We start from the raw sequence: 55,333 nt of genomic DNA, 5'->3' as shown, positions 1-55,333 counted from the left end.
CTCGGCGTCGCGCATCAGGCCCTTGGTGACGGTCAGGGCGCCCAGCGGACGCTTGGCCAACTGGTCGGCGGCGGCGCGGGCGCGCTCGCGCAGGTCTTCGGCCGGGACCACGGCGTTGGCCAGGCCCCAGGCGGCGGCCGTCGTCCCGTCCACCGCCTCGCCCAGGGCGAACATGGCGTAGGCGCGGGCGTGGCCGATGCGGGCCGGCAGCAGCCAGCTCGACGCCGCTTCCGGGGCCAGGGCCAGGTTCACGAACGGCACGGTCAGGCGCGCGTCGGGCGCCACGAACACCAGGTCGCAGTGCAGCAGCATGGTCGTGCCCACGCCTACGGCCTGGCCATGGACGGCGGCGACCAGCGGCCGGGTGGCGTTGGCCAGGGCCTTGAGGAACCGCCACACGTGGCGTTCCTCGGTGAAGGCGCCGGTGGCCTGGGCCACGAAGTCGCCCAGGTCGTTGCCGGCGCTGAAGCTGTCGCCGTCGGCCTGGAACACCACCACCCGGATCTCCGGATCGGTCTCGGCGCCCTCCAGGGCGTCGGCCAGGGCGCCGTACATGGCGTTGCTGAGCGCGTTCTTCTTCTCGGGACGCGACAGGGTGATGGTCAGCACGCCGGCCTCTAGGCTGGTCTTGACCTGCTCGGTCTTGAGGGGCTCGGTCATACGGAATCTCCCTTGGGGAATTTGACCTGAAGGCTGGCCAGCCAGCGGGCGACCACGGCGATCTCGTCGTCCGTGAAGCCTTCGGTCAGTTGGGTGTTGAGATGGGCCAGGCCCGCCTTGGCCTCCGCGCGAGCTGCGCGGCCGTGGTCGGTCAGGTGCAGGCGCAGGGCCCGGCCGTCCCTGGGGTCGGGCCGGCGTTCGACGAGGCCGGCGCGGGTCATGCGGTCGACGAGGCCGGTCATGGCCGAGGGGGCCAGGTCCAGGGCCTCGGCCGCCTCGCCGATCAGCGCGCCGTCGGCGGACCCCAGATAGAACAAGACCCCCGACTGGGCGGAGGTCAGTCCGGCGCCCTCTGTCGCCAGCCTGGCCTCGATCCAGCGCTGCACGCGCCGGTGGCCGGCGGCGAGCAGGAAGACGAGGCGTCTGTCCGGAGCAGGGGCGGGGGGCGTCGACATGCGGCGACTATATGCTTCGCGTACGAAATATCAAACGGATGTTTCGCGATCGCGGCGAGGCATTGCGCGGCAATCTTGAGTTGACTGCCTGAGTTGAGGCGGAACACTGTTCGCTCACGGGCGGTCGCGGACGCGCCCAGGGGGGATCACATGCCGAACATCACGAGCCTGTCCGGGCTTGAGGACGACCTTGCGCTGCTGAAAGCGATCGGGAAGCTGGCACAGGCGTGGAGAGACGCGTCGGACGATGTCGACAGTCTGCCAAGTCTGGTCGAGTTGCTGAAGCTCACCCTGAAGAGCGTCGACGACCCGGCCGCCCGGGCGGTGTTTTCGCGGCTCGGCGCCGAAGATCTGCACGCGCAGATCAAGGCGGGCCTGGAAAAGGCCCTGGGCGCTATCGATGAGATCCCCGCCGACTACCTGACCCTCCTGAGCCGGTTCTCGGAGGTCGCCGCTTCCACGGACGCGAAGAAGGGCCTGATCAGCTGGACCCCTCTGGAGGCCGGCAGGAGCCTGCCGCTCAGCGACAAGCTGAAACTGAAGTTACAGGCCAGCGCCAAGATCCTGTTCCATTCGCATGCGACCTGGCCGTTCAAGGACCAGCTTACCGAGCCGCTGGTGCGCCTGGGACTGGAAGGCGGGTTCAGCGCCGAGGCTGGCGCAACCACGCCCTTCAAGGCCGGCGTCGGTTCGGTGACGGGGTCGGGGTCGGCCTCGGCCGGGGTCAGGCTCGATTACTACTACGCCCAGCCGAAGAAGGATCCGCTGGTCGTCGAGGTGGCGGCCGAGAAGCTGGCGGCCCTGCCCAACCCGTTCGACTTCGACGGCGTGTGGGAGGGCTTCACCGCCCGGAACCTCATGGGGCTGACCTACGACCTGAAAGGCGCGACGGCGGTCAGTGTCGAGGTGTCTCTGGCCAATGCGCTGCAACTGGGCGCCGGCGTGGAGGCGACCTTGGGCGCAGGCGTCAAGTTCGACGTCCAGCTGGAGGGCGCCTACACACTGAGCTTCCGCCGCGACGGCGGCAGTGAAACGACCCCTCGTGTCGTTGCGGTGCTGTCGCGTTCGACCGGTGGCAAGTACGGCGGCGGCCTGTCTCTGGGCGCCAATATCGACGTCTCCGCCCTGGCCGATCGCGTGCACGAGGTGCTGGAGGAGGCGGTCGGCGTCTGGAACGAGAAATACAAGGACCTGAAGCCCTACCTGTCGCCGGGCGCCCTGCTCAAGGACAGGGCCAAGGGGGCCGTCGACAGCGCGGTCTCCCGCATGGTCGCCGACGAGGACTTGAAGAAGGCCCTGGTTCGCGACCTCCAGGGGGCGGTCGGCATCGATCCGTCCGGCCAGCTTGCTATCGCCGACTGGGCCGAAAAGGCGCTGCTGTCGGCCATCGAGCGGGCGGGCGTGCTCACGACCGCCAAGGACAGGGCCGGGCGCATCGTCGACCGTCTCGCCGAGATCCTGCCCGCTTTCGCCCAGGCCGAATTCCGCGAACATCTGAAGGCGACGACGGCCGATCTCGTCGTCCGACTCGATGAGGAGCTGCAGGCGACGGTCGCCGGCCTATTGGCCGCGTCCGGCGGCGACGAGCTTGGCCAGTTCCTCAAGTCCCTCGGCGAGACGGTGGGCGACGCCTATGGCGAGCTCGACAATGCCCTGGCCGGCGCTCGGCGCCTGTTCGAGCGTTACGACGCCCTGTTCCAGAAGGTGTTGACCGAAGCCGGTGACGCGGCTCGCCGCAAGATCGTGGCCCGGATCACCTACGAGGACGTCCGTAGCGCCGACGTGTCCTACCAGGTCACGGGCGTGATCACCGGCGATACGCCGGCGGCGCGAGGCGTGTTCCGCGCCCTGACTTCCGGCGATCTGCGCGAGGTGCTGGCGTTGTTCGAGGCGCCGGACCCCGACGGCTTCGAGCTGATCAGGAAGGAATCCTCGATCCGGCGGTTCGCGACCATCCAGAACGAGGCCCGCTACGAACTGGTGCTGCTGGGCTTCCAACTGACGGGGTCGGATCTGCTCAAGGGGTCGGCCAGCGCCTATGCCGACGGAGCCGGCAACCTGCGGATCGACGCCGCCGGCAATTTCAGGCGCAGGTTCGAGGCGCCGCGGGAGACGCGCGAGGTCGAGTTCGTCGACGCCTACGCCCTGGCCCTGCTGCGCCAGATGGAGGGCATGAACGAGCAGCGCTTTCTCGATCTGGGCGTGGGTGTCAGCCACCATGACAAGGCGCTCAAGCGCAAGGAACTGGTCGGGTTCATCGACAGCCTCAGGAAGGCGGGCCTTCTGCCGCCGGACACGACCGACAGGGCGGAGAAGATTTTCGACGAGTGGGACCTCAAGGGCGCCGAAAAGGACATCCAGGCCGACATTTCGGCGAAGCTGCGGGTGTCGGGCAAGCAGGCCGTCGCCCTGCTGGGGGCGCGGGCGTCCGGGCAGCTGACCCGAGCGGCCAACGACGCCGTCAGGCTGGCGGCCGCACGGTTCCTGGTTCCCACGGTCGACGACCACGAGAAGTTCGAGAAGGGCGCCAAGGTCGCCAACGAATACGTGATCGGCTCGTCGCGTCCGCTCGACGTCTACGAGGCGGCGGCGCTCTTCGTGGAGCCCAGGTTCGAGCAGGACGAGCCGGTGATCTCGTCCGGCGTCGACCGCAGGATGTACAATCACTTCCTCGAGCAGTGGAAGAAGCTGTCGCCTCGGATCGACGCCCTGGCTTCGCTGGTCGATCTGCTCGGCGACGTCTACGAGGCGGTTCCGGCCGACCCGCGCAATCCGCCCAGAGGCGCCTCGCCGCTCTGGACCGAGAAGCGCTACGCCAAGGCCCAGGAAGAGATCGCCCAGGCCGCCGCGCGTTGGCTGAAGCTGAACTTGACGCTCTTCTCGTTCGCGCCGGAGGTTCACCCCTACACGGTAGGCCTGCTCCAATGCCTGGTCCGGCTGGGCGGAGTCAGCGAGAAATGGCCCATGACCCTGACCCTCACCTATCGCCCCAACGGCAAGCCGCCGGAGACGGTGAGCCTGGCTTAGGCGCCGAAAGTCCGGGTGGTTTCTACGCCGCCCGGTACCACCCCACGCCCGCCTCATCGACCTCGCGCACCGCCAGCCCGCGGGCGATCAGGCAGTTGAGGTGGGCGAGGGCCTCGCCGGTGGCCATGCCCAGCAGGTCGGGGCCGATCGGCCGGGCGAACAGGGCGCCGAACGTGTCCACCGCCCGGCGCGGCTCCGAAAGCTTGCCCAGCAGGCGCGAGAGGCCGCGCTCGTGGCCGGCGATCAACTGGTCGATACGGGCGTGCAGGCCCCTGAACGGCGCGTTGTGGGCCGGCAGCACCAGCACCTCGTCGGGCACGATCGCCTTGACCTTGGCCAGCGAGGTCAGCCAGTCGGCCAGCGGATCGGCGTCGGGTTCGGTGGGAAACACCGAGACGTTGGACGAGATCTTCGGCAGCACCTGGTCGCCCGAGATCAGGAGGCCCAGCGACGAGCTCCACAGGCAGGCGTGGTCGGGCGAATGGCCCTGGCCGGTCACCACCGTCCAGTCGTGCTCGCCGATGCGGAAGGTCTCGCCGTCGGTCATCCGGCGATAGCTGTCGGGCAGGGCGTGGACGGCGCGACCAAAGCCCCCGAAGCGGGTCTTGTAGTTGTCGATGGCGTCATCGTCCCAGCCGGCGGCGTGGAAGAACCGCACGCCGTCCTCAGGCGCCTCGCGGCCGGTGTCGGCCACCAGCATCCGGCACTGGAAGTATTCCAGCCTCGTCATCCACAGCCGGCAGTCGAAGCGGCGGGTCAGCCAGCCGGCCAGGCCCACATGGTCGGGATGCAAGTGGGTGACGATGACGCGGGTGACGGGGCGGCCGTCCAGCGCGCCGGCGAAGGCGGCCTTCCAGGCGGCGCTGGTGTCCTTTGTGGCCATGCCGGTGTCGACGATCGTCCAGCCCTCGCCGTCGGCCAGCGCCCAGACGTTGATGAAGCCCAGCGACCCGCCCAGGGGCTGGCGCAGCCACAGCACGCCCGGGGCGACCTCGACGGCCTGGCCCGAACCCGGCTCGGGCTCGATCTCGAACGGATAGGCCAGGCGCGGGCGGCGGGGCGCCTCGGCCTCGCCCGCAGTCTCCTCGAACCCGTCGCTCATCGCAGTTCACTCCCCTTGCCGCGCCTTTGAGGCCGTTCCGTCAGCCCATTTTTCATGGTCAAGCCGCGCCATGATTGCGCCCCCGTCGGACGACATCTTGACCCTTGATGCAAGGGGGGGCTTAAGTCCGCCCCGAGGAATCCACCCCCAGGAGACTACAGATATGAGGCCATTCGCGATCGGCCTGACGGCCGCCCTCGCGGTCGCCGCGCTCGTTCCGGCCGCCGCCTTCGCGGCGCCGAAGGACGCCAAGCCCGCCGCCGCCGTCGACGCCAAGTCGCGTGAAGCCGGTATGAAGGAAGCCCCGCCCCTGGTCACCCAGGCCGGCGTGGCCTGCCAGGTGTCGGACGCCCGCCTGATCGGCGCCGACAAGAAGTCGAGCACCTCCTACTACGAAGTGGCCTGCCAGGAAGGCATGGGCTACGCGCTGGTGGCCAAGAAGGACACCGCTCCGCAGGCCTTCTCGTGCGTCGAAACCGGCCAGCCCGGCGCCGACGGCAAGGACTCGGGCCTGAAGTGTCAGCTGCCGGCCAACGCCGACCCCAAGCAGGGCCTGAAGCCCTACCTGACCAAGGCCGGCGCTTCGTGCGACCTGCAGAACGCCCGCGCCATCGGCACCGGCAACAACAACTCGTTCTTCGAAGTCGCCTGCGCCGGCGGCACGGGCTACATCCTGCAGATCCCGGTGCCGATGAAGGTCGAGGGCACGGTGGCCAACAGCTGCCTGCTGTACGAAGAAGGCGGCAACATCTCGTGCAAGCTGACCGATCGCGCCGCCCAGCTGCAAGTGGTCGACACCCTGGCCGCCGCGGCCAAGAACAACTGCGCGGTCAAGGATAAGCGCTACATCCTGACCACCAAGACCGACAACTACTTCGAAGTCGCCTGCCAGGACGGCAAGGGCTATGTGCTGCAGCAGGCCACCGCCAACGGCGCCCTGGTCCGCGCCATCGACTGCGCCAACGCTCCGGGCGGCGCCGAGTGCACCCTGACCGACAGCCGCGCGGCCAAGACCGAGCAGGCCGGCCTCTACACCAGCCTGGCCAAGAAGGCCGGCTACGACTGCAAGGTCGAACAGTACGGCCTGTTCCCGTCGCAGGACCCGAAGAAGGAAATCGTCGAGCTGAAGTGCTCGAACACCCCGCGGGGCGGCATCGGCGTCTTCTCGGCCGCCGACAACCGCGTCTACGACTGCGTCACTGGCGAACTGAACGGCTTCCGTTGCAGCTACACCAAGGCCGACGTCGAGTTCACCCGCCTGTGGGACGACCTGAAGAGCTACAACAAGGCCGGCTGCCAGGTTTCGGGCGCGCGCATCATCGGCCGCACCGACACCAGCGGCTTCGTCGAAGTGGCCTGCGCCGACGGCCTGCCGGGCTGGGTGCTGTCCTACCCGCTGAACCAGGCTTCGCCCAAGCCGAACGAGCTCCTGTCCTGCCTGCAGGCCAAGGGCGTCGGCGGCGGCTGCAAGCTGCCGACCAACATCAAGAAGTAAGGGCTTCTCGCAAGCTCTGACGAAGCCCGCCGGGAGCGATCTCGGCGGGCTTTTTCGTGTCCGACTGAGCGAAAGCCCTCCCCCTTGATGGGGGAGGGTTGGGTGGGGGTGACCTACGATGGTGGCGGCTGAACCGCCGCATCACCCCCATCCCCGGCCCTTCCCCCATCAAGGGGGAAGGGAGGGCGCTAGCGCTCTAAAGCGCCGCCTCGATCAGCCGGGGCCCCTTGCTCGCCATCGCCCGAGCGAACGCTTCGTCGAAGGCCTCGGCGGTGTCGACGCGCTGGGCCGGCACGCCCATCCCCTGCGAGACCGCCACCCAGTCGATGCGCGGATCGCCAAGGTCGAGCAGCTTGCTCGCCGCCGGCCCCGGATTGCCCGCGCCGGTCCGTCCCAGTTCGATGCCGAGGATGCGATAGACGTGGTTGGCGAAGACCACGACCACGACGTCCAGCTGTTCGCGGGCGATCGTCCACAGGCCTTGAACCGTGTACATGCCCGCCCCGTCGCCGGTCAGGGCCAGGACCTTGGCGTCGGGCCTCGCCACGGCCGCGCCGATCGCCAGCGGAATGCCCTGGCCGATCGCGCCGCCGGTCAGCGACAGCCAGTCGTGGGCGCGGGCCGCGCGGGTCTGGGTGAAGATCGGCAGGCCGGCGGTCACCGCATCGTCCGAGATCACCGCGCCCGTCGGCATGTGGCGGGCGATGCTGGCGCCGATGGCCCAGGCGTCCAGCCTGCCGGCCGGCGCGGGCGGCGGGGCATAGGTCTCCGCGTGACCGGCGGAGGGCGCCTCCAGGGCGTCGGCCAGGGCGTTCAGCGCCGCGGCTGCGTCGACCTCGCGCCCGCACAGGCTCTCCAGCCCGCAATGCTCGGGCACGAGCACGCTGGGCCGGTCGGGATAGGCGAAAAAGGCCACCGGCCGCTCGGTGGCGACCAGCACCATCAGGTCGGCGCCCTCCAGGTCCTTCAGCGCCATCTCGCCGAAATAGGGCAGCTTGTCAGGACGGAAGCGGCCCTCGCCGCGCGCCTGGCGGGCGGTGAAGGTGTCGGTCAGCACCCGGACCCCCAGGGCCGCCAGCCGGCCGGCGGCGGCGATCCCGTCCTCGCGGCAGGCGCCCGAGCCCAGCAGCAGCACCGGCGCCTTGGCCGCCTTCACCGCATGGGCGACGGCCGTCACGACCTCGGCGTCGGGTGCGGCCGGGACGGGAATCTCGGCGATCCCGCCGTGCACGGTCGCCTCGTTCCAGGCCGCGTCGGCGGGCAGGATCAGGCAGGCGTTTCCGCCCGGCGTTCCATAACTGGCGGTGATCGCCTCGGCGGCCAGGGGGCCTACGCTGTCGGCGCACTCGGCCGACTTCACCCACAACGAGTTGGGCGCGGCCAGGGCGGCGATGTCGCTGTTGAGCGGGGCGTCGAAGCCGCGGTGATAGGTGGCGTGGTCGCCGACCACGTTGACGATCGGGGTGAAGGCGCGGCGGGCGTTGTGCAGGTTGGCCGCGCCGTTGGCGTAGCCGGGGCCCAGGTGCAGCAGGGTGCAGGCAGGCTTGCCCGCGATGCGGCCGTAGCCGTCGGCCGCGCCGGTGGCCACGCCCTCGAACAGGCACAGGATCGAGCGCATGCGCGGCTCGCGGTCCAGGGCCGAGACGAACTGCATCTCGCTGGTGCCCGGATTTGCGAAGCAGGCGGTCACGCCGTTGTCGGCCAGGGTGGTGATCAGGGCGTCGGCGGCGTTCATTCTCGTTTCCTTCCCTAACACTGGATGCTCCCCCTGAAGGGGGAGCTGTCGGCGTAGCCGACTGAGGGGGAAGTTCGGCCAGCTTCGCGGAAGCTGAAAACGTCCCCCCTCCGGCCCTCTGGGCCACCTCCCCCAGAGGGGGAGGATCTTTAAAACACCATCACGTCCTCGTCGGGCGCGGCGGCGAACAGGCGCTCCAGTTCGGCTGGACGTCGCTCCCGGGCCAGGGCCTGGTTGATATAGCCCTTGTCGGTCAGCTCGCCGCTGGCCGCGTCGGGCGCGCCGGGCAGGATCAGGGCCCGGGCCACCTTGCCGCCGCCTCTGGCGCCGGCGTTGAAGCGCTCCAGCCCGACGCGCACGGCCGAGCGGGCGGCGTCGGCCCCGCCCAGGGCCTCGCAGGTCCTGGGCTCGAGGAACAGCATCAGCCCGACGCCGTCCTGGCCCTCGCCGCAGACCACGGCGTCGGACGCCGCTCCGCCGATGGCCGAGATCGCCGCCACCCGCAGGGCGCCGGCCGCGACGAAGGTTCCGCTGGCCAGCTTGAAGTTCTCCACCAGCCGGCCGTCGAAGACGAGGCCGGCGGCGGGATCCTCGGGATCGGCCAGCCGGGCCGCGTCGCCCAGGCGGTAGAAGCCCTCCTCGTCGAAGGCCTGCGCCGTCGCCTCCGGCTGGTCGAGATAGCCTGGCGAGACCTGAGGGCCCTTGACCCGGATCTCGAACTTGCCGCCGTCGCCGGCCGGGACCAGCTTCACCGCCGTGCCGGGCGTGGGCAGGCCGACCATGCCCGAGCGGGCGTTCAGCCAGTGGATGTTGCAGGCGGTGGGGCCGGTCTCGGTGGCGCCGTAGCCGGCCGCGAAGGTGATGCGCTCGCCGGTCGCCGCCTGGGCTAGCGCCTGCACGCGGTCGAGGATCGACTGGGCCATCGACGCCCCGCCGTATTGCAGCACCCGCACTCGCCTGAAGAAGGTTTCGGCCAGCGCCGGGTCGCGCTCCAGCTCCCCGACCAGCAGGCCCCAGCCGGCCGGGACCATGTTGTGATAGGTCGGCGAGACCTCGTGCAGATTGCGCAGGGTTTCTCCGAAGCGACCGGGCACGGGCTGGCCGGCGTCTATGTGCAGCGTGCCGCCCCGGTGCAGCACCATGTGCAGTATGGCGTTGGCCCCCAGGCTGTGGCTCCAGGGCGCGGAATTGACCAGCACGGGCGGATCGGGGTCGGCGTAGCAGGCTTCGATCTGGGCGGCGTTCAGCGCGATGTTGGCGTGGGTGCAGATCACCGCCTTGGGCCGTCCGGTCGAGCCCGAGGTCAGCAGTAGCTTGGCGACATCGTCGCCCCGCGCCACGTCGGCCGCCGGCGGGCTGGCCAGCAGGGCCTCGAACGGCTGGTCGCCGGGGCGCGGGTTGCGGCTGGCGATCACCGGCAGGCCGTCCAGGTAGTCGTGGTCGAGGGCCTGGGCGAAGGCGGCCGCGTCGTCGACATAGACCGCCGCCGGCTTCAGCCGCTCGACCGCGTGGACCAGCCGCGACAGGTCCGCGCCCGAGAGGCCGTACTGCGGCGACACCGGCGCGGCCGGCGCGCCCAGGCTCATGGCGGCGTAGGCGATCAGGGCGTGGTCGATCCCGTTGCGGGCCAAGATCAGCAGCGGTTTGCCGCGCGACAGGCCCAGCGTCGCCAGGCCGCCGGCCAGGGCCGCGACGCGGGTCGCCGCCTCGCCGTAGGTCACCGTGCGCCAGCCGTCCTGGCCGTCGATCCGCTCGGCCAGCCAGACGCGCTCGGGAGCCTGCGCCGCCCAGCGGCCCAGCGGGGCGGTGACCGTCGTCACCGCATCGGAAAAGGGCATGGGGTTGCGCAGGATCAGCGCCTCTCCGCGACGTTCGACCTCCAGGGCGCGCGGGGCGTAGCGGGCGTCACGGAAGGGAGCGTCGTCGAGGGATTCCATCCCCTTTTATGTCCCGCCGCAAACGCGCGTTCAATCCTCGCCGAGCGCCGTTCGGCGGCGCTCCAGCCAAAGCCGCTCGGCCGGGGCGGGGTCCAGCGCCAGGGCCAGGTCGCAGGCGGCGCGGGCCTCCTTGGGACGGGAGAGGCGGGCCAGCAGGTCGGCGCGCACGGCGTGGAACGGCCGGAAGGCCGCCAGGCGTTGGGCGTCCAGCTGGTCGACCTCGGCCAGGGCGGCCTGCGGCCCCGCGACCTCGGCCAGGGCCACGGCGCGGTTGAGGCGGGCCACGGCGTCGTCGCGCCAGACCAGCAGGGCGTCGTAGAGGGCCAGCACCGCGCCCCAGCGCGGTGGCTCGTCCAGGCTCTTGCGGCCGCACCAGACGGCGTGGACGGCGGCCTGAAGCTGGCGAGGGCCGGGCCGGTCGAGATCGGCGGCGCGGCGCAGATAGGCCTGGGCCTCCTCGATCAGCGGGCGGCGCCAGAGGGCGGGGTCCTGCTGCGACAGCGGCGTCATGGCCCCGGTCTCGTCCAGCCGGGCCGGCCGCCGGGCCTCGGCGTAGCGGACCAGGGCGGCCAGGGCCAGGCATTCGGCCTCGCCCGGGGCCAGCTCGGCCAGGGCCGCCGTCAGGTCGAGGATCTCGCGGGCGTAACCGGCGTGGGCGCCGGATCCGGCGGCGTCTTCGTGGGCCTTGGCGTAGGCGACCTCCAGGGTCGACAGCACCGCCGACAGCCGCTGCGGCCAGGCCTCGGGACCCGGAACCTCGAAGGCGACACCGGCCTGGGCGATCTTCTTCTTGGCGCGGGTCAGGCGCTGGAACATCGCCGCGTCGCTCACCAGAAAGGCGCGGGCGATCTCCTGCACCGACAGGCCGCAGACCAGGCGCAGGGTCAGGGCCGCCCGCGACTCCGGGGCCACGGCGGGATGGCAACAGACGAAGATCAGCCGCAGGCGCTCGTCGGGGATCAGCCGCTCGTCCGAGACCAGGGCGTCCTCCACGGTCGGTTCCGGCTCGGGCGCGTCGGGCGACAGCCGCGCGCGCACGGCCCGTTTGCGCAGGGCGTCCAGCGCGCAGCGGCGGGCGGCGGCGTAGAGCCAGGCGGCGGGCTGGCGCGGCACGCCGTCGCGCGGCCAGGTCGCCGCCGCCCGGGCGCAGGCCTCGGCGAAGCCGTCCTCGGCCAGGTCGAGGTCGCGAAAGCCGGCGGCCAGGGCGGCGATGATCCGGCCGCCGGCCTCGCGCGCGGCGCGGTCGAGCTCGGGGCTCACGCCGCCTCGGCCAGCGGCCGCACCTCGACCGCGCCGTCGCCCAGCGGCAGGCGGCGGGCCCAGGCCAGGGCCGCGTCCAGGTCGCCGGCCTCGATCAGATAGAGGCCGGCCAACGGCTCGCCGGCCTCGGCGTGCGGGCCGTCGTGCAGAGGGCTGTCCCGCCGCAGGGTGGTGGCGGTGTCCGCGCTCTTCAGCGCCGCCTGCCCGCGCAGGACCCCCGCCGCTGCAAGGGCGGCGGCGAAGGCCCGGCGGACCGGGGCCAGGGCGGCGGCGGCCGCCTCGTCCTCATAGATCAGAAGGGCGTAGCGCACGGCCTAGCCGCAGTTGTCGCCGGTGGGACGGATCTCGATCTTGCCGCCGGGCGACAGCGGGATCTTGCGCGCCCACTCCACCGCCGCGGCGTGGTCGGCGACGTCGACCAGGTAGAAGCCGCCCAACTGCTCGTGGGTCTCGGCGAACGGGCCGTCGTGCACGACGCCGTCCTGGGTCAGGGTCGAGGCCGCCTGGGTGGGGGCCAGCTCCGAGCCGCTCCAGTCGACGCCCGCCGCCTGCAGTTCCTCGGTGAACCGCATGTGCCCGGCTATGACGTCGGCCAGCAGCGTCTGCCCGGTCTCGCCGGCGTAGTGGGCCTCGGTCTCGTAGATCAGCAGCATGTACTTCATGGCGGGTCTCCGTCCGGCGGACGCCCTGTGCGCCGCCTTCGAAGGAGAGACGCGCCGGGCCGGCCGCATTCGACAACGCCGACGAAAAAAGTCGAGCCCCCAGCACCCGCCGCAAGCGCGTTTACCGTCGGCTTCAATGGGGATAGCTTCGCGCAAAGATTGTGCCTTGGGGGAGGCGATCATGATCCGGTTGGCGGTGTTCTGCGACGGCACCTGGAACGGGCTGCAGATGCAGAACCTGACCAATGTGGCGCGGCTGGCGCGCTCGGTGGTGCGCGATCCGCCCGGCCAGAACGGCAAGCCTGGCGTGCCGCAGGTGGTCTATTACGACGAGGGCGTGGGCACCGCGACGGGGGTCAGCCGCACCAGCGATCGCCTCGAGGCCATCCTCGGCGGCGCCTTCGGGGCGGGCCTCGACCGCAAGATCGAGCAGGCCTACCGTTTCATCGTCCTGAACTACAAGGAACCGGACGACGAGATCTTCATCTTCGGCTTCAGCCGCGGGGCCTACACCGCCCGCAGCCTGTGCGGCCTGATCCGCAAGTGCGGCATTCTGCGGCCCGAGCATTTGCAGCGGGTGCCCGAGGCGATGGCCCTCTATCGCAACCGCAAGATCCATCCCGCCGGGCCCGAGTGCCAGGAGTTCCGCGACCGCTATTCGCGGCGCGAGGTGGTGGGCGCCGAGGACCTGCTGCGCAAGGTCGGCGAGACCACCGTGACCCGCCGGGCGGCCGACGCGGCCGAGGGCGAGGACTGCCTGCTGACCGACGAGGTGCGCCGCAGACGGGCGGTTAGGATCCGCTATCTGGGCTTATGGGACACGGTGGGTTCGCTGGGCGTGCCCGACCGCTTCTGGCTGCTGTCGGCGTTCAACAAGCGCTTCCGTTTCCACGACACCGAGGCGTCGAAGCTGATCGAGAGCCTGCGCCACGCCATCGCCGCCGACGAGGACCGCCGCACCTTCAGCGCCGCGCCGTTCTCCAATATCCGCGACCTGAACATCACCGCCACCGAGGAACTGAACGCCGGGATCAAGGCGGGCAACGCGCGGGCGGCCAAGGCGGGGCGGGCGGTCCAGTCCCTGGCCCAGGTCGTCGACCGCAGGGCGCCCGGCTACATCCCCTATGGCGAGCGGCGCTATCAGCAGAAGTGGTTTCCGGGCGACCACGGGGCGGTCGGCGGCGGCAATTTCGAGCTGGGCCTGTCCAGCGCCGCCCTGCTGTGGGTGGCGGAAGGGGCGCAGGCGGCGGGTCTGGTGTTCGACGACCGGCCCGATGGCGAGCTGGCCCAGGCCGGGGATCTGGCCAATCCGCTGGTCGACTGGCGCATCGGGCGCCGGCCCGGAACGCTGCGGCCGGTGTGGATGACCGACCTGCTGGGGATGATCGGCGGCTATCGCTCGCGGGCGGTGTCGATCGGGCGCGACGAGGTGCATCCCGGCGCGCGCCTGCGCTGGACGCGGATGGCGCACTACCGGCCCAAGGTGTTCGCGCCGTTCACCGGCGAGACCAGGCTTGGCCCGCACCGCTATGTCGAGCTGGTGACCGGACCGCCGTTCCGGCTGCTGTTCGTGCTGGCGCTGATCGCCGGCGCCCTGCTGCTGGTCTGGCTGCTGGGCGTGGTCGCCCACGAACTGCTGCGGCTGCTGCCGCTCGGCATCGGCGCCCCGGCGGCCGACGTCCTGGCGGGCGTCGGCGCCTGGGTGCGCGGTTTGTTCGGGAGGTAGGCCGGGGCGACATTCAGCCGGCTGTCGCCCCCAGTCCGTCCTTCCCCGCGAAGGCGGGGACCCAAGCGGAGGCTGCGGGCGGTCCACGGCCGCGCCGTTTCCTGAAATGCATCTTGGATCCCCGCCTTCGCGGGGATGCTCGGAGAGAAACGGACAGAACCGCTCGTGTAGATCCGTTCGGAGGCTAGTGCGCCAGGGTCTCCAGGAAGCGCACCGGCTCGCCGCGGCCCTCGGCCACGATCTCGTCGTCGCGCATGACCACGATGCCGCGGACGATGGTCGCCACCGGCCAGGCCTTGGCCTCGAAGCCGTCGAACGGGGTCCAGCCGGCGCGGTTGGCCATCTGCTCGTGGGTGATGACCTTGCGGGCCTTCATGTCGACGATGGTGAAGTCGGCGTCGAAGCCTTCGGCCAGGCGGCCCTTGTCGGCCAGGCCGAACACGCGGTTGACGCCATGGCTGGTCAAATCAACGAAGCGCTCGAGGGACAGCTTGCCGTCCACCACATGCGTCAGCATGACGGGAACGAGCGTCTGCACGCCCGGCATGCCCGACGGCGAGGCCGGGTAGGGACGGGCCTTCTCCTCGCGGGTGTGCGGGGCGTGGTCGGAGCCCAGCACGTCGGCGATGCCGGCCTCGATGCCGCGCCAGACGCCGGCCACGTGATAGGCGTCGCGGATCGGCGGGTTCATCTGTGCGAAGCCCTTCAGGCGCTCATAGGCCTCGGGCGCGACCAGGGTCAGGTGCTGAGGCGTGACCTCGACGCTGGCGACGTCCTTGTTAAGCGCCAGGAAGTCGATCTCTTCCTTGGTGGTGACGTGCAGCACGTGGATGCGCTTGCCCAGGTTCTTGGCGATGCGCACCAGGCGGTGGGTCGATTGCAGGGCGGCCTGGGCGTCGCGCACCTCGGGGTGGCTGGTCCAGTCGCCGGGACGGGCGAGGCTGCGGCGCTCGGCCAGGCGGTATTCGTCTTCCGAGTGGAAGGCCGCGCGGCGGTTGACATGCCGCAGCACGTTCTCGACGCCCTCGTCGTCCTGCACCAGCAGGCTGCCGGTCGAGGCGCCCATGAACACCTTGATGCCGCAGCAGCCGGGAAGGCGCTCCAGCTCGCCCAGGAAGTTGGCGTTCTCGTGGGTGCCGCCGACATAGAAGGCGTGGTCGGTGTGCATCCGGTTCTTGGCGCGCTTGAGCTTGTCGGCCAGGGCGTCGGGATCGGTGGTGGTCGGCTCGGTGTTGGGCATCTCGAACACGGCCACGACGCCGCCGAGGGCCGCGCCGCGCGATCCGCTTTCCAGGTCTTCCTTCCACTCCAGGCCCGGCTCGCGGAAGTGCACCTGGCTGTCGATCACGCCGGGCAGCACGGTCAGGCCCGAGGCGTCGAACACCTCGCCGGCGCTGGCCTGGGAGAGGTCGCCGATGGCGACGATCTTGCCGCCGCGGACGCCGATGTCGGTGATGCCGCGCCCGGCGTGGTTCACCACCTCGCCCCCACGGACGATCAGGTCGAAGGTCTGGGACATGGGGCGCGCTCCTGCGGTGGTTTGGGGCGGTCTAGGTCTGGAGCGTGCGGGAGGCAATGGGTTTCTCGGCTTCCTCCGGAAACCCGCTCCGAGCTTCCCCGCGAAGGCGGGGATCCAAGCGGGATTAGAGACCTATGAGAGCGTCAGGCAGGAACACGCTTCTGACTCAGCTTGGGCCCCCGCCTTCGCGGGGGAGATCGGGGAGGGGGAGGCGTCCAGCCAGTACGATCGCTCAGCAGTTCAGCGTCTCGTACAGATCCAGCCACTGTGGGTTCATCGCCTCGATCAGCCGGATCTTCCACGCGCGGTTCCACTTCTTGATCTGGCGCTCGCGAATGAGCACGCCCTCACGGCTGTCGCCATTCTCGTACCAGACCAGGCGGTGCACGCCGTAGCGACGGGTGAAGCCCCGAAAATGCTCTTCCCGCTGCTGCCAGATGCGGCGGGCGAGATAGTCGGTATGGCCGCAATAGAGGGTGCCGTAGGGGGCGCTGGCCAGGATGTAGACCGAGAACACGAGATCCATGGATCAGGCCGTGCTGGTGTTGATCCATGAGAACATAAAGAGAACAATCTGTGCGTGCAATGGCCAACTTGTTCGCGGGTCGCAACGTTGATTGGCGTGTGAGCGCGGCACGCTCAGCTTGGGTCCCCGCCTTCGCGGGGGAGATCGGGGGAGGGTTAGGGTTGGGACCCTTCGCCCAGGTCGAACGACACCCGGAACAGGCGGCCGGGGCGGGACAGCTCGTAGGTGAAGGCCTGGTCGGTCAGGCCCAGCGACCAGACATTGGTGTTCGACACCGCGCGGTTCAGGCGGGTGAACATCGCCTTGGACTCCGCGTCGACCGGAAAGCGCTGGAGGTCGGCCGAGCCGGCGTCGACCGTGTCGCCGCCATAGCGGGACAGCTCGTCCTCGACGCCGTCGGCGTGGCGGTGGTCGTGCTTGAGGCGCAGGCCGCCATTATCGAAACGGGTGACGATCCAAGTGCGCGAGCGGTCCTCGCCCACGTGGAAGGGGATGCGGATCTCGTGGGCGTCGCAGCTGGCCACGGTCATCACCAGCGCCGACTTGCGGAACGGCTCGTCGGCCGCGTCGCCGGCCACCACTTGCCCGGTCAGGGTCTTGCCGCACAGGGCCGTCAGGCGGGCGAAGAACTGATCGCCGGGTGTTTGCGGCGCGGCGACCGCCGGGGCGGCCGAGAGGCCGAGCAGCGCGCACAGCGCCAGGACCGTCTTCATCGGATCAGGCCTGCGGGCTGGCTTCGCCGTCCGGTCGCTTGCGGCGGCGGGGCGAGACCTTGAGCTTGGGTTCGGCCTCGGGCGCGGGCATGTCGAGCGGCAGTTCCGGCGCGGCCTCGCTGGCCATGGGCGTCTCGGCTGGCGCCTCGATCGGCGCCTCGGTCGGCGGCGCAGCCTCGACGACGGGCTCGGGCTCAACGGCCGTCGGCGGAATGGCGCCGGCCCGGGCCTCGTCGAGCAGCTCGATCGCGGCGCGCACCACCTTGGCCACCGGCAGGTCGCTCATGTGGCGGATGGCTTGCGACAGGTCGGGGTCGACGGCCTTGAACTGGTCGAAGTCGCGCGGGCCGCGCACGGCGCGGGTCAAAGCGCCCCACGGGCCATATCGGCGCTCGTCCGACGGGCCGAACAGGCCGACGGTAGGCGTGCCGGCGGCGGCGGCGATGTGCATCAGGCCGCTGTCGTTGCCGATGAAGAGTTCGGCGCGCTTGAGGGCGGCATAGGCGGTCAGGAGATCCACCTTGCCCGTCAGGTCGATGCAGCGGCCCCGGGCCGAGGCCATGCGCAGCTCCTCGACCATGCGGCCGTCCTCGGGACCGCCCAGGATCAGCAAGCGTCCGCCCTCCAGCTTGCCGCCGGGACCCAGCAGTTGGGCTGCGGTCTGGGTGAAGCGCTCGATCGGCCAGACCTTGCCGATCCAGTTGGCGGCCGGGCCCATGGCCAGGATCGGGCCAGCCGGCTCGCCGCCGCGCGGGGCCAGCATCTGGTCGGCCAGGGCCTGGACTTCCGGCGTGATGTAGAGGTGCGGGGCCGGCGGCTCGCCCTCGATCTTCAGCACGCGGGCGGTCTCGACCACCTTGTGGGCGATCTCGCCGGGGGTCTTCTTCCAGATCGCCCGCTTCTCGCGGCGCAGGAAAAGGGCGGTTGCGCTGCCCCGCAGGTCGACGACCAGGCCCCACTTCTTGTGGCGCACCTGGTTCCACAGCTTGAACCAATGGCCCTTGCCCTTGCCCTTTTCCATGACGATCACCCGGTCGAGGCCGGGCACGTGGGCGAACAGCGGCGCGGCCAGCGGGCCGGCGACGATGGTGAAGCGGGCGTTGGGGATCTGATCGGAGAGAAGTTTGATCAGGCCGGACGACAGCACGGCGTCGCCAATACGCGTGGCGGTGATGAAGAGAATCGGGAAGGCCCGCTGTGTCATCGGTCCATGTATAGGGTGAACCGGCTGTCAACGCATCCCGTTATCCCGCTTAAGCTTTCTTGAGCCGAAAGACTGGCGTCGGCGTCGCCTCGGCGCCACATGTGCGGCCATGAGCAACACGCGTCTCGCCCGCCTTCCGTCCCGCGCCGTCATCGCCGTCGCCGGCCCCGACTGGCGCAGCTTCCTGCAGGGCCTGCTGACCCAGGACGTCGACACCCTGGCGCCGGGCGAGCTGCGCTTTTCCGGCCTGCTGACGCCGCAGGGGCGGCTGCTCTACGACCTGTTCGTGGCGGGACTGCCGGACGGCGCGCTGCTGGACGTCGCCGCCGAGCACCGCGAGACGATCGTGGCGCGCCTTTCCATGTATCGCCTGCGGGCCAAGGTCGAGATCGGGCCGATCGACCTTGCAGTCGCCGCGGCCTTCGATCCGGCTGGCGGGCCGGTGACGGGCGAGGGTTTCTACACCGATCCGCGCCTGCCGGCCCTGGGCGCGCGCGTCTACGGCCCGGCGAACGAACCCGACGCCGACGAGGCCGCCTACGAGGCCCATCGCCTGGCCCTGGGCGTGCCCGGACCGGCCGACTGGCTGAGCGACAAGAATTATCCGATCGAGGCCGACTTCGATCTGCTGGCCGGCATCGACTTCAAGAAGGGCTGCTTCGTCGGCCAGGAGACCACCAGCCGCATGAAGCGGCGCGGCACGATCAAGAACCGCATGCTGCCGATCGTCTTCGACGGCCCGGCCCCGGCCTTCGGCGCCGAGGTGCTGGCCGGGACCTTGCGCGCCGGCGAGGTGCTGAGCGGAAGCGATGGCCGGGCCATGGCCCTGCTGCGCCTCGACCGCATCGAGGGCGCGGAGCTGACCGTCGACGGCCGTCCGGTGCGGGTGGACCGGCCCGAATGGGTTCCGGAAACGTCGCCGGCGGCCTGATCCTGGCGCGGGATCAATAGCCGGTCGGACTCTTCATCGCGACGGTGCGTGTCTCGGTCTTCACCACCCGGCCGGCGGCGTCGACCTCTACCGTGGCGACGTCCAGGATCGCCAGCAGGCTGTCGCGTGGGCGGACCCACCCAAGCTTCTGGCCGCCGTCGGCGCGCGGCTGGCGCAGCGTCGGCGGGCCATAGCGCCTGACCGCATCGTCGAGGGTGGCGGGCGGCGCGGCCGCGGCGGCCTCGACGGGCGCATGGGCCGACAGAGCCAGGATGGCGGCGATATCGAGCAGCATGCCGATCGTCTCCGTGCGTTGGGGTGGCCATGCTACCACAAGGCGAGCAATCGTCACGCGGCGGAGTAGCAACGGGCGCCCCGGGGATCGGGACGCCCGTCGAATGCCTTAGCGGCAGCGCCCGTAGCGGTCGGGCGAGGCGCCGGGACCGCCGCGCCAGCCGGGCGGGTTTTCCCAGTTGGTGCCGGGACCGCCGCGCGGACCGGGCGGATTGTCGTCGCGGTCGAGCCAGCAGCGGCGGGCCTGGTTCCACCAGCCGTGGGTCGGGTGCCAGTAGCCCCAGCGCGGGTTGTAGTAGTAGCCGTTGCGGTAGTCGAAACGGACCTTCTGGCCTTTCCAGCGATAGAAGCGGCGGTCGGGCGAGGCGCCGGGGCCGCCGCGCCAGCCGGGCGGGTTCTCCCAGTTGGTGCCGGGACCGCCGCGCGGACCGGGCGGGTTGTTGTCCCTGTCGCGGTGCTGGGCGAGAACCGGCGTGGCGGTCATGGCCGCTGTCGCCAGGGCGAGCACGGCCAGGGTTCGGAAAGCTCGCATCTGCGGCTTCTCCTTGTCGTTTGCGTCCCTCTGGCAAGCCAAACGCGCGAGACCGGCGTTTCCGTCGTCGGCCTGATCATGTTCATGAAAAGTTCTGGTCATCGGCGCGGGTTCTGCTAGCGTCGCCGCATGACAGAGATCCATCGCTGCACCTGGCGGGGCATGAACGGCGACCCGCTGTACGAGGCCTACCACGACACCGAGTGGGGCGTGCCCGAGTGGGACAGCCGCGCCCTGTGGGAGAAGCTGGTGCTCGACGGTTTCCAGGCCGGGCTGTCGTGGATCACCATCCTGCGCAAGCGCGAGGCCTTCCGCGCCGCCTTCGCCGATTTCGACCCCGAGGTCGTGGCCCGGTTCGGCGAGGCCGACCGCGCCCGGCTGATGGCCGACGCCGGCATCATCCGCTCCAACGCCAAGATCGACGCGGCCATCAACGGCGCGCGGATCTATCTCGACATGCGCGAGCGCGGCGAGGACTTCTCACGCTTCCTGTGGGATATCGTCGGCGACGCCCCAATCCAGAACGCCTTCACCGGCATGGGCGACGTCCCGGCCCAGACGCCGCTGGCGGTCGACATGGCCAAGGCCCTGAAGGCCAAGGGGTACAAGTTCTGCGGCCCGGTGATCGTCTACGCCTTCATGCAGGCGGTCGGCATGGTCAACGACCACTTCGTCACCTGCTTCCGCCACGACGAGTGCAAGGCGCTGGGGCATCGCCACTAGGGGGGAAGACTCAAACTCCTCGAGAGGAAAGTCTTTAAAATCAACGGTAAATCGATCGTCATCCCGGAAAGCGCGAAGCGCTTATCCGGGACCCAGGGGCGGGCGCACTGCCGGTGGCCCCTAGGTCCCGGCTCTGCGGCCCGCTATGCGAGCCTCCGGCCGGGATGACGACCTTCGTAGCTAAGGCATAGGGTACGCACCCGTGGACGGCGCCCCCGGCGCTGCATCTGGGCGGGCTCAACCGTTCCGTGCTAGAGCCGAGACGTTGGCGTATCGGGGGCGTATCGGGGGCGTGTCGCGGCATGGAATGGGTGTTCATCGTCGGCCTGACGGTGTGGATCGCGGTGCAGCACCAGTCGCTCGACCTGGTCAAGCGTCAGCTGGGCAAGGCCCTGGTCGAACTGGAGCGCCTGAAGGCCTCCCTGGAGGCGTCCGGGCCTTCCGCGCCGCGTGAAGCCGCCGCGCCGACCCCGCAAGCGCCGCAGCCTTCGCCCTGGACGATCGAGCCCAAGGCCGTCGAGCCGCCGCGCGCGCCGCCGCCGTCTGTCGAGCCGATCTACAATCCCAGCCCCATTCCGGCGCCCGCCCCGCGTCCGATCCGTGTCGAGCGGCCGCTGATAACCCGTGAGACCGCCTCCACCTGGCTGGCCGAGAACGGCCTGGCCTGGATCGGCGGCGGAGGCCTGGCTTTGGGCGGCCTGCTGCTGGTGGCCTACGCCGCCCAGAAGGGGATCTTCACCCCGCCGCTGCGGATCGCCGCGGCGGTGGTGCTGGGCGCGCTGATGGTGCTGGCCAGCGAGTGGATCCTGCGCCGCAAGACCGAGATGAGCCGCCACCTGCTGGCCGCCGCCATCGCCGCCGGGGCCGGGGCGGTCACCCTGTACGGTGCGGTCTGCGCGGCCCATGGCCTCTATCACCTGATCCCGTTCTGGCTGGCGGCGAGCCTGGCCGCCGCCGTGTCGCTGGGCCTGCTGGCCCTGTCGCTGCGCCATGGCGAGCCGCTGGCCCTGGTGGCCATGGTCGGCGCCGCCGCCACCCCGATCGTCACCGGCATCTCGTCCTGGTCGCCGATCGTCTTCGAGGCCTACGCCATCCTGATCGGCGCCACCGGCTTCGTGCTGGCGGCCGGTCGCCGCTGGGGCTGGACCAGCCTGGCCGCCGCCGCCGGCCTGGCGGTGCTGAGCCTGCCGCCCCTGGCCGACAGGCAGTACGAAGCCGCCGCCTTCCTGGTCGTCCTGGCCGCCGGCGGGCCGCTGGCCGCGCTGTGGCGCCGCCGCCGGACGGACGAGACGCAAGCCGAGGTGCTGCGCCTGCGCCAGGCGGCGATGACCGCTCTGCTCGGCGCCTGCGTGCTGGCCCTCGCGGTCTGGTTCGCGCCGCCGAGCCCCGCCGGGGCCGCCGCGGGCGTGCTGAGCGCAGTCCTGCTGGGCTTGACCGCCCTGGCGATCGCCACGCGCGTGGCGCAGCCCGGCCTGTTCGCTGTCCCGGCCATCGTCACGGCCTTCGCCGCGATGGCCTGCCTGCTATTTGAAGGCGACGACGTCGGGATCGCCGCCCGGCCACCGTGGCTGCACCTGCTGCTGGCGCTGGCGCCGCTGACAGCCCTGCCGGCGGCGCTGCGGCTGCCCGGGCGCCAGCGGACCGAGCTGCTGGCCATCGCCGGGATCACGACAGCCGCCGCCGCCAGCCTGGCCTGGGTGCTGCTCGACGAGGCCCGCTTCGGCTATGCCTGGAGTCCGGCCGCCCTGCTGGGCGCGGGCCTGCTGGGCCTTTCGGTCCTGATCGCTCGCCGGTCCGAGGCGCCGTCGCGCGACCTTGGCCTGGCGCTGTGGCTGGGCGCGGCCGTCGAGATGGTCTTCCTGGCCGTTCACGGCGCCGTCCAGCCGAGGTTCGAGCCGGCCGCCTTCGCCGTCGCCGCCCTGGCCCTGGCCTTCGCCGCCCGTCGCCTGTCCTGGCGGGGCCTGGCCGAGGCCAGCGTCGTCGCCGGCCTGCTGGCCCTGGTCGTCATGCTGCGCCCGGCCTTCATCGGCCTTGCGCTGGATGGGCGCCTGCCGTTGCCGCTGATGGCGGCCGTGTCGGGCGGCGCCGCCGCGATCGCCTTCGCCGCCGCCTGGCTGCTGAAGACCGCCGGACGCCGCAACGAGGCCGAGGCGCAAGGGGCGTCGGCCCTGATGGTCCTGCTGCTGGGCCTGTTTATCGGCCTGCATGTGGTGGTGGTCGGCAAGCCCGGCGCCGCCGCGACGTTCCTGCTGGAGTCTTCGCTGCGCACCCTGATCCTGCTGGCCGCCGGCCTGGTGCTGGTGCTGCGTCAGGGGCCGGGCGACGGCCCGCTGGCCCGCTGGCGCACCCTGCTGGTGGTCGGCGCGGGCGTGGCCCACGGCCTGCTGCTGCAGGGGTTGGTCGCCAACCCCTGGTGGGGCATGGGCGAGGTTCCGGCCGGACCGGCGCTGCTCAACACCCTGCTGCTGTCCTACCTGGCGCCGGCCCTGCTGCTGGCCGTCGCGGCCTGGCGTAGGCCGGTAGACGCCGCCGGGCGCGGCTGGGTGGTCGGGGCCGCCGCCTTTGGCCTGTTGTGGGCGGTCATGGCCCTGCGCCACGGGATCCATGGCCGGGCCATGCACGACGCCGCGATCGGGCGGGGCGAGGTCGCGGGCTATGCGGTGCTGGCTCTGGCGGCCGCGCGCGGCTTCTTCGACCCTCGCCTGGCCGCCCGGCCCGCCGCCAGCTGGCTGGCGCGCGCCGCGCCCACGATCGGGTGGATCGCCGTGGTCTTCGCCGCCCTGGTCTTCGGGCTGCTGGCCAATCCCTGGTGGGGACCAGGCCAGGCCCCGCTGGCCTCCCTGACTGCCGCCCTGCTGCTGGCCCTGGCGTACGGGGCGGGCGCGGCCCTGCTGCTCGAGCTGAGCCGCCAGGGTGGACCGTTCGGAACCACGGCTCGGGCCAGCGCCGTCGGCGTGCTGTTCGTGCTGGTCAGCCTGGTCGTCCGCTACGGTTTCCACGGCGCGGCCATGGGCGCGTCGATCGACGCCGGCGGGTTGGAAACCTGGACCTTCTCGGCTGTCTGGGCCGCCTTCGGCCTAGTGGTCTTGAGCCTGGGTTCGGCCCGCAAGGACGCGGTGCTGCGCTGGGCGGGCCTGGCCGTTCTGCTGCTGACCGCGGCCAAGGTGCTGCTGGTCGACCTGGCGCGACTGGAGGGCGTGGTCCGCGCCGCCTCGTTCCTGGCGGTCGGGGCCCTGCTGCTGGGCGGGGCGGTGCTGGTGCGCCGCCTGAATGCGCGAGGCGCCAAGACCTCGGAGACGCCCGAGGCCGGTTGAGCGGCCCCCGGGGGGGGGGGCCGTCAGCTTTCGGGCGTCGGCGCCTCCAGGCCCTTCAGCCGGTTGACCGCATTGGTGTTGCCCGGATCGAGCGCCAGCGAGCGGCGGTAGTGGACGATGGCGGCGGCCTTGTCGCCGTTGACGGCATAGGCCTCGGCCAGGCTGTCCTGGGCGTTGCCGCTGCTCGGGAACAGTTCGGCGGTCAGGGCCAGCACCGCCAGGGCCTTGGCCGGCTCGCCGAAGGCCAGCAGGCGATAGCCCCAGTCGTTCAGTTCGTGCTCGGCCGGCTTGAAGGCAGGGTCCTTGCGCTGCCTGGCGATCACCCTGGCGAAGGCGGTCTTGGGCTGGCCGGCCAGGGCCGCGCGCAGGGCCGCGACCCCGGTCAGCTTCATGCCGGGAACGAAGAGCTGGGCGATCTCGTCGATGGCGTCCTCGGGCGTGGCGCCGGCCAGGTTGCTGAGGATGGCCACGCCGACCCTGTCGTCCGGATAGAGGTAGACGGCGTTGCGGCTGCCGCCGGTCATGCCGACCACCAGGCGATCGGACCTCTCCAGCACCAGCCAGCCCATGCCCCATTGCCCCAGCTTGCCGTCGGCGTAGGCGTCCTGGGTCCACATGGTCTTGCGGGCGGCGGGGCCCAGCAGGCGGCCGTCCATCAGGGCGATCATCCAGCGGCCCATGTCGTCGCCGGTGCTGTCGAGGCCGGCGGCGGCGCGGGCCAGGGGCGAGAACACTTCCTTGCGCACGCTCGGCTGGTCGGGCGTTTCCCGGCGATAGCCGTAGGAGGTGGCGCGCGAGGGGCCGGGATCGCGGCTGTCGCCGTAGCGCGAGCTCTTCATGCCGGCGATGGCGAATTGCTCGCCGCCCAGGGGCGTGGTCACCGGCAGGCCGCGTCCGCGGTCGATCGCCATCTGAACCAGGGCGTAGTTGGTCTGGCAGTAGTGGAAGCGCTGGCCGGGCGTGAACAGCACAGGCGCGGCGAGCGCCTCGTTCCAGGCGACGGCCTCCTCGACCGCGCCGTCCTTCTGGCGCGGCACGAAATCTGGCAGGCCCGAGGTGTGACTGAGCAGGCGGCGGATCTGGACCGAACGCCAGGCCTCGGGCAGGTCCGGCACATAGGCGCCGATCGGCTTGTCGAGATCCAGGCGCCCGGCCTCGACCTCGCGCATGGCCGCGACGCCGGTGAAGGCCTTGGTGATCGAGTTGATCGGGAAGGTGGTGGTCGGCGTCGCCTTGGCTCCGCTGGCCAGGTCGGCCACGCCATAGACGCGAGAGAAGACGATCGCCCCGTCCTTGACCACCACCACCTGGGCGCCGGGCACGTGGCGGTCGGCCATGAACCGCCGGACAAGGGCGTCGGCGCGGTCGGCCGGATCGGCGCCGGCGGCCAGGGCCACGGGCGAGGCGACGAAGGTGGAAGCGGCGAGCGCCGGACAGGCCAGTCCGGCCGCCAGCAAGGCGCGGCGGTTCATGATGCGATTACCCCTGGAGCCGTCCCCGCCCCGGCGGGCAGGGGATCAGGCAGGCGCGCGGGGGGCCAGTTAATCTTCGGTCATGCGGGCGCTCGCCGGCTCAGGAGGCCGGCGAGCTGTAGCGAACGAAGGCCGCCAGCAGGCCCTCGGCAAGATCGGCCTGGGCGATGGCGTTGAAATGGATCAGCGCCTGGGCCGCGTTCGGACGATCGGTCATGTCGATGCGAGCCGCCGTCACGACGCGCTCGGCGATCGACTTGTCCGGGCAGGTCTCGCCCTTCATCAGCTTGTCGGCCATCGGACCGTAGACGCGCGCGGCATTGGCCCTGAAGCAGGTGCGGACCGCGGGATCGGCCGCGTTCCAGATGGCCCGCAGATTCTCGGGCGTGAGACCCTTGGGCGCCAGCCGTCTGGCCGAGGCGGCGCGGATCATGGCCGAGCTGGTCGCGTACTGGATCCAGATCGGCGGCGCGCCTTCCTTGCCCACACAGGCCGCTGCCGCGGCCTGCACGGCCTTGTCGTGGGCGGCCAAGGCCTTGGTCGCCGAGTTCATGTTGCGATCGTAGGCGGTCAGCACCTCGGTCCGGTCGGTCTCGGACAGGCTGTTCCACAGGCAGTCGCCCGGCGAGGCCGCGACTGTCTGGGCCGTCGCCGATTGCGCCCACAGGGTCGCCGTCGCCACGGCCAGGACCGCCATCGTCATCCGCATCGTCATCGTTCCCCCCAAACGCCATCATCGCGTTACATCCCTTGAAATTCGACTTTAAGTCGAGATCGTGACGGGCGTTTCCTTCCCCGTTCCCTTCGCCCCCGAACCCGCCTAGGAAGGCCTCATGCCGACCGGACCCGACATGATGCTGGAAGCCGCCTGCGGACCGGGGCCGGTCTGCGGGGTCGACGAGGCCGGCCGCGGGCCGTGGGCCGGGCCGGTCAGCGCCGCCGCGGTGATCCTCGATCCGGCGCGGATGCCCAAGGGGCTCAACGACTCCAAGAAGCTATCGGCCAAGGCCCGCGCGGCCCTGGAGGACGAGATCAAGGACATGGCTGTCGCCTGGTGCGTGGGCATGGCCAGCGTCGAGGAGATCGCGGAGCTCAACATCCTGCACGCCGCCGGCCTGGCCATGCGGCGCGCGGTCGAGGGGCTTTCGGTCAGGCCGAGCTTCGCCCTGGTCGACGGCAACTACCGCTTCGTCCTGCCGTGCGAGGTCAAGACGGTGATCAAGGGCGACAGCCTGTCTTGCTCGATCGCCGCGGCCTCGATCCTGGCCAAGGAAGCCCGCGACCGCATCATGGTCGAGATGGACGCGGTCTATCCCGGCTACGGCTTCGCCGGCCACAAGGGCTATCACGCCCCTATCCATGTCGAGGGCCTGAAGAGGCTCGGCCCTTCGCCGATCCATCGCCTGGGCTGGGCCCCGGTGAAGCTGGCGCTCGCGAGCGTCGCTGGGGAAGAGGCCTGAGGCCTCAGTCCGCGGGCTTCATGCCGGCGATCAGCCAGTCCCACTGGAACGGGATCTGCACATGGGCGCCCGCCGTGGGGAGGCCTTCCCTGGTCTGCGCCGCCGCCCGCATGTGCGACACCGCTTCGGCGGCGGCGGCCTTGGCCTTGGGGTCATCGACGCCGCGATAGTTGCAGGTCGTCAGGCGTCCGTCCCCGGCGATATCGCAGTCGGCGAGGGTCAGGCCGTCCGTGCGTTCGGCGCGGTCGAGAATGGCCACGGCGTCCGGGCCGGCCGGACGCTCGGCCCAGACCACCATGCCGACGCTGCAACGGGCCTCGCCGCAGCGCGCGACCGGGCCCTTGGGGGTCTCGCCGTCCTTCAGCGGCGTCAGGACGACCGTACCGTCGCCGAAGCCCTTCAGCACGCCGCGGGTCATGCTCGGCCCGGGCGGCGCCTGGAAGACGATCGGAATGGTCGCCCGCGCGTCGGGCTCGGCATAGCGGGCCGGGACTGGCGTCTGCATCTGGAAGCCTTGGCTGAGCTGCATGGCGGCCTGGTCGAAGCCGTAGCCGTCCGGGGAGGACGAGGCGACGACGCATTCGGCCAGCAGCCCGTCGGTCGTGACCTTGCAGCTCAGCGTCGCCTTGCCGCCGACGCCCTCGCGCATGGCCCGGTCGGGGTAGGCGGCGGCCATGTCGCCGCCGGACGGGGTCTTGGCCCACCGGCCGGACACGTCCTTGGCCGGCGTCGTCTGCTGCGCCGCCGCGCCGCTCGCGCATGCCAGAGCCATCACGGCCAGCGCCGTGGCGATCCGCTGGATCATCAAAATTCCCCCTCCATACCGGCGCCCGGCCTAGCAGCCGGATGCGCGGTGGACAATCGAAGGGTGAGCTTCGAGCGGAAAGATCGCGCCGGCGGATCGGAAACGCATCGGCGTCAGGCGGGGGCGCCCTCCCAAGCCGCCAGGGCGCCGAGCGTGCGCAGGCGCGAGAACAGCCGCTTGAGGTTGGCGCGGTTGGCCTGCGCCATGGCCGAGAGCCGGGGCAGGGCGTCGGCCGGGGCGGTCGCGACCCAGCCGTCGGCGCGGCGCAGGCCATAGCCTTGCGCCTCCAGGCCGTTGAGGTGGCGGCGGACGGTCTCGGCCGGCACACGCAGCGAGCGGGCCAGGGCCGCCGTCCGCGCCGGGCGGCCGACGCCGGCCGGGTCAGCGGCCCAGCCGGGAAGGTCCTCGGCCGGCAGGGTCTCGATGTTGCTGACCGCCAGTTCCAGCAGCACCCGGCTGGCCACCAGGTTGTCGGTCAGGGCGATCAGGTCGTTGCAGGCCCGAAGCACGTATTCCGACAGCGCCCAGTTCACGGCCCGCAGCGGCGGCTCCTCTCCGGAGGCTGGGGCCGAGGCGGGTTCGGCGGGGAGGGCTCCGATCGTCTTCAATTGCTGATGGAAGCGGCGGGCGCGGGCTTGTCGGCCCTGCATCTCGGCCAGGTAGAGATCGGTAGTCACTGCGCTGTTGGGCACCACCACGCCGTGCGGTCCGACCACGCAGTGGCCCTCGCGGGCCAGACGCAGCACCCGCCGACGCACGGTCTCGAACGGCAGTCGCAGCGACTGGGCGACGGCGTTGACGCTGACCGGACGCCGTAGGTCGTCGGGCGTCGATTCCGCCGCGCGTCCGTAGGCGTCCATCAGCGCCGGATCGCGCGTCACCGGGGCCATGTTGGCGTCGAGGGCGGCGGTCAGGATCCAGGCGTCGAGCAGGTCGCGCTCGCCTCGGGTGATCTCGATGGTGTCGCGCACATAGGCCAGGGAGGCGCGAAGCTCCTCGCCGAGCCGTTGCGCCGACGGGGGCGCGGGAGGACGGGATGTGGCCGGCGGCTCGAGCATCGATCGATGAGAGCAAGCCGGCGGATCGGGCGCAAGACCCGCGGCCGCACAGAATGGGTAGCGAGACCGGTATTTTTCCAGCGCGCCCGCCGCCTACAGTCCGCGCCGTCCGATTGCGGGCCGCCTCGGGGGAGCGCGGCGCGCGGACCGTTCGCGATCCGGCTGGGGGGCTGGGTGCAACGGGGGAGCGGGAAGCGTGCGGGGGCGCGCGGCCCGCTCCTTGGGACTCCGTCCCGGGGAAACGCGCCGATCGCCTAGCGCCGCCGCGCGGCCAGCGCCCAGACCGTCACCGCGACCGACACGCCCAGCGCCGCCGCGCCGATCCAGTCCCAGGCGCCGTCGTCGAGCAGGGCCGCCACCAGGCCGAACAGGCTGAGCACGGCCACCACGGCCGGGATGCGGAAGACCTGCCAAAGGCTCAGGTGCGGACGGCTCATCGCGCGCTCCCCCGCTTGACCAGCCACAGATAGACGCCCGAACCCAGGATCACGATGGTGGCGATGTCGAGCAGCGCCCACAGGATCTTCAGCGGCAGGCCGCCGTAGTCGCCGAAGTGCAGCGGCTGCGACAGCGACAGGGTCTTCACGTACCAGGGCGTGGGCGCCACGGCCGACAGCTGGCCGGTGCGGGCGTCAATCAGGGCCGGGGTGGTCAGGTGCGCGGTCAGCGGCGTGTCGCCGTGGAAGAACACCGCATAGTGGTGGTCGGTCGAATAGCTGCTGCCGGGGAAGGCCACGAACTGCAGCTGCTTGCCCGGCAGGGCCAGCTTGGCCCGCTCGACCGCGGCGGCCAGCGAGCTGCGCTCACCGGCCGGGGCGGGCTTGTCATAGGCCTGGGTCAGCTCCTTCAGCGCCGTGTCCTTCCAGTAGGCGATGATCGGCGTGGCAAGGGTGTTGACGACGCCGGTGACGCCCACGACCAGCACCCAGGCCAGGGTCACCGCGCCCAGCAGGTTGTGATAGTCGAGCCAGCGGGTGCGGGCGGCCTTGCGGGCGCGCACCGTGCCGAACGGCAGCTTGCGCATGAACGGCGCATAGAGGACGACGCCAGAGACCAGGGCGGCCACCAGCAGCAGGCCCATGGCCCCCAGGAACAGCATCCCCGCCAGGCCCAGGAACATGTCGGTGTGCAGCTGGAGCAGGAACTCCATGACCGGATGACCCGCCACCGAAGGGGCGGCGTCGCCGCTGGTCTGGTCGATCGGCTGGAAGCTGTAGCCAGACTTGCCCGGCTGGACGGTGGTGACGTTCACCACCGGCCGTTCCACGTCGAAGCTCATGAAGGCGGCGACCTCGCCCGGCTTGCGGGCCAGCGCCGTCTCCAGCACCTGGTCGAGGCTCAGCTTGGGGCCGTCCGGATGGGCCGGCGTCCAGGCCTGATGCATCGCCACCTCCTCGATCTCGTGGGTGAACACGAGCGGCAGGCCGGTGACGCACAGCATCAGCAGGAACAGGGTCGAGACCAGGCTCGACCACTTGTGGACCCACGACCAGGCGCGGAGCGTCGACGACTTCATGGGGCCTTAGAAGTCCGTGGTGACCGACAGGCGCAGGGTGCGCGGGGCGCCCAGCGTCAGGTAGTTGGCGCCCGGATAGCCGCCGACCGCCACCCACTGGTTCTTGTCGGCCAGGTTCTCGATGCGGGCGCGCAGGGTGACCGGACGATCGCCGGCCTCGAAGGCATAGCGCGCGCCGATGTCGAAGCGGGTCCACGAACCCAGCTCCACCGTGTTGGCCTCGTTGGCGGCCTGCGAGCCGGTGTAGACCACGCGACCGTCGAGCGTCAGGCCTTCGAGCGCGGCGACGTCGTACTCGACGTTGAGGTTGGCCTGGAACTCCGGCACGCCGATCGCCGACTTGCCTTCCAGCGCGGCGGTCTGGGCGCGGTTGATCTTGGTGTCCATCCAGGTGGCGCCGCCGATCAGGCGCAAGCCGTGCGTGAGCTCGCCATAGGCCGTCAGCTCGACGCCCTTGTTCTCCTGTTCGCCGTCGGCGCCGTAGATGCGGTTGGTGGCGTTGAAGTACTCGCTGGGCTTGGTCGTGCGGAAGACGCTCAGGGCGCCGCCGAACGAGCCGCTGTCGTACTTCACGCCCGCCTCGGCCTGTTCGGCGCGGAACGGCGAGAGGATCTCGTTGCCGTTGGCCACGGTGACGCCGTTGACCACGGTGGGCGCGATCTTCCCGGGAACCAGGGCCTCGGCGTAGTTGGCGTAGAGCGAGATCTTGTCGCTCGGCTTGTAGACCACGGCCACTGCCGGGGTGGTGGCGTCGCTGTCATAGGCCACGCCGCCGACGCCGGTGTTGTAGTCATAGGTGCGGGTCCAGATCTCCTGGTAGCGCACGCCGACCGTGACCAGCAGCGTCTCGTCCAGGAACGACAGGGTGTCGGCGATCGCCACGCTGCGGTTCTTGGCGCGCTCGGTGACGTTCGGGTCCGACAGTGAGCCGCCGATGAAGAAGTCGGCCGCCGGCTTGGCGACCTGCAGGGGCGTATAGAGGTTGCTGGCGAAGCCGGCGAAGTTCGAGAACGCATAGGCGTTGCGCGACTTCAGGTCGACCTGGGCGATCGAGGCGACGACGCTGTGGCCGACCGGGCCGGTGGCGAACTTGGCGCGCAGGCCGACGTCCGCCGACAGGATGGTGTCCTTGCGGACGTTGTCGAAGCGATAGGCGCTGATCGTGCCGTCCGGCTGGGCCGTCGGGTTGGCCAGGACGTTGTCTTCCTTGCCCTTGCGGCCGCCGACCGCGGCCCAGGCGCTGACGTTGTCGGTCAGGTCGAACTCGCCGCGCGCCGCGCCGAACAGCTGGCGCTCGTCGGTGTAGGTCCAGTTCTGGGCGAAGTTCTTGTCGGCCGACGGGGCCTTGGGAATGGCGCCGGCCGGGGTGACGGTCGGGCGCGGGGCGTCGATGTGGTGGTCCTGCCAGCCCAGGTCGGCCGAGAAGCGGGCGCGCTCGCCGCGACGGTCCAGGCCCAGGCCGATCACCTTCAGGTCGCGCTTCTCGCCGTCGACGGCCGTCTCGCCGCCGTGCAGGCCAAGGTTCAGACGCGCGCCATAGGCGTTGTCCTGGCCGAAGCGGCGGGCGACGTCGGCCTTGGCGTAGAGCTGCTCGCCGCCGTCCCAGCCGGCGCTGAAGCGGGTCAGGGGGACGCTGCCAGCGCGCTTGGGCGCCAGGTTGAAGGCGCCGCCGACGCCGCTGCCGCCCGGGGCCGCGCCGTTCAGGAACGAGTTGGCGCCCCGGAATACGTCCACGCGCTCGACCAGCTCGGCGGCCACGAACTGTCGGGGCAGAACGCCGTAGAGGCCGTTATAGGTCATGTCGTCGGAGTACACGGGGAAGCCGCGCACGACGTACAGTTCCTGGAAGTTGCCGAAGCCCTTGCTGACCCGCACGGTCGGGTCGTTCTGCAGCACGTCGCCGATGCCCAGGGCCTGCTGGTTGCGGATCAGCTCCTCGGTGTAGCTGGTCACCGAGAAGGGAGTGTCCATCGTGTCCAGCGCGCCGAGCAGGCCCACGCGGGCGCCCTTGGCGACCTGGCCGCCGGCATAGGCGGGCGGCAGGCGCACCTGCGAGCCGGTGACGATCACTTCCTCGACCGCGGTCGGCGCGGGTTCCTGGGCCAGGACGGGGCTCGCCGCGAGGGGGGCGAGGAGGGCGGTGGTCAGCAGCAGGGAGAGGCGGGGCGACACGGGATTTCTCCGACAGGTGAGAATGCGTCGCGATAGAGGCAAAGCGCTGTCGTGACAACAACGTGGCGCTCGATGGGCGAGTCTGGCGGTAACCTGTTGCCGTGACTCGCGTTTCGGCTGTGAAAGTGTCGACTAGGCGACGTTTCCGGGGCCTCGTCTCCCTTTAGACCGAGCATCCCCGCGCAGGCGGGGATCCAAGCTGACGTTCAGGATTGAGCACGACCGCGAATAGGATTGCAGACTCGGCTTGGGTCCCCGCCTTCGCGGGGAAGGACGGAGTTTCTAAGGCCGCCGCCACCCGGTCGGCTGGCCCACGCCGGCCGCGTCGATGCGGGCGATGGCCTGCGCCAGGGGCTCGACCGCCACGGCCATGTGGTGGGCGTTGGCGTGGACGATGGTGTCGCGGTCCAGCAGGATCGCCACGTGGCCCTTCCAGAACACCAGGTCGCCGCGCCGGCGGTCGGCCTCGTCGATCGCAGGAAAGAAGCCGAACTGCATGTCGGTGTCGCGCGGGGCGGCCTTGCCCGTGGCGGCCAGGGCCTGCTGCACCAGGCCCGAGCAGTCCAGGCCCAGGCTTTCCCGGCCGCCCCACTGATAGGGCGCGCCCAGGAAGCCGAGGGCGACCTCGGCTGGGTCGACCGCGCTCGCCAGGCCGATCGGCGCCAGGTGGGCCTCGATGAACCAGCCGGCGCCCGCGCCCTTGGCGAAGCGGCCTTCGCGGGCCTCGACCGTCACCAGCGCGCCGAGAGAGTAGAGCCCCTCGGGACGCGACTTGATGTTGGGCTCGCCGAACGCATAGGTGCGCAGGACCGCCACCTGGTGGGTGGCCGGCTCGCCCAGCGGGGCGAGATCGGCCTGCGATACCCAGCCCACATAGCCGTCGCGCGCGCCCTGGCCCCAGGCGAAGCCGTCCTTGACGTCGAGCACGCAAAAGCGCTCGCCGAACAGCAGCTGGGTCCATTGCTCGGCGTCGGCTGCCGGGGCCTTGCGCAGGGCGGCGGCCGGGACCGCGACCTGCCAGGCCTTGGGGGTGTCGTAGCGCTCGGCGGCGACGATCCCCTGCAGGGCGGTGTCGGCCAGGTCCGGACGGGCCAGGGTGAGGCGCGGGTCCATCAGGCGAACCGGCCCTTCAGCATCGCGTAGAGACCGCGGATGGCCTGGGCCTCGCCGCCGCTGGGACGGCCGGGGGCGCCCTTGGGGTTCCAGGCGAAGATGTCGAGATGGACCCACGCGCCGGTGGTCGGCGCGAACCGTTGCAGGAACAGGGCGGCCGTCACCGAGCCGGCCTGGGCCCAGCCGTCGGGATCGTTCTTCAGGTCGGCGACGTCGCTTTCCAGCGCTTCGCGATAGCCGTCCCACAGCGGCATGCGCCAGACGGGGTCGGCGGCCTTGCGGGCCCCGGCCTCGATCTCGCCGGCCAGGGCGTCGTCGGGGGTGTAGAAGGGGATCACCTGCGGACCCAGGGCGATGCGCGCCGCGCCGGTCAGGGTGGCGAGATCGATGGTCAGGGCCGGTGACAGTTCGGCCGCGCGGGTCAGGGCGTCGGCCAGGATCAGGCGGCCTTCGGCGTCGGTGTTGCCGACCTCGATGGTGAGGCCCGCCCGGCTGTCGAGCACGTCGCCCGGGCGCATGGCGTCGCCGGCGATGGCGTTCTCGACCACGGGAACCAGCACGACCAGGCGCACCGGCAGCTTGGCGGCCATGACCATGCGCGCGAGAGCAAGAGCGTGGGCGGCGCCGCCCATGTCCTTCTTCATCAGCCGCATGCCGGCCGAGGGCTTGATGTCCAGGCCCCCGGTGTCGAACACCACGCCCTTGCCGACGATGGCGACGACGGGATTGTTCTCGTCGCCCCACTGGATCTCGAGCATGCGCGGCGCGCGCTCGGGCACGGCGGCGCGGCCGACGGCGTGAACGGCGGGATAGTTCTGCTCCAGCAGCTCGTCGCCGACGATGGCCGAGAAGTCGGCGCCGAACTGCTCGGCGATTTCGCGGGCGATGGTCTCGATCTGGCGCGGGCCCATGGCGTTGGCCGGGCTGTTGACCATGTCGCGGGCCAGGGCGCAGGCGTGGGCGATCACCTGGGCCTCGGCGACGTCGACGCCGTCCGGCGCGACAAGGCGTCGCGCCCCGTCGGCGCCCCGGGCCTTGAAGCGGTCGAAGCGATAGGTCCCCAGGGCGAAGGCCAGGGCGATCTGGGCCGGATCCAGGCCTTCAGGGCTGGCATGCAGGCGATAGTCGCCGGCCGGCAGCTTGGCCGGCAGGGCGCGGAAGACCATGGCGTCGGCCCTGCCGCCTTTCGCAACCCTTTGTCCCAGGCCGAAAAGCACGCGGTCCAGCGCGCCTTCGGGGGTGGGCACGGCCACCGCCTGGCCGGCCTTGGCCGAGAAGTCCGACAGCTTGGCGAAGCCGCGCACGAAGCTGGGCCGCGCGCCGAGGAAGGCCGTCAGCTCGTCCTCCCAGAGGGCGTGCACCGGGATCACGGGGCCATCGTTCGCGCCGCGCGAGGACGAGGTGATCAGGGGTTCGGTCATGGGCCGGGGCCTTCGCGAATTTATGCTTAACGATTCCTTGAGGGGGCCGCGCGATGCTCGGCCGACCTTCCGGAGACATGCCTTCCATGTGTCGCAAGCCCGCCCTGCTCGCAACCGTCCTGACGCCCATTCTTCTGCTGAGCGTTCCGGCCATGGCCGCCGACAAGGGCGACAAGGCGGGCAAGACCGCCGCCGGCGCGCCGGTCGCCCAGTCGGCCGCTCAGCGCAAGGCCGGCGCCGTCGAGCGCGCGGAGGCCCGCCGTCTCGATCCGCTGGCCCGGGCCGCCTTCTGGAGCGCCGAGTTCGAAAAGGATCCGCGCGACGCCGAGGCCGGGGTGGCCCTGTCCCAGGCGCTGCGCTCGCTGGGCCGCTATGACGATGCGGTCGCGACCTCGGGCCGGGTGCTGGTCTCGCATCCCAATGACGTAGAGGCCCTGCTGGAGTCGGCCCGGGTGCAACTGGCGCGCGGCGAGGGCTTCTTCGCCATCGAGCCGGCCAGGAGCGCCGCCGCGGCCGCGCCGCGCGACTGGCGTCCGCAGTCGCTGCTGGGCGTGGCGCTGGAGCAGTCCAAGCGCGACGACGAGGCCCTGGTCGCCCACCGCCAGGCTGTGGCGCTCGCGCCCAATGAAGCCGCCCCGGCCGCCAACCTGGCCATGTACCTGGCCGGCCATGGCGACCTGGCCGGCGCCGAGACACTGCTGCGCAAGGCCGTGGCCATGCCCTCCTCGACGATCCAGATCCGCCAGAACCTGGCCCTGATCGTCGGCCTGCAAGGCCGCGTCGACGAGGCCGAGAAGTTGGCCCGCCAGGACCTGCCGCCGCAGATGGTCGACAACAACCTGGCCTGGCTGCGCGCCGCGCTGGGCCAGGGCTCGGGCACCCGCACCTGGGGCGCGGTCAAGGCCGGCGGCTAGGGCGCCAGCGTCACCCCGACATCGGGCCGGGTCTGGCCTTCGACCTGGGCCAGCCAGGCCGCCGCGATCGCGTCGGGGCCTCGCGAGCGCTGGGCGTGCAGCCAACGCGGAGCGTCGGCCACGAAGCCGGCCCAGGCCTCGCCATAGCGCTGGTCGAAGCCGCCAGGACCCCAGTCCTGCCGTCGCTTGGCGATGCGGTCGGGCGCGAAGAAGAATACCGGCCGGGGACCGGGCAGACCGCTTTGGCCGCCGCCGGCCTCCCAGTGGGCGCCGCCGACCAGCATCGAATAGGCCAGGTCTTCGCCGAAGGTCTCGTGCAGGCTTTTCAGCACGCCCGCGTCGCCGGCGAAGTCGACCGAGACCGCCGGCCGCGCGATCGCGGCGCCCCCAAGTTCGTCATAGGCCAGCACCTGGTCGTGGAAGCCCAGGCCCTCGACGAAGGCGCGGCTGCGCGGCGAGGTCAGGCCGATCACCTTCACCGCCCCGCGCTTCTTCAGCAGATGCGCCAGGCCGATCGCCGTCTTGGCCGAGGCGCTGGTCAGCATGACCGAGGCCGCGCCGAAGCCGGCGTGCTCGTCGAGGAAGTCCTCGATCAGGAACGAGGTGATGAACAGCGGTTGCAGCAGGGCGCGGTGGTCGTCCTGGGCCGGGTCGTCGTCCACGGCCAGATAGTGGTTGTAGGCCGCCGCCAGCCCTTGGCGATGGGGCGCGGTGTCGACGAGGCCCGCGCGGCCGGGCCGGGCTTGCACGGTCAGGTGCGTCGACATCGGCAGGTAGCCGTAGAAGCGCCGCCCCACCTCGACCTCGGGGTGGGCCGAGGCCTCGACCCGCGCATGACCCCAGACCGGAACCCGTCCCCAGCCTTCGGGCGCGGGGAAGAAGTCCCAGTAGCGCATGGCCTCGCCGAAGGCGGCGTAGGTGACGTTGTTGGCGGTCAGGGCGAAGCTTTCGATCGCCAGCCGGACCTCGCCTTCGTTCAGGGACGGCGGCTCGACGTCCTGGAAACGCGTTTGGCGCAGGTCGGACCTGGCGACCAGAAAATCCCAAGCCATGGCCGGCCTCCCTTGGCGATGGACGCGCAGGGAGTAGGCGGTCGGATGCGTGGGAAGTCAAACGATTGTTTGAATCTCTACCGAATTACCCCGCCGGGAAGATCCGCAGAGCCGCGTACTGCAGGAGCATGATGGTCTTGGCGTCGCGGATGGCGCCGGAGTCGATCATCGCCAGGGCCGCCTCGATCGTCACCTCGTGGACGGCGATGTCCTCGCCCTCTTCGGCCTCGCCGCCGCCGGCCGAGACGCGGTCGCCGGGTGCGTACTCGCCGACGAAGAAGTGCAGGCGCTCGGTCACCGAGCCGGGGCTCATGAAGGCGTCGAAGATCTTGCGCACCTTTTCGATCCGGAAGCCGGTCTCTTCCTCGACCTCGGCGCGGATGCGCGTCTCGGGGTCGGCGTCGTCGAGCAGGCCGGCGGGGACCTCGATCAGCAGGTCGTCGTGCCCGTTGACGAAGGCCGGATAGCGGAACTGGCCCACCAGCACGACGGTCCCCCGGGCCAGGTCGTAGAGCAGGATCGCCGCGCCGTTGCCCCGGTCGTAGGTCTCGCGCGACTGGCGCTGCCAGGTCCCGTCGGCGCGCAGGTACGAGAAGGTGGTCTTCTTCAGGGTGTACCAGTCGTCGGACAGGACGGTGACGTCCTCCACGCGGACGCGGTCGGCGATGGACATGGCGAAAACTCCCGAAGGCCTGGATTGGCGCCTAAATTCGTGCAGTATCGTGCAGAGTCAAGAAGGTTCGTGCAATGCTGACATCTGAGCGCAAGGCGCTGGTCCTGCGGGTGCTGGAGCGCGACGGCCGGGTCGTCGCCAAGCCGTTCAGCCAGGAGCTGGGCGTTTCGGAAGACACCATCCGCCGCGACCTGCGAGAGCTGGCCGCGGAGGGACTGCTGCTGCGCGTGCACGGAGGCGCCCTGCCGGTCTCGCCCGCGCCGGCCGAGTTCAGCGTGCGCGAAGGACGGGCGACGGCCGAGAAGGCGCGGCTGGCGCGGGCGGCGGCGCGATTGATCCAGCCCGGCCAGATCGTCTTTCTCGACGGCGGCACCACCAATGTGCAGCTGGCGCGCAGCCTGCCGGCCGACCTGCGCGCGACGATCCTCACCCACAGTCCCAGCATCGCCGTCGAGCTCGCCGGCCACCCTTGCGTCGAGGTCGAGCTGATCGGCGGGCGGCTTTTCAAGCATTCCATCGTCGCGGTGGGGGCGGCGGCGGCCGAGGCGATCGCGCGGGTGCGGGCCGATCTCTTCTTCATGGGGGCCACGGGCCTGCATCCGGACACCGGCGTGGCCACCGGCGATCCCGAGGAGGCGGTGATCAAGCGGCTGATCGCCCGCCAGTCGGCCGAGACCATCGTCCTGGCCACGCGCGACAAGCTGGGCGCGGCCTCGCCCTACGGGATCCTGCCGCTGGCCGAGATCGGCGCGGTGGTGGTCGCGCCGGGCCTGCCGGAGACGGTGCTGGCGCCGGTCCGGGCGGCGGGGGCGAGGGTCGTGGAGGCGGCTTAGGCCTGGCGCCTGGCCGCGGTGCGCTCGGCCAGCCCCACGCTCGTCTCGACCACGAAGCGGCTGCCCTGGCCCGGCGTGCTGTCGACGCGGATCAGGCCGCCCATGGTCTCGACGATCTGGCGGGTGATGCTGAGGCCAAGGCCGGTGCCGCCCTCGTGACGCGCGGCCTCGCCGACCTGCTCGAATGGCCGGAAGATCGCGTCCAGCTGGTCTGGCGCGATGCCGACACCGGTGTCCTCGACAGTGAAGCGCAGGCGCGCCGTCTCGCCCGTCTCGTCCTCCAGGCGCTCGGCCCGAAGCGTCACATGGCCGCCGTCGGTGAACTTCACGGCGTTGCCCAAAAGGTTGATCAGCACCTGCCGCAGGCGCTTTGGATCGGCGACGATGGTGTTCGGAACCTCCGGCGCCAGGGCGACGGTGAAGGCCAGGTTCTTTTCCTCGGCCCGCAGGCGGAACATCTGGTCCAGCTCGACCAGGCATGCGGCCAGGTCGAAGGCGACCGGCTGGAGGTCGAGCTTGCCGGCCTCGATCTTGGCCAGGTCGAGGATGTCGGTGATCACCGCCAGCAGGTGCTCGCCGCTGGAGCGGATGGCGTCGACCGCCGTGCGCTGCTTGGGATCGAGGTTCCCGCGGCTGAGCCAGTAGCTGTAGCCGATCACCGCGTTCAGCGGCGTGCGCAGTTCATGGCTCATGTGGCTGAGGAATTGCGACTTGGCGGCGTTGGCGGCTTCGGCGGCGATGCGGGCGTCCGACAGGGCGCGGGCTTCTTCCGCCTGCCGGCGCTGGCGGGCCTCGAAGTCGCGGCGCATGCCCAGAAGGCGATGCGCCAGGAAGGCGCCGATCATCACCAGCCAGACGCTGAGGATGATCAGGTACCACTGCTCGTCCGACAGCTGCACGCCCTCGAGGCTCACCGAGTCCAGCGAGGCGGCCAGCGGGCCCGGCGGGGCGCTGCTGGCGGCGATCGCCACCGAGCGCACGTCGGTCAGGTCGCTCGACAGGTTGCGGCTCGACAGGCCGTGGCTGGAAAGCCACCACTGCTCGGGCTCCAGCCTGTCCAGCGGCAGGATGATGGTGTTGGTCCCGGACGCGACCGGGAACTCCAGGGCCAGGGGAACGTCCTGGACGCCCGGCTTGCCGCGCAGGGCGGCCGGCGGGGCGGTCTTGACCAGCAGTCTCAGCCGGTCGGCCTCGCCGCGCCAGTGCAGGCGCAGCGTCACGGTCTGGAAGCGCGAGAAGTCGCGGCCCTGGGCCTTGGGACCCAGCGCCAGCTGCAGGCCGTAGCCGCAATAGGGATAGGTCGCGCCGGTCCGGATTTCGCAGGACCAGGCCATAGGCCGTTCCGGATCGATGGTGATGGTCGAGCGTCCGCCGCTCTCGGAGTCGGCGAAGGCGTAGCCGGCGAACTGGCCGGGCTGGGCGGTCAGCACCAGGGCCTGGCGGGTGAGGGCGCCCTTGCCCAGCACGGCGGCGAAGGTGACCAGCACCAGCAGGAAGATCACCGCCTCGATCTTGAGGGCGCCATAGCGCAGCCAGCCGGACTCGTTCTCGTTCGACGCCGTCGGCCGGTTCCGGCGACGGTCGAGAAAACGGAACGGACGCTGGGGCACGAGGCGCTCCTGGGGGCCTGCGCGGCCGTGGGAAAGGCGGGAAGCGGCGACCCTATGCGGTCATGTTTGATCGCCGTTTAACGGCGGGCGAAATTTCTTGCCGATCTTTCGCAAATTGCCGGCCATGCGCCTTTGCCGTGTCATCCGATCGTGGTTCAACCCGTCATGGGCGCGCCGCGCCCGGATCGCATCATGGAGCCGCCGAATGTCCGTCCGTCGCCAGCTTGTCGCCGCCGTCGCCCTGGCGGGCCTGATCTCCGGGGTGATGGCTGCGCCGGCGAGCGCCCAGATCCCGTCGAACCTGCGCGACCTGGTCGGCGCCCGGGCCGCCGGCGGGGAGAGCGAGCTGCAGGCCCGCGGCTATGCGCTGGATCACGTCGACGAAGGCGGTTCGGCCAAGTTCGGCTACTGGCGGCGCGGCGACGAGTGCGTGCAGGTCACCACCCGCGACGGCCGCTACCTGACCATCGTCGAAGCCCGCAACATGTGCCGCAAGAAGAGCTCGGGCTCCGACGCCTCGGCGGTGGTGGCGGGCGTGGCCATCGTCGGCCTGGCCGCGGCCTTGGCGGCGCATAAGCAAAAGCATGGCGACTCAGGCCGCGACCACGACGACGAGTACGAGCGCGGCTATCAGGCGGCGATGTACGGTTCCGACTACGACGATCGCCACGACAGCGAGGGCTATCACGAGGGCTACCTCGCCGGGCAGTCCGAGCGCGACAACCGCCGCTTCTCCAATTCGCGCTACGTGCGCAACGCCCCGCGCGCGGCCCAGGACGCCTGCTCGCGCCGGGCCGACGAGTACCAGAGCCGCCCCTATGGCAGCAGCGTGCCGATCAGCGTGCGCGATCTTGGTCGCGGCGACTGGGAACTGACCATGGCCACGGGCTCGTACCGCTCGCGCTGCACGGTGTCGTCCAGCGGGCAGGTGCGGGCGATGAACCCCTACTGAGCGTTCAGAACAGAGCGGCGGGGATCACGATCAGGAGCATATAGACGGCCGCGCGGGCCAGCGCGCCCAGCGCCATGAGCGCGGCGGCCGGACGGCCGATCCCCAGGCGCCTGGACAGCCAGCGGGTCTCGGTGGCGAGCAGCCAGCTGCCGCTCGCCAGGATGAGGGCGTAGCCGGCCATGGCCCAGGCGCCGCCGTGCAGCACCGCGTTGAGGCCCAGCGACAGGGCCAGGGCCGTCGGGGCCGCCAGGTAGCACTGAGCGTAGAACGGCCGCCGCAGGGTTTTGCGCGAGACCGCCACGCCCTCCTTGCGCAGCAGGGTCAGGGCCACGGTCAGTGGCGTCAGGCCAAACAGCAGGCAGCGGAACATCAGCAGGTTCTGCTGCGAGTCGAAGATCGTCTTGGCCAGCGGCGCGGCGCCCGCGGGTTGGGGGACGTGGGTCGCCCAGCCGATGATGTTGGCGACCGCCAGGGTGATGATCAGCAGCACTGGCGGGTTGAGGGCGTCGTCGTAGCGCTGGTCCTCCGGCTGGCCTTCCTCGTGGTCGGAATAGGCCATGGCGGTCAACGGACGGGTCACGATCCGCAGCATGGTGCGGGGATAGAAGTAGAGCCAGGTCATGGCCTCGAAGAGCAGTTCCTCGAAGCTTCTCAGGATCTTCAGCAGGTCCACGGTACGCGCCTCTTTCGTCGACCGAGCGGTGATAGCAGCGGCTTTGCGGACTTTCGACCGTCGCGAGCGCAGCGAGCGCTATACACGTGTTGCGAAGCTCGTTCTTAATCCCCGAAAGCGGAGCTTCGAGCATGGCCACGCGTCCCCGGCGCGACTTTCCCTATTACCGCGGCGAGCCGGTCGCCTTGTCGGGTCTTGGCTGGGTGCTGGCGCTGGGCGGCTGCGTCGCCGGCTTCCTCTGCCTGATCCTGGTCCCGCGCGGCGAGGCCGGGCAGGCGCTGGGCCTGGCCGGACCCTTGCTGTTCGTAAGCTTGCCGCTGGTCGGACTGGCCCTGGCGGCGGGCAGGGGATGGACGGCGCTGTTTCCGAGGCCGACCACGCGCGACCTGCTTCTGGGCCTAGCCTTCATGCCCCTGACACTGCTGGTCTCGGGCGTCGTTGCCTTCTTCTACAGCAAGGCGGGCCTGGCTCACGCCAGCCCCGTCGCCGACATGCTGGTCCAGCTGCCGGGCGCGAAGCGGGCGATCTTCCTGGCCGGCACGGCGCCGCAGCTGCTGGGCGAGGAGCTGGTGACGATCCTGCCGCTGCTGGGCGTGCTGACCCTTTGCCATCGCCGGCTGGGGCTGCCGCGCGGGGCGTCGATCGCGATCGCCTGGCTCGTGTCGGCGATGATCTTCGGGGCGCTGCACCTGTCGACCTACGGCTGGAACCTTGTTCAGGTGCTGCTGGTGATCGGCGTGGCGCGGCTGGTGCTGACGATTCCCTATCTGCTGACCAGGAGCGTGTGGGCCTCTTTCACGGCGCACATCTGCCTGGACTGGTCGATCTTCGCGTTCGTGCTATTGCAGGGCGCGCGCGCCTAGCGGCCCAAGCCCTTGGCCTGACTCAGCTTCCAGCGCTTTGCGCGGTTGACATCGCCCGGCTCGTCGCTTATCCACCGCCCCTCACTCGCGGCGGCCGACAGGTTTCCGCGTCAACGCTATTATTTCGGAGCCACGTCGTGAAGCGGACATTCCAGCCGTCGAAGCTCGTGCGAGCCCGCCGTCACGGCTACCGCGCCCGCATGGCCACCAAGAACGGTCAAAAGATCGTTGCTCGTCGCCGCGCCAAGGGCCGCAAGCGCCTGACGGCCTAAGAGCGGGGTTTCCCGCTCTTCTTTCCTGCCTCGGCGGGATCGTACGACATGACAAAAGCCGCCCCTTCCCAGAACCAGGCCTCCAGCCTGCGCCGGAAAGGGCGGCTTTTTTCATGACCGATTCCCAAGTCTCGGCCCCGGTTAAGGCCGGTCCGGCGATCGAGCGCCTCAAGGTGCGCGCCGACTTCCTCAGGGCCGCCAAGGCGCCCTCGCTGTCACGCGGCGCCGTCTTCATGCAGTTGCGCCCCCGAGGCGACGAGAACGCCCTGATCAGGGTCGGCTTCACCGCCTCCAAGAAGGTCGGCGGCTCGGTGGAGCGCAATCGCGCCAAAAGGCGCCTGCGCGAGGCCGCCCGGCTGCTTCTCCCCCTTCATGGACGCCCCGGTTGCGACTATGTGTTCATCGCTCGCGGCGGCACGCGCTCGCGGCCGTGGGGGCGTTTGCTTGACGATGTAAAATCCGCGCTGGTAAGCCTCGCGGCCGAAATCGATCGCGGGGGCAAGCGTACAGCTCCGCCCGCCCCTGCCGCACCCGCTTCACCCCATTCGCACGCGCTTGCGTCCGATCCCTCCGATCCCGGTTAAGTGTCCATGCAGAACGACAACAAGAACACGCTGATCTTCATCGTCAGCGCGTTCGCGATCCTGATCGGCTACCAGTTCCTCGTGCTGGGGCCGAACCAGAAGAAGCAGGAAGCCGCCGCCCGCGCCAAGAAGGCCGCCGAGGCCCAGGCCGCCGCCGCCAATCCTGGCATGGCCATCGGACCGGACGGCAAGCCGCAGCCGATCAAGCTGTCGCGCGAGGCCGCCAAGGCCGCCAGCCCGCGTATCCCGATCGACACGCCGACCCTGTCGGGCTCGGTGTCGCTGAAGAGCGGCAGCGTCGATGACCTGCTGCTCAAGCGCTACCGCCAGACCACCGACAAGGCCTCGCCCCCGGTCGAGCTGCTGCGCCCCGCCGGCGCGGAGAACGCCTTCTTCACGCTGTTCGGCTGGAGCGGCCAGAACCTCGGCGCCATGCCGGGCGAGAACACGGTGTGGACCGCCGCGCCGGGCCAGACCCTGCGTCCGGGCTCGCCCGTCACCCTGACCTATGACAACGGCGCGGGCCTGGTGTTCAACCGCACCATCGCCGTCGACGCCGACGCCATGTTCACCGTCACCGACAGCGTCCGCAACAACGGCGGCCAGCCGGTGTCGATCACGCCCTACGCCTCGGTGCGCCGCTGGGGCATTCCGGCCGACCTCGGCAAGAACCACATCGTCCACGAAGGGGCGATCGGCATGCTGGGCGAGAAGGACTACAAGCTCGAGCAGTCCAAGTACCAGAAGTGGAAGAAGGATAAGCCGCAGCAGACCATCACCTCGGTCGGCGGCTGGACCGGCATCACCGACAAGTACTGGCTGACGGCCCTGATCCCGACCCAGAACGAGCGCATCAACGCCCAATACAACGTCACGCCCGTCGGCGGCGTGGACGTCTACGAGGCCAACTTCGCCGCCGTCGCCAAGACCGTGAACCCGGGCCAGACCGTCACCGAGACGACCCGTCTGTTCGCCGGCGCCAAGACCGTGCCGCTGCTGCGCAAGTACGAGTACGGCGAAGGCCAGGCCCCGGCCTGGTGGCAGTTCTGGGACAAGAAGGCCCAGGCCATCCCGCGCTTCGAATGGGCCGTGGACTGGGGCATGTTCGCCCTGATCACCCGCCCGATCTTCAACGTGCTGGAGGTCTTCTACAAGCTGGTCGGCAACTTCGGCATCGCCATCATGCTGCTGACCGTCGCCCTGAAGCTCATCCTCTATCCGCTGGCGGACAAGAGCTACGAGTCGATGGCGAAGATGAAGAAGGTCGCTCCCGAGGTCGAGAAGCTGCGCGCCAAGCACAAGGACGACCCTGCCAAGCAGCAGCAGGAGATGATGGCGCTGTACGCCAAGGAGAAGATCAACCCGTTCATGGGCTGCGTGCCCATGCTGATCCAGATCCCGGTGTTCTACTCGCTGTACAAGGTGCTGACGGTGACCATCGAAATGCGGCACGCGCCGTTCTTCGGCTGGATCCAGGACCTGTCGGCGCCGGATCCGACGACGATCTTCAACCTGTTCGGCCTGATCCCGTGGGATCCGGGCATGCTGCCCTTCGTCGGCGCCATGATCGCGCACCTGGGCGTGTGGCCGCTGCTCTACGGCTTCACCATGTGGCTGACCACGGCGATGAACCCGCCGGCCGGTGATCCGATGCAGCAGAAGATCTTCCAGCTGTTCCCGATCATCTTCACCTTCACGCTGTCGGGCTTCGCCGTCGGCCTGGTGATCTACTGGTGCTGGAGCAACGTGCTGACGATCGTTCAGCAGTACATCATCATGCGCCGTTACAAGGTCGAGAACCCCATCGACAAGATCATCGGGCGACTGACCGGCAAGACCGCGACGGCGACCTGATGACCGATCCGATCGAACCGCTGTACTCCGACGAGGAGATCGAGGCGGCCCGGGTGCTGTTCGCCCAGCCGGTCTCGTTCATGATGGGGGCCGTCCGCATGGACGGCCTGCCGCCCGCCGACCTGCCGGAAGTGGCCTTCGCCGGTCGCTCCAACGTCGGCAAGTCGAGCCTGATCAACGGCCTCGTCGGTCAGAAGTACCTGGCCCGCGCCTCCAACGAGCCGGGCCGTACGCGCGAGCTGAACTTCTTCCTGCTGGCCGAACAACTGCGGCTGGTCGATCTGCCGGGCTATGGCTTCGCGCGCGTCTCGCGCTCGACGGCCAGCAAGTTCCAGGACCTGGGCCGCCAGTTCCTGCGCGGCCGCCCGAACCTCAAGCGGGTCTATCTGCTGATCGACTCGCGCCACGGCCTCAAGAAGGTCGACGCCGAGGCGATGGATGCGCTCGATATCTCGGCGGTGTCCTACCAGATCGTCCTGACCAAGGCCGACAAGATCAAGCCGCCCGAGGTCGACAAGGTCGTGGCCGACACGCTGAAGGCCATCGCCAAGCGCCCGGCCGCCTTCCCGCGGGTGATCGCCACCTCGTCGGAAAAGGGCCTGGGCCTGCCGGAACTGCGGGCCGAGATTCAGCGCACCTGCCTGAGCTGACGCCGGGCCGATCTTCGAAGACAGGACGCCGCGAAAGCCGACCCGCTTTCGCGGCGTCTTTCGTTTCGGCGACGGCCTGCTAGCCTGGCGGTATGTCGTCCGTCCTGCGCCGTCGCCTGATCCTCGCCGTCCTGATCATGGGCGTGCTGGCCAGCATTCTGCTGTTGAACCTGGGCTTGCAGGGACGTCCGGGATTGGGCCAGGCGGCGGTCGTGCTGTTCCTCGGCTGCGTCGGCGGCTTCGCGGCGTGGACACGTCGCTCTGGATAATCCGTGCACGGATTATCCGCGCACCTACATAAAACCGCAATAAAACTGTCGCTGAAACTTCTCTGGCTCAGAAGTTGTGGCGAAACTATGCCCTCCCCCGACAAAAACACCCGTGTTCTCCAGGTGTCGGGCCTGGGGCGCGGAGTGTGTGGGGATGCTCCGATGAAGAAGACCGCTCTGCTGGCGCTGTGCGCCGTCGCTCCGCTGGCGCTCGCCGCCCAGGCCGCGGCCGCCGACGTCGCTCCGGCCGATGCGCCGATCGCCACCGCCGAAGCGCCGGTCACGGCCTCGGAAGTCGTGGTCCAGGCCCAGATCGCCTACCGCAACCGCACCGAGGAGACCGCCCCGGTCCTCGAATACGGCCTCGACTACTTCCAGCGCTTCGAACCGCTAAGCGCCGGCGACGCCCTCAAGCGCGTGCCCTCGGTGGCCTTCCTGTCGGACGTGCTGGAATCGGACGGCGTGCGCCTGCGCGGCCTGGATCCCGCCTACACCCAGATCCTGATCAACGGCGAGAAGGTTCCTGGCGCCGGTTCGGGTTCGGGCGCGTTCGGCGCCGGCGCCGACGGCTCGTTCTTCGTCGACCGCATCCCGGCTGAGCTGATCGAGCGCATCGAGATCGTTCGTAGCGCCAGCGCCAACCGCAGCGGCGACGCCGTGGCCGGCGCCATCAACATCGTGCTGCGCGACGCCTACGCCCTGGACGGCGGCTTCGTCCGCGCCGGCGCGATGATGTTCGACGACAAGCGCATCCGCGAGACCATTGGCGGCGTGTGGGGCGGCCAGGTCGGCCCCGGCCGCCTGCTGATCGGCGCCAACCTGCAGGGCCGCCGCAATCCCAAGCAGAAGACCAGCCTGCGCTACGACGAGCCGGGCGCGGACATCAACAACAGCGAAGTCCAGACCGACACCCGCAACGGCACCGACTATTCGGTCAACGCCAGCTACCAGGTTCCGGTAGCCGGCGGCGAGCTGTCGCTGGCCGGCTTCTTCGTCCGCACCGACCGTACGCAGGACGAGGACTCGATCGAGTACGCCGACGACGTGCGCACCAACGCCAAGATCGAGACGATCAACAACAACGACGTCCAGATCGACCAGGACAGCTGGTCGCTGACCGGCAAGTACAAGCGCGACATGCTGGGCGGCCGAACCTCGGTGAAGCTCGGCTACGCCGGCTTCAAGGGCAGGGAAGACGAGTTCGAGGACGAGATCGAGTACCTGCGCGACGCGATCCCCTTCCCGGACGGCGACCGCATCACCCGCGACAAGTCGCGCCGCAACATCGACGACACCGAGTTCTCGGCCAAGATCGAGCACGAGCGCGATCTCAGCTTCGGCGCTGAACTGGAGTTCGGCCTGCAGTATGAGAAGAAGGAGCGCGACACGCTCTTCACCGAGGTCGAGCGCAACCGCTACAGCCTGCCCAGCGCCAACCCGCCGGCCTTCAAGCCCTACCAGACGATCGACGGCGGCGACACGGGCTTCGAGCAGACCCGCCTGGATCCCTACATCATGCTGTCGGGCAAGTCCGGCGCGCTGAAGTGGGAAGCCGGCCTGCGCTACGAGACGACCGACGTCTCGATCGAGGCCCGCAAGGAAGGCGACTCCTATGACGCCGACTACCAGTTCCTGCTGCCCTCGGCCTCGGTACGCTACAACCTGACCGACGCCGACCAGATCTACGCCGCCACGGCCCGCACCGTTCGCCGTCCCAGCTTCGAATATCTATCGCCGGCCACCCTGGTCGAAGAGTTCGGCGACAACGACTTCTTCGGCGTGCCCACTCTGAAGCCGGAAACAGCCTGGGGCGCGGACGTGGGCTACGAGCGCCGCCTGGGCCGCTCGGGCGTCGCCGGCGTCAACGTCTTCTATCGCAAGGTCAGCGACCTGCTCGAGCTGTACAACACCGGCCCGAAAACCGGTGAGACCGACGTCTTCGTCTACTCGGTGCGCAACACCGGCGAGGGCAAGGTCTGGGGCGTCGAGTTCGACCTGTCGACTCCTCTGACCTTCGTCGGCCTGGAGAACACCGGCGTGTTCCTGAACTACTCGTGGCTGGACAGCGACATCGACGACGAGTTCGGCTCGCGCAAGTTCAACAGCCAGTCGGACTACGTGCTGAACGTCGGCTTCATCCAGGACCTGCCGACCTGGGGCGCCTCGTTCGGGGCCACCTACCGCAAGCAGGGCGAGGCCTATAGCCGCGTCGTCGGCGAAGAGGTCACCACCACCTACGGCGGCGATCTGGAGATCTTCGTCGAAAAGCGCATCGGCAAGGACATCACCGTCCGCCTGACCGGCTCGAACCTGCTGGACGCCTCCAAGAAGGAAACGTTCAACAAGTTCACCACCATCGAAGACCAGAACGACCGGAACTTCGACGAGTACGAACTCGAGCGCGAACAGGCCGGCCCGGTGTTCCAGCTGATCGCCCGCATGGCGTTCTGATCAGGGCCCACGTGGTTCGAATGAAGAAGGCGGCGTCCGAAAGGGCGCCGCCTTTTTCTTTGATCCTCCCCCTGAAGGGGGAGGTGGCCCGAAGGGGCGGAGGGGGAAGGTTCTGCCAGGCTGAAGAGCGGCCGGCGTCGGGGATCACATCCCCCACCGCCGGCTTCGCCGACACCTCCCCCTTCAGGGGGAGGGAGCCTCAAGCCGCCCGGCCGTTGCTCTCGTCGGTCATGAAGCCCATCAGCACGTCGATGCGCTTGACCAGCTCGGCGCGGGCCATGGCTCCGGTGACCTCGACCTGGGTCATGGCGCCCAGGGCGGCGGCGGCCTCGATCAGGCGGGGCTCTTTCACCGCCTCGCCGACGGCGCGCAGCTCGGCGGCCTGGGCGGCCAGGGCGCGGCGGGCCTGGGCCGGATCGCTGTCCAGCGACTGGGCGGCGGACTTGACGATGCGCAGGGCCTGCGAGAGGCGGGCGGCGGGCGTGCCGGCGGCGTCGGCCTTGCGCTTGCGCGGACCCTTGTATTCGGCCGAGTTGAAGCGGCGGCGATCGGGGCCGACGTACTGTACGGCCTCCACCCAGTCGCGCGGCTTCATCGTCACCGCTTCCAGGCGCCGTTCCAGATCCTTGATCGTGAACGGCTTGCGCATGAATTCGTGAATGCCGGCGTCACGCGCGCCGAAGATCGCCTCGGCGGTGGCTTCGGCAGTGCACATGATGATCGGGGCCTGGCGGCAGGCCAGATCGCTGCGACGAATCTTCTTGGCCAGGGCCAGGCCGTCGACGCCGGCGCTGGAGTGCTCGACGAAGATCATCTGCGGATCGACGGTGCGGACCATGCCCCAGCCCTGCTCGGCGGTGGGGGCCGAGAAGATCTGCACATTGCCCACGTGGCGCAGCTGGTCGCCCAGCAGGCGAACGGCGGCCGTGCTCGGGTCGACGACCAGCACGCGCTGCATCTTGGCGGCGATGCGCTGCAGTGTGCGGGGGTTGCCGTCGAACACGGGGCGGGGTCTCCAGAGGATCGAACCCGACTCTTAACCCCAGGAGGGTAAAAAACCGCTTGATGATCCGGCGCCCACCTGTGCGTCAGTTCGACAGTCTCAGATCGCCAGCGAAGCCGACAGGCCGGAGTCGAAGTCCTGCAGGATGTCGACCGCTTCCTCCACGTCGACGATGGCCGGCTGGCCCTCGGGGAAGCGGTAGCGCCAGAAGCTGGCGATGTGCGAGATCACCCCGACCTTCTCGCCCAGGGACAGGAACATGTCGGGGGCGCGCAGCAGGAATTCGCGGAAGGCCTGGGGCTTGCCGTTGTCGATCAGGTCCTCGAAGGCGTCGTCATAGACCTTGATGGTGCGCAGCACCGAGGCGCGCTCCAGCACCACGCCGTGCTGTAGACGTTTGCGGGCGTCGTCGACATAGCGGGCGGTCTCGGCCTCGCGGGCGCCGGTGATGATCATCTGGCCGATCTCGCCGGCCGTGGCGGTCAGCTGCGGCCACAGGCGCGTGAGCATCCACTTGTAATAGAGGAAGCCCTTCCAGCTGAAGACGCCCTCCTTGAAGCTCTCGCCCTCCAGCACCAGGGTCTCGCGCAGCGGTTCCAGCCGCTCGTCGACGTCGGTGGACAGAAGGGCCTCGACCAGGCGGGCGGCGGCGGCGCCGTTGACCCGGCCGCTGTCGCGGTAGGCCAGGTCGATCAGCCGCGAGATCTCGACGGCGACGAAGCCCTGCATCTGCTCCAGATCGCCCGGCGACAGGGCGAAGTAGCAGGGGGCCACGATCATGCCGTGGCGGCGCAGGTGCTCGCGCAGCAGGAACGGGTCCAGCGACGGCAGCATGTCGATCATGCGCAGCGTGGCGAGGTCCCGCGTCATGTCCGACGGGTCGTTGCAGGCCTCGCGCAGCAGGTCGATCCAGCCGCGCTGGCCCACGAAGAACGACTGGCCGCCCAGCGACAGGTCGCTGCGCTCGAACGGGATGATGATCTTGGTCGCCGTGGGGCGGGCCTCGTCGAACAGGAAGAGGTCGTCGCTGCGCAGGCGGTGCTTGACGATCAGGGCGTTGTTGAGAATCCGGTTCCGAAACAGCGGATGCTGGGAATATTCGGGGCGGTGGCTGCTGTCGGCGGCGATGGCCAGCAGGTTCAGCACGCGGCTGGTCGACGCGGTGCGCTCCAGGGCGCGCAGGCTGCGCGTCAGGCGGTCCGGCTTGCGGACGGGAGCGAGCTTTCTGCGCGCGGACAAGATCGGAAACCCCCTTGGTTACGGGGGAAGTTCTAGCGCGCCCGGCCTAAGCAAACGCTAACCGTGACCTTGGGTAGTCCCCGGAATGGGGATTATCGGATGGCGGGAGTCAGATCCTCCCCCCCGAAGGGGGAGGTGGCCCGGAGGGCCGGAGGGGGAAGCGGCTGCTGAACCTCCGCAACCCCTTCCCCCTCAGTCGCTCCGCGACAGCTCCCCCTTCAGGGAGAGCATCGGAACATTACCCCTCGAACGGATCGCGCATCAGGATGGTGTCGTCGCGCTCGGGGCTGGTCGACAGCAGGGCCACCGGGGCGCCGATCAGTTCCTCGACGCGGCGCACATACTTGATGGCGTTGGCGTTGAGGTCCTTGAACGAGCGGGCGCCGGCGGTGCTTTCGCTCCAGCCTTCCATCTCCTCGTAGATCGGTTCTGCGGCGGCCTGGTCGCGCATGCCGGCCGGCAGGTAGTCGACGACCTTGTCGCCGATCTTGTAGCCGACGCAGATCTTCAGGGTTTCCAGGCCGTCCAGCACGTCCAGCTTAGTCAGGGCGATGCCGTCGATGCCGTTGATGGCCACCGACTGGCGCACCAGCACCGCGTCGAACCAGCCGCAGCGGCGCGGACGGCCGGTGTTGACGCCGACTTCGCGGCCGACGGTCGACAGGTGCGTCCCGACCTCGTCACTGAGCTCGCAGGCGAATGGGCCTTCGCCGACGCGGGTGGTGTAGGCCTTGACGATGCCCAGCACGTAGCCCGGGCCCTTGGGGCCCATGCCCGAACCGGCGGCGGCCTGGCCGGCGACGGTGTTGGACGAGGTGACGAACGGATAGGTGCCGTGGTCGACGTCCAGCAGGGCGCCCTGGGCGCCTTCGAACAGGATGCGGCGGCCGGCCTTCTTGGCCTGGTCCAGCACCCGCCAGGCCGGCTGGGCGTAGGCCAGCATCTTGGGCGCGATCTCCATCAGCTGGTCGAACAGCTGGCCGGCGTCGGCGTCCGGCAGACCCAGGCCGCGGCGCAGGGCGCCGTGGTGGCTGAGCAGGCGCTCGATCTTCGGCTTCAGGGCTTCGGGGTCGGCCAGGTCGGCGACGCGGATGGCGCGACGGCCCACCTTGTCCTCGTAGGCCGGGCCGATGCCGCGGCCGGTGGTGCCGATCTTCTGGCTGGAGGCGGCTTCACGCGCCTGGTCCAGGTCGCGGTGCAGCGGCAGGATCAGGGTGGCGTTGTCGGCCAGCACCAGCAGCTCGGGGGTGATGTTGACGCCCTGGTCGGCGATCTTGCCGATCTCGGTCAGCAGGTGCCACGGATCGACGACGACGCCGTTGCCGATCACCGAGGTCTTGCCTTGCACCACGCCCGAGGGCAGCAGGGCCAGCTTGTAGACCTTGCCGTCCACCACCAGCGTATGGCCGGCGTTGTGGCCGCCCTGGAAGCGCACGACGACGTCGGCCCGGTTGGAGAGCCAGTCGACGATCTTGCCCTTGCCCTCGTCGCCCCACTGGGCGCCCACGACGGTCACGTTGGCCATGATAGAGATATGCCTTGTCACCTGCCCGGTAGCGCCCGCGGCCCTTCGACAGGACTCGGCGGCGGACGTTGTCTCGATTTTGCGGTGACGGGCGGGGGCCGTTGGTCGGCCCCCGCGAAGTCAGAAGGCGTAAAGCAGGCGCACGCCCAGATCGTCAAGCCCCTGGTTCTTGCCCTGATGGAAGATCTGGCCGTTCGACAGGTGCACATAGGACAGCTCGGCCGCCCATTTGTCGTTGAAGCGGTAGCCCAGGGCCAGTTCCGGCTGGAACAGCACTTTGGAGCCGAAATCGATGCGGGTGTTGTAGAGCTTCAGGCGGCGATCGATCTCGGCCTGGCTGATGCCGGGCTCGTTGACCGGCGGCAGGCCGGTCTCGCCGTCGGTGTAGGCCAGGCCCATGCCCGGACGGAAATAGAAGCCGCCCTCGTCGCCGAAGTCGATCGGCCAGGAGAAGCCGGCGGCCACGAAGTTGGAGGTGTTCTCGCTGTTCAGCGACACGAAGGCGTGGACCTGCGGCTTGCCCAGCCAGGTCAGGTTCTCGAGACGATCGGTGCGATAGCCGAGGTGCAGGTCGACCCCGTCCTCGCGGCCGGCGGCGCCCAGGCCCACGGCTTCGCCGATGAAGGTGACGTCGTGCTTGTAGGCGCCGACGATCAGTTCGCCGGCCGAGGCGGAAGTCGCGGCGGTCGCGCAGGCGATCGCCGCGCAGCCGGCGGCGGCTAACAGTGCGATTTTCATGGTGTCTGACCCCTCAGCAGTTCACGTCCACTTATGGCGTGAACCGCCGGTGCGAGCTAGAGCAGGCGCCATCGAATGCTGTGGCCCTGCAGCCACGCAAGCCACTGAGGGGCCCAATGACCGTCTCGCTCGCCGACATCCAGGCCGCCGCCGATCGCCTGAAGGGCCAGGCCGTGGTTACGCCGCTTCTCGAAAGCGCGGCCCTGTCGGACCGGCTGGGCGGCCGGATCTTCATCAAGCCCGAGACCCTGCAGTTGGCCGGAGCCTTCAAGTTCCGCGGCGCCTACAACCGCCTGTCGCAGTTCACCGAAGAAGAGCGGGCGCGCGGCGTCGTGGCCTTCTCGTCGGGCAACCACGCCCAGGGCGTGGCCCTGGCGGCCGACAAGCTGGGCATGCCGGCCCTGATCGTGATGCCGGCCGACGCGCCGTCGGTGAAGGTCGAGGCCACGCGCGGCTTCGGGGCCGAGATCCGCTTCTTCGATCGTTTCAAGGAAGACCGCGAGGCCATCGCCGCCGAAATCGCCGCCGAGCGCGGCATGATTGTCGTGCCGTCCTACGACGACCCGCACATCATCGCCGGCCAGGGCACGGTGGGGCTGGAGATCATCGCCCAGGCCGAGGCGGCCGGCGCGACCTTGGACAAGGTGCTTTGCCCGATCGGCGGCGGGGGCCTGATCGCCGGAACCTCGACGGCGGTGAAGGCGCTGTCGCCCGCCACCCAGGTCTGGGGCGCCGAGCCCGCCGGCTTCGACGACACCCGCCGCTCGCTGGGAAGCGGCCATCGCGAGGTGATCGACCCGGAGGCCCGCTCGTTCTGCGACGCCCTGCTGGCCCCGACGCCGGGCGCCCTGACCTGGCCGATCAACAGCCGCACCCTGACCGGCGTCGCCGCCGTCACCGACGAGGAAGTGGCCGCCGCCATGCGGTGGGCCTTCATGAACCTCAAGCTCGTCGTCGAGCCCGGCGGCTGCGTCGCCTTGGCCGCGGCGCTGAGCGGCAAGATCGATGTGAAGGAGCAGGCGGCGGTGATCGTGCTGTCGGGCGGCAACGTGGATCCGGCGGTGTTCGCGGGGGTTCTGGGGGGCTAGGAGATCCTTCTCCCCTTGCGGGAGAAGGTGGCGGCCGAAGGCCGACGGATGAGGGGTCTCTCAGAACTCAAAGGCGAGAACGGGAGCTTGCCGCTCATCGCAGCTTGAATTTGTTCTTTATTTGTTCCAGGTTCCACCCATGGCCTCCCTCATCCAGGCACGCCGTATGCGCAAGGCGCCGGTCGCGACGGAGCGTCTGCTATGGGCCCTGCTGCGTGACCGCAAGCTCGACGGGTTGAAGTTCCGACGGCAGGTTCCGCTCGGCCGCTACATCGCCGACTTCGTCTGCTTCCGGCATCGGCTGATCATCGAAGCTGACGGCCCGCACCACGAAGATCGCGACCGGGATTTGGTTCGAGATTCCTGGCTTCTTGAGCAGGGCTTCCGCGTCATGCGGTTTCCGAACCGGGCCGTTCAGGACGATCGGGAAGCCGTGCTTGCGGCCATAATGGCGGCCTGCGGTCACTAGCTCGCGCCGTATGCAACTGCGCTCGCCTTCGACCTCTCATCCGACGGCCTTCGGCCGCCACCTTCTCCCGCAAGGGGAGAAGGACCAGCGATGGGTAATCCTCTTTTTCTCAGCCCCCTAGTCGCGGTCAAAACCTCCCGCTAGGGTCCGCGACCTCGAAACGAACCGCTCGAAAAGAGTAGCGACGATGAAACGCCTTCTCCTCGCAACCGCGCTGATCGCCGCGCCCATGCTGGCCTCGACTGGCTCTTGGGCCGCCGATGCGCCCAAGATCGATCCCGCCAAGCTGTCGCAGCACATCAAGGTGCTGTCGTCCGACGAGTTCGAGGGCCGCGGCCCCGCCACCGAGGGCGAGAAGAAGACCGTCGCCTATGTCGTCGACCAGATGAAGGCGATCGGCCTGGAGCCGGCCGGCGACCTGCAGACCGACGGCAAGCGCGCCTGGACCCAGGACGTGCCGCTAGCCAAGTTCGAGATCAACGGTCCCGTCAGCGCCCACATCATGGCGGGCGCCGACCACGTCATGCTGGCCCAGGGCGAGCAGATCGCCATCCGCGCGGCGATGACCAATGTCGACAAGGTGTCGATCAAGGACGCCCCGCTGGTCTTCGCCGGCTACGGCGTCACCGCGCCCGAGCGCAACTGGGACGATTTCAAGGGCCTGGACGTCAAGGGCAAGATCGTCGTCGTGCTGATCAACGACCCGGACTTTGAAACCGGTAAGGGCGACTTCGGCGGCAAGGCCATGACCTATTACGGTCGCTGGACCTACAAGTACGAGGAAGCCGC

51 protein-coding genes (2 of these 51 running past the window's edge) are annotated in these 55,333 nt (G+C 70.0%); 20 read left to right on the top strand and 31 right to left on the bottom strand.

Annotated features, from left to right (window positions below; translation table 11 throughout):
- Positions 1-660, bottom strand: partial view of an enoyl-CoA hydratase gene (locus P7A99_RS19290; RefSeq protein WP_277795378.1) — the 5' portion only. Its footprint begins 126 nt before the window's first position; 660 of the gene's 786 nt are visible here — the first part of the coding sequence; the start codon lies at positions 658-660; the stop codon falls past the left edge of the window.
- A complete protein-coding gene (locus P7A99_RS19285; protein ID WP_277795377.1) occupies positions 657-1,115 on the bottom strand; it encodes a MarR family winged helix-turn-helix transcriptional regulator in 459 nt (152 codons plus the stop codon). The genes P7A99_RS19290 and P7A99_RS19285 overlap by 4 nt, the downstream gene beginning before the upstream one ends.
- 150 nt (positions 1,116-1,265) lie before the next feature.
- Between P7A99_RS19285 and P7A99_RS19280 the strand changes: the two genes are divergently transcribed.
- Positions 1,266-4,142 carry a hypothetical protein gene (locus P7A99_RS19280; protein ID WP_277795376.1) on the top strand — a complete coding sequence of 959 codons (2,877 nt, stop codon included), beginning with the start codon at positions 1,266-1,268 and terminating at the stop codon, positions 4,140-4,142.
- Positions 4,143-4,164: 22 nt separating this feature from the next.
- Here P7A99_RS19280 and P7A99_RS19275 read toward each other — a convergent pair whose 3' ends face one another.
- Entirely contained in the window at positions 4,165-5,244 is a 1,080-nt protein-coding gene (locus P7A99_RS19275) for an MBL fold metallo-hydrolase (protein ID WP_277795375.1), read from the bottom strand.
- A 163-nt stretch (positions 5,245-5,407) separates the two neighbouring features.
- Between P7A99_RS19275 and P7A99_RS19270 the strand changes: the two genes are divergently transcribed.
- Positions 5,408-6,739, top strand: a complete 1,332-nt coding sequence (locus tag P7A99_RS19270) for a hypothetical protein (protein WP_277795374.1) — start codon at positions 5,408-5,410, stop codon at positions 6,737-6,739.
- A gap of 196 nt (positions 6,740-6,935) precedes the next feature.
- Here P7A99_RS19270 and P7A99_RS19265 read toward each other — a convergent pair whose 3' ends face one another.
- The 5 genes from P7A99_RS19265 to P7A99_RS19245 form a co-directional block, all read right to left on the bottom strand.
- Positions 6,936-8,474 (bottom strand): acetolactate synthase large subunit, encoded by a 1,539-nt coding sequence (locus P7A99_RS19265; protein ID WP_277795373.1) that lies wholly within the window; start codon positions 8,472-8,474, stop codon positions 6,936-6,938.
- 149 nt (positions 8,475-8,623) lie between these two features.
- Positions 8,624-10,411 carry a feruloyl-CoA synthase gene (locus tag P7A99_RS19260; protein ID WP_277795372.1) on the bottom strand — a complete coding sequence of 596 codons (1,788 nt, stop codon included), beginning with the start codon at positions 10,409-10,411 and terminating at the stop codon, positions 8,624-8,626.
- Between the two features lie 30 nt (positions 10,412-10,441).
- The gene (locus tag P7A99_RS19255) at positions 10,442-11,671 is read right to left on the bottom strand and encodes an RNA polymerase sigma factor (protein WP_277795371.1); all 1,230 of its coding nucleotides are present in this window, start codon (positions 11,669-11,671) and stop codon (positions 10,442-10,444) included.
- On the bottom strand, positions 11,668-11,982 hold the full coding sequence (locus P7A99_RS19250; protein WP_277795370.1) for a YciI family protein: 315 nt from the start codon (positions 11,980-11,982) through the stop codon (positions 11,668-11,670). The genes P7A99_RS19255 and P7A99_RS19250 overlap by 4 nt, the downstream gene beginning before the upstream one ends.
- Before the next feature lie 3 nt (positions 11,983-11,985).
- Positions 11,986-12,333 carry a YciI family protein gene (locus P7A99_RS19245; protein WP_277795369.1) on the bottom strand — a complete coding sequence of 116 codons (348 nt, stop codon included), beginning with the start codon at positions 12,331-12,333 and terminating at the stop codon, positions 11,986-11,988.
- Between the two features lie 181 nt (positions 12,334-12,514).
- On the opposite strand from P7A99_RS19245, the gene P7A99_RS19240 reads away from it, so the two are divergent.
- Positions 12,515-14,059: a DUF2235 domain-containing protein gene (locus P7A99_RS19240; protein ID WP_277795368.1), complete on the top strand. Its 1,545-nt coding sequence runs from the start codon at positions 12,515-12,517 to the stop codon at positions 14,057-14,059.
- Between the two features lie 184 nt (positions 14,060-14,243).
- On the opposite strand, the gene P7A99_RS19235 is transcribed toward P7A99_RS19240, so the two are convergent.
- The 4 genes from P7A99_RS19235 to P7A99_RS19220 all read right to left on the bottom strand — a co-directional run bounded on the left by P7A99_RS19235 (position 14,244) and on the right by P7A99_RS19220 (position 18,021).
- On the bottom strand, positions 14,244-15,578 hold the full coding sequence (locus P7A99_RS19235) for a dihydroorotase (protein WP_277795367.1): 1,335 nt from the start codon (positions 15,576-15,578) through the stop codon (positions 14,244-14,246).
- Between the two features lie 232 nt (positions 15,579-15,810).
- Positions 15,811-16,104, bottom strand: coding sequence for a GIY-YIG nuclease family protein (locus P7A99_RS19230; RefSeq protein ID WP_277795366.1), 294 nt, complete (start codon positions 16,102-16,104; stop codon positions 15,811-15,813).
- 155 nt (positions 16,105-16,259) lie between these two features.
- Complete coding sequence (locus P7A99_RS19225; RefSeq protein ID WP_277795365.1) at positions 16,260-16,817, bottom strand: hypothetical protein; 558 nt, start codon at positions 16,815-16,817, stop codon at positions 16,260-16,262.
- Between the two features lie 4 nt (positions 16,818-16,821).
- Complete coding sequence (locus tag P7A99_RS19220) at positions 16,822-18,021, bottom strand: glycosyltransferase family 9 protein (RefSeq protein WP_277795364.1); 1,200 nt, start codon at positions 18,019-18,021, stop codon at positions 16,822-16,824.
- Positions 18,022-18,130: 109 nt separating this feature from the next.
- On the opposite strand from P7A99_RS19220, the gene P7A99_RS19215 reads away from it, so the two are divergent.
- Positions 18,131-18,952 carry a YgfZ/GcvT domain-containing protein gene (locus P7A99_RS19215; RefSeq protein WP_277795363.1) on the top strand — a complete coding sequence of 274 codons (822 nt, stop codon included), beginning with the start codon at positions 18,131-18,133 and terminating at the stop codon, positions 18,950-18,952.
- 13 nt (positions 18,953-18,965) lie between these two features.
- Here P7A99_RS19215 and P7A99_RS19210 read toward each other — a convergent pair whose 3' ends face one another.
- On the bottom strand, positions 18,966-19,247 hold the full coding sequence (locus P7A99_RS19210) for a hypothetical protein (protein WP_277795362.1): 282 nt from the start codon (positions 19,245-19,247) through the stop codon (positions 18,966-18,968).
- Between the two features lie 108 nt (positions 19,248-19,355).
- Positions 19,356-19,778 (bottom strand): hypothetical protein, encoded by a 423-nt coding sequence (locus tag P7A99_RS19205; RefSeq protein ID WP_101717240.1) that lies wholly within the window; start codon positions 19,776-19,778, stop codon positions 19,356-19,358.
- A gap of 129 nt (positions 19,779-19,907) precedes the next feature.
- On the opposite strand from P7A99_RS19205, the gene P7A99_RS19200 reads away from it, so the two are divergent.
- Together P7A99_RS19200 and P7A99_RS19195 are read left to right on the top strand one after the other, a co-directional pair.
- Positions 19,908-20,501: a DNA-3-methyladenine glycosylase I gene (locus tag P7A99_RS19200; RefSeq protein WP_277795361.1), complete on the top strand. Its 594-nt coding sequence runs from the start codon at positions 19,908-19,910 to the stop codon at positions 20,499-20,501.
- A gap of 302 nt (positions 20,502-20,803) precedes the next feature.
- Positions 20,804-23,815 carry a DUF2339 domain-containing protein gene (locus tag P7A99_RS19195; protein WP_277795360.1) on the top strand — a complete coding sequence of 1,004 codons (3,012 nt, stop codon included), beginning with the start codon at positions 20,804-20,806 and terminating at the stop codon, positions 23,813-23,815.
- Positions 23,816-23,838: 23 nt separating this feature from the next.
- Here P7A99_RS19195 and P7A99_RS19190 read toward each other — a convergent pair whose 3' ends face one another.
- Both P7A99_RS19190 and P7A99_RS19185 read right to left on the bottom strand, forming a co-directional pair.
- Positions 23,839-25,287, bottom strand: coding sequence for a serine hydrolase (locus P7A99_RS19190; protein ID WP_277795359.1), 1,449 nt, complete (start codon positions 25,285-25,287; stop codon positions 23,839-23,841).
- 100 nt (positions 25,288-25,387) lie between these two features.
- A complete protein-coding gene (locus P7A99_RS19185; protein WP_277795358.1) occupies positions 25,388-25,996 on the bottom strand; it encodes a hypothetical protein in 609 nt (202 codons plus the stop codon).
- Between the two features lie 124 nt (positions 25,997-26,120).
- On the opposite strand from P7A99_RS19185, the gene P7A99_RS19180 reads away from it, so the two are divergent.
- On the top strand, positions 26,121-26,747 hold the full coding sequence (locus P7A99_RS19180; RefSeq protein WP_277795357.1) for a ribonuclease HII: 627 nt from the start codon (positions 26,121-26,123) through the stop codon (positions 26,745-26,747).
- Positions 26,748-26,751: 4 nt separating this feature from the next.
- On the opposite strand, the gene P7A99_RS19175 is transcribed toward P7A99_RS19180, so the two are convergent.
- The 7 genes from P7A99_RS19175 to P7A99_RS19145 form a co-directional block, all read right to left on the bottom strand.
- The gene (locus P7A99_RS19175; protein WP_277795356.1) at positions 26,752-27,552 is read right to left on the bottom strand and encodes an energy transducer TonB; all 801 of its coding nucleotides are present in this window, start codon (positions 27,550-27,552) and stop codon (positions 26,752-26,754) included.
- A gap of 113 nt (positions 27,553-27,665) precedes the next feature.
- The gene (locus P7A99_RS19170) at positions 27,666-28,610 is read right to left on the bottom strand and encodes a hypothetical protein (RefSeq protein ID WP_277795355.1); all 945 of its coding nucleotides are present in this window, start codon (positions 28,608-28,610) and stop codon (positions 27,666-27,668) included.
- A gap of 254 nt (positions 28,611-28,864) precedes the next feature.
- Positions 28,865-29,047 carry a hypothetical protein gene (locus P7A99_RS19165; protein ID WP_277795354.1) on the bottom strand — a complete coding sequence of 61 codons (183 nt, stop codon included), beginning with the start codon at positions 29,045-29,047 and terminating at the stop codon, positions 28,865-28,867.
- Positions 29,044-30,126, bottom strand: a complete 1,083-nt coding sequence (locus P7A99_RS19160) for a PepSY-associated TM helix domain-containing protein (RefSeq protein ID WP_277795353.1) — start codon at positions 30,124-30,126, stop codon at positions 29,044-29,046. The genes P7A99_RS19165 and P7A99_RS19160 overlap by 4 nt, the downstream gene beginning before the upstream one ends.
- Before the next feature lie 6 nt (positions 30,127-30,132).
- Complete coding sequence (locus P7A99_RS19155; RefSeq protein ID WP_277795352.1) at positions 30,133-32,298, bottom strand: TonB-dependent receptor; 2,166 nt, start codon at positions 32,296-32,298, stop codon at positions 30,133-30,135.
- Positions 32,299-32,580: 282 nt separating this feature from the next.
- Positions 32,581-33,411: a C40 family peptidase gene (locus P7A99_RS19150; protein WP_277795351.1), complete on the bottom strand. Its 831-nt coding sequence runs from the start codon at positions 33,409-33,411 to the stop codon at positions 32,581-32,583.
- Complete coding sequence (locus tag P7A99_RS19145; protein WP_277795350.1) at positions 33,411-34,832, bottom strand: leucyl aminopeptidase family protein; 1,422 nt, start codon at positions 34,830-34,832, stop codon at positions 33,411-33,413. Before P7A99_RS19145 ends, P7A99_RS19150 begins: the two co-directional genes overlap by 1 nt.
- Before the next feature lie 86 nt (positions 34,833-34,918).
- Between P7A99_RS19145 and P7A99_RS19140 the strand changes: the two genes are divergently transcribed.
- Positions 34,919-35,746, top strand: a complete 828-nt coding sequence (locus P7A99_RS19140; protein WP_277795349.1) for a tetratricopeptide repeat protein — start codon at positions 34,919-34,921, stop codon at positions 35,744-35,746.
- Here P7A99_RS19140 and P7A99_RS19135 read toward each other — a convergent pair.
- Both P7A99_RS19135 and P7A99_RS19130 read right to left on the bottom strand, forming a co-directional pair.
- On the bottom strand, positions 35,743-36,798 hold the full coding sequence (locus P7A99_RS19135; protein WP_277795348.1) for a DUF2855 family protein: 1,056 nt from the start codon (positions 36,796-36,798) through the stop codon (positions 35,743-35,745). The two genes, P7A99_RS19140 and P7A99_RS19135, sit on opposite strands and share 4 nt — an antisense overlap.
- A gap of 85 nt (positions 36,799-36,883) precedes the next feature.
- Positions 36,884-37,471, bottom strand: coding sequence for an NUDIX domain-containing protein (locus tag P7A99_RS19130; RefSeq protein WP_277795347.1), 588 nt, complete (start codon positions 37,469-37,471; stop codon positions 36,884-36,886).
- Positions 37,472-37,545: 74 nt separating this feature from the next.
- On the opposite strand from P7A99_RS19130, the gene P7A99_RS19125 reads away from it, so the two are divergent.
- Positions 37,546-38,304, top strand: coding sequence for a DeoR/GlpR family DNA-binding transcription regulator (locus tag P7A99_RS19125; RefSeq protein ID WP_277795346.1), 759 nt, complete (start codon positions 37,546-37,548; stop codon positions 38,302-38,304).
- On the opposite strand, the gene P7A99_RS19120 is transcribed toward P7A99_RS19125, so the two are convergent.
- Positions 38,301-39,914: a sensor histidine kinase gene (locus tag P7A99_RS19120; protein ID WP_277795345.1), complete on the bottom strand. Its 1,614-nt coding sequence runs from the start codon at positions 39,912-39,914 to the stop codon at positions 38,301-38,303. The two genes, P7A99_RS19125 and P7A99_RS19120, sit on opposite strands and share 4 nt — an antisense overlap.
- Positions 39,915-40,119: 205 nt before the next feature.
- On the opposite strand from P7A99_RS19120, the gene P7A99_RS19115 reads away from it, so the two are divergent.
- On the top strand, positions 40,120-40,866 hold the full coding sequence (locus tag P7A99_RS19115) for a hypothetical protein (RefSeq protein ID WP_277795344.1): 747 nt from the start codon (positions 40,120-40,122) through the stop codon (positions 40,864-40,866).
- A 4-nt stretch (positions 40,867-40,870) separates the two neighbouring features.
- Here the strand turns inward: P7A99_RS19115 and P7A99_RS19110 are convergent, their stop codons facing one another.
- Positions 40,871-41,539 (bottom strand): hypothetical protein, encoded by a 669-nt coding sequence (locus P7A99_RS19110; RefSeq protein WP_277795343.1) that lies wholly within the window; start codon positions 41,537-41,539, stop codon positions 40,871-40,873.
- Positions 41,540-41,670: 131 nt separating this feature from the next.
- On the opposite strand from P7A99_RS19110, the gene P7A99_RS19105 reads away from it, so the two are divergent.
- From P7A99_RS19105 to P7A99_RS19075, 7 genes are all read left to right on the top strand, one after another.
- Complete coding sequence (locus tag P7A99_RS19105) at positions 41,671-42,402, top strand: CPBP family intramembrane glutamic endopeptidase (RefSeq protein WP_277795342.1); 732 nt, start codon at positions 41,671-41,673, stop codon at positions 42,400-42,402.
- 137 nt (positions 42,403-42,539) lie between these two features.
- Positions 42,540-42,674 carry a 50S ribosomal protein L34 gene (gene rpmH / locus P7A99_RS19100; RefSeq protein ID WP_012284717.1) on the top strand — a complete coding sequence of 45 codons (135 nt, stop codon included), beginning with the start codon at positions 42,540-42,542 and terminating at the stop codon, positions 42,672-42,674.
- Between the two features lie 113 nt (positions 42,675-42,787).
- Complete coding sequence (gene rnpA, locus P7A99_RS19095) at positions 42,788-43,258, top strand: ribonuclease P protein component (RefSeq protein WP_277795341.1); 471 nt, start codon at positions 42,788-42,790, stop codon at positions 43,256-43,258.
- Between the two features lie 6 nt (positions 43,259-43,264).
- On the top strand, positions 43,265-45,112 hold the full coding sequence (yidC, locus tag P7A99_RS19090) for a membrane protein insertase YidC (RefSeq protein ID WP_277795340.1): 1,848 nt from the start codon (positions 43,265-43,267) through the stop codon (positions 45,110-45,112).
- Entirely contained in the window at positions 45,112-45,762 is a 651-nt protein-coding gene (yihA, locus tag P7A99_RS19085) for a ribosome biogenesis GTP-binding protein YihA/YsxC (RefSeq protein ID WP_277795339.1), read from the top strand. The genes yidC and yihA overlap by 1 nt, the downstream gene beginning before the upstream one ends.
- Before the next feature lie 92 nt (positions 45,763-45,854).
- Positions 45,855-46,031, top strand: coding sequence for a hypothetical protein (locus P7A99_RS19080; RefSeq protein WP_277795338.1), 177 nt, complete (start codon positions 45,855-45,857; stop codon positions 46,029-46,031).
- 162 nt (positions 46,032-46,193) lie between these two features.
- Positions 46,194-48,482, top strand: a complete 2,289-nt coding sequence (locus tag P7A99_RS19075; RefSeq protein WP_277795337.1) for a TonB-dependent receptor plug domain-containing protein — start codon at positions 46,194-46,196, stop codon at positions 48,480-48,482.
- 199 nt (positions 48,483-48,681) lie between these two features.
- Here the strand turns inward: P7A99_RS19075 and P7A99_RS19070 are convergent, their stop codons facing one another.
- From P7A99_RS19070 to P7A99_RS19055, 4 genes are all read right to left on the bottom strand, one after another.
- Entirely contained in the window at positions 48,682-49,440 is a 759-nt protein-coding gene (locus P7A99_RS19070) for a response regulator (RefSeq protein WP_277795381.1), read from the bottom strand.
- A 144-nt stretch (positions 49,441-49,584) separates the two neighbouring features.
- Positions 49,585-50,724 carry a hypothetical protein gene (locus tag P7A99_RS19065; RefSeq protein ID WP_277795336.1) on the bottom strand — a complete coding sequence of 380 codons (1,140 nt, stop codon included), beginning with the start codon at positions 50,722-50,724 and terminating at the stop codon, positions 49,585-49,587.
- A 238-nt stretch (positions 50,725-50,962) separates the two neighbouring features.
- A complete protein-coding gene (locus tag P7A99_RS19060; RefSeq protein WP_277795335.1) occupies positions 50,963-52,249 on the bottom strand; it encodes an adenylosuccinate synthase in 1,287 nt (428 codons plus the stop codon).
- A 120-nt stretch (positions 52,250-52,369) separates the two neighbouring features.
- Positions 52,370-52,987, bottom strand: coding sequence for an acyloxyacyl hydrolase (locus P7A99_RS19055; RefSeq protein ID WP_277795334.1), 618 nt, complete (start codon positions 52,985-52,987; stop codon positions 52,370-52,372).
- A 116-nt stretch (positions 52,988-53,103) separates the two neighbouring features.
- Between P7A99_RS19055 and P7A99_RS19050 the strand changes: the two genes are divergently transcribed.
- From P7A99_RS19050 to P7A99_RS19040, 3 genes are all read left to right on the top strand, one after another.
- Positions 53,104-54,075 carry a threonine ammonia-lyase gene (locus tag P7A99_RS19050; protein WP_277795333.1) on the top strand — a complete coding sequence of 324 codons (972 nt, stop codon included), beginning with the start codon at positions 53,104-53,106 and terminating at the stop codon, positions 54,073-54,075.
- Between the two features lie 139 nt (positions 54,076-54,214).
- Positions 54,215-54,544, top strand: a complete 330-nt coding sequence (locus P7A99_RS19045) for an endonuclease domain-containing protein (protein ID WP_277795332.1) — start codon at positions 54,215-54,217, stop codon at positions 54,542-54,544.
- Between the two features lie 187 nt (positions 54,545-54,731).
- Positions 54,732-55,333, top strand: the beginning of a protein-coding gene (locus tag P7A99_RS19040; RefSeq protein ID WP_277795331.1) for a M28 family metallopeptidase. Its footprint extends 1,063 nt past the window's final position; only the first 602 of its 1,665 coding nucleotides appear in the window; the start codon lies at positions 54,732-54,734; its stop codon lies off the right edge, out of view.

The organism is Caulobacter endophyticus (assembly GCF_029543245.1).
GTDB lineage: Bacteria > Pseudomonadota > Alphaproteobacteria > Caulobacterales > Caulobacteraceae > Caulobacter > Caulobacter endophyticus_A.
This window is presented reverse-complemented; position numbering and strand designations above follow the sequence as displayed.

Excerpts from the sequence above, each read along its gene's own strand:
- P7A99_RS19285 (WP_277795377.1), bottom strand. The coding sequence starts at position 1,115 with ATGTCGACGCCCCCCGCCCCTGCTCCGGACAGACGCCTCGTCTTCCTG.
- P7A99_RS19280 (WP_277795376.1), top strand. The coding sequence starts at position 1,266 with ATGCCGAACATCACGAGCCTGTCCGGGCTTGAGGACGACCTTGCGCTG.
- P7A99_RS19275 (WP_277795375.1), bottom strand. The coding sequence starts at position 5,244 with ATGAGCGACGGGTTCGAGGAGACTGCGGGCGAGGCCGAGGCGCCCCGC.
- P7A99_RS19270 (WP_277795374.1), top strand. The coding sequence starts at position 5,408 with ATGAGGCCATTCGCGATCGGCCTGACGGCCGCCCTCGCGGTCGCCGCG.
- P7A99_RS19265 (WP_277795373.1), bottom strand. The coding sequence starts at position 8,474 with ATGAACGCCGCCGACGCCCTGATCACCACCCTGGCCGACAACGGCGTG.
- P7A99_RS19260 (WP_277795372.1), bottom strand. The coding sequence starts at position 10,411 with ATGGAATCCCTCGACGACGCTCCCTTCCGTGACGCCCGCTACGCCCCG.
- P7A99_RS19245 (WP_277795369.1), bottom strand. The coding sequence starts at position 12,333 with ATGAAGTACATGCTGCTGATCTACGAGACCGAGGCCCACTACGCCGGC.
- P7A99_RS19240 (WP_277795368.1), top strand. The coding sequence starts at position 12,515 with ATGATCCGGTTGGCGGTGTTCTGCGACGGCACCTGGAACGGGCTGCAG.
- P7A99_RS19235 (WP_277795367.1), bottom strand. The coding sequence starts at position 15,578 with ATGTCCCAGACCTTCGACCTGATCGTCCGTGGGGGCGAGGTGGTGAAC.
- P7A99_RS19230 (WP_277795366.1), bottom strand. The coding sequence starts at position 16,104 with ATGGATCTCGTGTTCTCGGTCTACATCCTGGCCAGCGCCCCCTACGGC.
- P7A99_RS19225 (WP_277795365.1), bottom strand. The coding sequence starts at position 16,817 with ATGAAGACGGTCCTGGCGCTGTGCGCGCTGCTCGGCCTCTCGGCCGCC.
- P7A99_RS19220 (WP_277795364.1), bottom strand. The coding sequence starts at position 18,021 with ATGACACAGCGGGCCTTCCCGATTCTCTTCATCACCGCCACGCGTATT.
- P7A99_RS19215 (WP_277795363.1), top strand. The coding sequence starts at position 18,131 with ATGAGCAACACGCGTCTCGCCCGCCTTCCGTCCCGCGCCGTCATCGCC.
- P7A99_RS19210 (WP_277795362.1), bottom strand. The coding sequence starts at position 19,247 with ATGCTGCTCGATATCGCCGCCATCCTGGCTCTGTCGGCCCATGCGCCC.
- P7A99_RS19205 (WP_101717240.1), bottom strand. The coding sequence starts at position 19,778 with ATGCGAGCTTTCCGAACCCTGGCCGTGCTCGCCCTGGCGACAGCGGCC.
- P7A99_RS19200 (WP_277795361.1), top strand. The coding sequence starts at position 19,908 with ATGACAGAGATCCATCGCTGCACCTGGCGGGGCATGAACGGCGACCCG.
- P7A99_RS19195 (WP_277795360.1), top strand. The coding sequence starts at position 20,804 with ATGGAATGGGTGTTCATCGTCGGCCTGACGGTGTGGATCGCGGTGCAG.
- P7A99_RS19190 (WP_277795359.1), bottom strand. The coding sequence starts at position 25,287 with ATGAACCGCCGCGCCTTGCTGGCGGCCGGACTGGCCTGTCCGGCGCTC.
- P7A99_RS19185 (WP_277795358.1), bottom strand. The coding sequence starts at position 25,996 with ATGCGGATGACGATGGCGGTCCTGGCCGTGGCGACGGCGACCCTGTGG.
- P7A99_RS19180 (WP_277795357.1), top strand. The coding sequence starts at position 26,121 with ATGCCGACCGGACCCGACATGATGCTGGAAGCCGCCTGCGGACCGGGG.
- P7A99_RS19175 (WP_277795356.1), bottom strand. The coding sequence starts at position 27,552 with ATGATCCAGCGGATCGCCACGGCGCTGGCCGTGATGGCTCTGGCATGC.
- P7A99_RS19170 (WP_277795355.1), bottom strand. The coding sequence starts at position 28,610 with ATGCTCGAGCCGCCGGCCACATCCCGTCCTCCCGCGCCCCCGTCGGCG.
- P7A99_RS19165 (WP_277795354.1), bottom strand. The coding sequence starts at position 29,047 with ATGAGCCGTCCGCACCTGAGCCTTTGGCAGGTCTTCCGCATCCCGGCC.
- P7A99_RS19160 (WP_277795353.1), bottom strand. The coding sequence starts at position 30,126 with ATGAAGTCGTCGACGCTCCGCGCCTGGTCGTGGGTCCACAAGTGGTCG.
- P7A99_RS19150 (WP_277795351.1), bottom strand. The coding sequence starts at position 33,411 with ATGGACCCGCGCCTCACCCTGGCCCGTCCGGACCTGGCCGACACCGCC.
- P7A99_RS19145 (WP_277795350.1), bottom strand. The coding sequence starts at position 34,832 with ATGACCGAACCCCTGATCACCTCGTCCTCGCGCGGCGCGAACGATGGC.
- P7A99_RS19140 (WP_277795349.1), top strand. The coding sequence starts at position 34,919 with ATGTGTCGCAAGCCCGCCCTGCTCGCAACCGTCCTGACGCCCATTCTT.
- P7A99_RS19135 (WP_277795348.1), bottom strand. The coding sequence starts at position 36,798 with ATGGCTTGGGATTTTCTGGTCGCCAGGTCCGACCTGCGCCAAACGCGT.
- P7A99_RS19130 (WP_277795347.1), bottom strand. The coding sequence starts at position 37,471 with ATGTCCATCGCCGACCGCGTCCGCGTGGAGGACGTCACCGTCCTGTCC.
- P7A99_RS19125 (WP_277795346.1), top strand. The coding sequence starts at position 37,546 with ATGCTGACATCTGAGCGCAAGGCGCTGGTCCTGCGGGTGCTGGAGCGC.
- P7A99_RS19115 (WP_277795344.1), top strand. The coding sequence starts at position 40,120 with ATGTCCGTCCGTCGCCAGCTTGTCGCCGCCGTCGCCCTGGCGGGCCTG.
- P7A99_RS19105 (WP_277795342.1), top strand. The coding sequence starts at position 41,671 with ATGGCCACGCGTCCCCGGCGCGACTTTCCCTATTACCGCGGCGAGCCG.
- rnpA (WP_277795341.1), top strand. The coding sequence starts at position 42,788 with ATGACCGATTCCCAAGTCTCGGCCCCGGTTAAGGCCGGTCCGGCGATC.
- yidC (WP_277795340.1), top strand. The coding sequence starts at position 43,265 with ATGCAGAACGACAACAAGAACACGCTGATCTTCATCGTCAGCGCGTTC.
- yihA (WP_277795339.1), top strand. The coding sequence starts at position 45,112 with ATGACCGATCCGATCGAACCGCTGTACTCCGACGAGGAGATCGAGGCG.
- P7A99_RS19080 (WP_277795338.1), top strand. The coding sequence starts at position 45,855 with ATGTCGTCCGTCCTGCGCCGTCGCCTGATCCTCGCCGTCCTGATCATG.
- P7A99_RS19075 (WP_277795337.1), top strand. The coding sequence starts at position 46,194 with ATGAAGAAGACCGCTCTGCTGGCGCTGTGCGCCGTCGCTCCGCTGGCG.
- P7A99_RS19070 (WP_277795381.1), bottom strand. The coding sequence starts at position 49,440 with ATGCAGCGCGTGCTGGTCGTCGACCCGAGCACGGCCGCCGTTCGCCTG.
- P7A99_RS19060 (WP_277795335.1), bottom strand. The coding sequence starts at position 52,249 with ATGGCCAACGTGACCGTCGTGGGCGCCCAGTGGGGCGACGAGGGCAAG.
- P7A99_RS19055 (WP_277795334.1), bottom strand. The coding sequence starts at position 52,987 with ATGAAAATCGCACTGTTAGCCGCCGCCGGCTGCGCGGCGATCGCCTGC.
- P7A99_RS19050 (WP_277795333.1), top strand. The coding sequence starts at position 53,104 with ATGACCGTCTCGCTCGCCGACATCCAGGCCGCCGCCGATCGCCTGAAG.
- P7A99_RS19045 (WP_277795332.1), top strand. The coding sequence starts at position 54,215 with ATGGCCTCCCTCATCCAGGCACGCCGTATGCGCAAGGCGCCGGTCGCG.